This is a genomic window from Mediterraneibacter sp. HA8405 (genome assembly GCF_056148955.1).
Genome location: NZ_CM148758.1, coordinates 1,958,634 through 2,016,304, shown reverse-complemented (window position 1 = coordinate 2,016,304; position 57,671 = coordinate 1,958,634). Strand labels below are relative to the sequence as shown.

At 44.9% G+C, this 57,671-nt stretch carries 53 protein-coding genes and 2 pseudogenes (2 of these 55 cut by a window edge); 10 read left to right on the top strand and 45 right to left on the bottom strand.

Features of this window, described 5'->3' with window-relative positions; genetic code table 11:
* From AC0QUU_RS09455 to AC0QUU_RS09395, 13 genes are all read right to left on the bottom strand, one after another.
* Nucleotides 1–936, bottom strand: partial view of a tetratricopeptide repeat protein gene (locus AC0QUU_RS09455; RefSeq protein ID WP_474542351.1) — the 5' portion only. The gene continues 417 nt to the left of window position 1, outside the view; 936 of the gene's 1,353 nt are visible here — the first part of the coding sequence; the start codon lies at nucleotides 934–936; its stop codon lies off the left edge, out of view.
* A 66-nt stretch (nucleotides 937–1,002) separates the two neighbouring features.
* Nucleotides 1,003–2,418, bottom strand: a complete 1,416-nt coding sequence (locus tag AC0QUU_RS09450; protein WP_474542349.1) for an oxaloacetate decarboxylase subunit alpha — start codon at nucleotides 2,416–2,418, stop codon at nucleotides 1,003–1,005.
* An 18-nt stretch (nucleotides 2,419–2,436) separates the two neighbouring features.
* Nucleotides 2,437–3,588, bottom strand: coding sequence for a sodium ion-translocating decarboxylase subunit beta (locus tag AC0QUU_RS09445; RefSeq protein WP_474542347.1), 1,152 nt, complete (start codon nucleotides 3,586–3,588; stop codon nucleotides 2,437–2,439).
* A gap of 23 nt (nucleotides 3,589–3,611) precedes the next feature.
* Nucleotides 3,612–4,004 (bottom strand): biotin/lipoyl-containing protein, encoded by a 393-nt coding sequence (locus tag AC0QUU_RS09440; RefSeq protein WP_474542345.1) that lies wholly within the window; start codon nucleotides 4,002–4,004, stop codon nucleotides 3,612–3,614.
* A gap of 16 nt (nucleotides 4,005–4,020) precedes the next feature.
* Nucleotides 4,021–4,797: an OadG family transporter subunit gene (locus tag AC0QUU_RS09435; protein ID WP_474542344.1), complete on the bottom strand. Its 777-nt coding sequence runs from the start codon at nucleotides 4,795–4,797 to the stop codon at nucleotides 4,021–4,023.
* 14 nt (nucleotides 4,798–4,811) lie between these two features.
* Nucleotides 4,812–6,251: an acyl-CoA carboxylase subunit beta gene (locus AC0QUU_RS09430; RefSeq protein ID WP_474542342.1), complete on the bottom strand. Its 1,440-nt coding sequence runs from the start codon at nucleotides 6,249–6,251 to the stop codon at nucleotides 4,812–4,814.
* A gap of 332 nt (nucleotides 6,252–6,583) precedes the next feature.
* The gene (locus AC0QUU_RS09425; protein WP_474542340.1) at nucleotides 6,584–8,572 is read right to left on the bottom strand and encodes a 2-isopropylmalate synthase; all 1,989 of its coding nucleotides are present in this window, start codon (nucleotides 8,570–8,572) and stop codon (nucleotides 6,584–6,586) included.
* A 197-nt stretch (nucleotides 8,573–8,769) separates the two neighbouring features.
* Nucleotides 8,770–9,990 carry a D-alanyl-D-alanine carboxypeptidase family protein gene (locus tag AC0QUU_RS09420; RefSeq protein WP_474542339.1) on the bottom strand — a complete coding sequence of 407 codons (1,221 nt, stop codon included), beginning with the start codon at nucleotides 9,988–9,990 and terminating at the stop codon, nucleotides 8,770–8,772.
* Between the two features lie 95 nt (nucleotides 9,991–10,085).
* On the bottom strand, nucleotides 10,086–10,655 hold the full coding sequence (gene scpB / locus AC0QUU_RS09415; RefSeq protein ID WP_474542338.1) for an SMC-Scp complex subunit ScpB: 570 nt from the start codon (nucleotides 10,653–10,655) through the stop codon (nucleotides 10,086–10,088).
* A complete protein-coding gene (locus AC0QUU_RS09410; RefSeq protein ID WP_474542337.1) occupies nucleotides 10,645–11,403 on the bottom strand; it encodes a segregation and condensation protein A in 759 nt (252 codons plus the stop codon). Before AC0QUU_RS09410 ends, scpB begins: the two co-directional genes overlap by 11 nt.
* Nucleotides 11,404–11,631: 228 nt before the next feature.
* Nucleotides 11,632–12,543 (bottom strand): metallophosphoesterase, encoded by a 912-nt coding sequence (locus tag AC0QUU_RS09405; RefSeq protein ID WP_474542334.1) that lies wholly within the window; start codon nucleotides 12,541–12,543, stop codon nucleotides 11,632–11,634.
* A complete protein-coding gene (deoC, locus tag AC0QUU_RS09400) occupies nucleotides 12,540–13,208 on the bottom strand; it encodes a deoxyribose-phosphate aldolase (RefSeq protein WP_474542333.1) in 669 nt (222 codons plus the stop codon). The genes AC0QUU_RS09405 and deoC overlap by 4 nt, the downstream gene beginning before the upstream one ends.
* Before the next feature lie 113 nt (nucleotides 13,209–13,321).
* Entirely contained in the window at nucleotides 13,322–14,638 is a 1,317-nt protein-coding gene (locus AC0QUU_RS09395; RefSeq protein ID WP_474542331.1) for a D-alanyl-D-alanine carboxypeptidase family protein, read from the bottom strand.
* Between the two features lie 177 nt (nucleotides 14,639–14,815).
* On the opposite strand from AC0QUU_RS09395, the gene AC0QUU_RS09390 reads away from it, so the two are divergent.
* Entirely contained in the window at nucleotides 14,816–15,526 is a 711-nt protein-coding gene (locus tag AC0QUU_RS09390; RefSeq protein WP_474545553.1) for a DnaJ domain-containing protein, read from the top strand.
* Here the strand turns inward: AC0QUU_RS09390 and AC0QUU_RS09385 are convergent.
* Nucleotides 15,515–15,979 (bottom strand): low molecular weight protein-tyrosine-phosphatase, encoded by a 465-nt coding sequence (locus AC0QUU_RS09385; RefSeq protein ID WP_474542330.1) that lies wholly within the window; start codon nucleotides 15,977–15,979, stop codon nucleotides 15,515–15,517. The genes AC0QUU_RS09390 and AC0QUU_RS09385 overlap by 12 nt on opposite strands.
* A 343-nt stretch (nucleotides 15,980–16,322) precedes the next feature.
* On the opposite strand from AC0QUU_RS09385, the gene AC0QUU_RS09380 reads away from it, so the two are divergent.
* Both AC0QUU_RS09380 and AC0QUU_RS09375 read left to right on the top strand, forming a co-directional pair.
* Nucleotides 16,323–16,649 (top strand): hypothetical protein, encoded by a 327-nt coding sequence (locus tag AC0QUU_RS09380; RefSeq protein WP_474542329.1) that lies wholly within the window; start codon nucleotides 16,323–16,325, stop codon nucleotides 16,647–16,649.
* On the top strand, nucleotides 16,649–17,299 hold the full coding sequence (locus AC0QUU_RS09375) for a hypothetical protein (protein WP_474542327.1): 651 nt from the start codon (nucleotides 16,649–16,651) through the stop codon (nucleotides 17,297–17,299). The genes AC0QUU_RS09380 and AC0QUU_RS09375 overlap by 1 nt, the downstream gene beginning before the upstream one ends.
* Nucleotides 17,300–17,396: 97 nt before the next feature.
* Here the strand turns inward: AC0QUU_RS09375 and AC0QUU_RS09370 are convergent, their stop codons facing one another.
* The 5 genes from AC0QUU_RS09370 to AC0QUU_RS09350 all read right to left on the bottom strand — a co-directional run bounded on the left by AC0QUU_RS09370 (nucleotide 17,397) and on the right by AC0QUU_RS09350 (nucleotide 20,903).
* A complete protein-coding gene (locus tag AC0QUU_RS09370; RefSeq protein WP_474542325.1) occupies nucleotides 17,397–18,662 on the bottom strand; it encodes a tyrosine-type recombinase/integrase in 1,266 nt (421 codons plus the stop codon).
* A gap of 165 nt (nucleotides 18,663–18,827) precedes the next feature.
* Nucleotides 18,828–19,118 (bottom strand): excisionase, encoded by a 291-nt coding sequence (locus tag AC0QUU_RS09365; protein WP_474542323.1) that lies wholly within the window; start codon nucleotides 19,116–19,118, stop codon nucleotides 18,828–18,830.
* Nucleotides 19,119–19,202: 84 nt separating this feature from the next.
* A complete protein-coding gene (locus tag AC0QUU_RS09360) occupies nucleotides 19,203–19,409 on the bottom strand; it encodes an excisionase (protein WP_474542321.1) in 207 nt (68 codons plus the stop codon).
* 133 nt (nucleotides 19,410–19,542) lie between these two features.
* Nucleotides 19,543–20,481 carry an N-acetylmuramoyl-L-alanine amidase gene (locus AC0QUU_RS09355; protein ID WP_474542320.1) on the bottom strand — a complete coding sequence of 313 codons (939 nt, stop codon included), beginning with the start codon at nucleotides 20,479–20,481 and terminating at the stop codon, nucleotides 19,543–19,545.
* On the bottom strand, nucleotides 20,481–20,903 hold the full coding sequence (locus AC0QUU_RS09350) for a phage holin family protein (protein WP_474542318.1): 423 nt from the start codon (nucleotides 20,901–20,903) through the stop codon (nucleotides 20,481–20,483). Before AC0QUU_RS09350 ends, AC0QUU_RS09355 begins: the two co-directional genes overlap by 1 nt.
* Nucleotides 20,904–21,136: 233 nt before the next feature.
* Here AC0QUU_RS09350 and istA point away from each other — a divergent pair, with 233 nt between their 5' ends.
* The 3 genes from istA to AC0QUU_RS09335 are packed head-to-tail and all read left to right on the top strand — an operon-like array spanning nucleotide 21,137 to nucleotide 23,825.
* A complete protein-coding gene (gene istA, locus AC0QUU_RS09345; protein ID WP_474542316.1) occupies nucleotides 21,137–22,696 on the top strand; it encodes an IS21 family transposase in 1,560 nt (519 codons plus the stop codon).
* Nucleotides 22,693–23,484 carry an ATP-binding protein gene (locus tag AC0QUU_RS09340; RefSeq protein WP_033125733.1) on the top strand — a complete coding sequence of 264 codons (792 nt, stop codon included), beginning with the start codon at nucleotides 22,693–22,695 and terminating at the stop codon, nucleotides 23,482–23,484. The genes istA and AC0QUU_RS09340 overlap by 4 nt, the downstream gene beginning before the upstream one ends.
* Complete coding sequence (locus AC0QUU_RS09335; RefSeq protein ID WP_474542313.1) at nucleotides 23,481–23,825, top strand: hypothetical protein; 345 nt, start codon at nucleotides 23,481–23,483, stop codon at nucleotides 23,823–23,825. The genes AC0QUU_RS09340 and AC0QUU_RS09335 overlap by 4 nt, the downstream gene beginning before the upstream one ends.
* 412 nt (nucleotides 23,826–24,237) lie before the next feature.
* Here AC0QUU_RS09335 and AC0QUU_RS09330 read toward each other — a convergent pair whose 3' ends face one another.
* Nucleotides 24,238–25,791, bottom strand: a complete 1,554-nt coding sequence (locus tag AC0QUU_RS09330; RefSeq protein WP_474542311.1) for a Mu transposase domain-containing protein — start codon at nucleotides 25,789–25,791, stop codon at nucleotides 24,238–24,240.
* Between the two features lie 162 nt (nucleotides 25,792–25,953).
* On the opposite strand from AC0QUU_RS09330, the pseudogene AC0QUU_RS09325 reads away from it, so the two are divergent.
* Nucleotides 25,954–26,163, top strand: a pseudogene (locus tag AC0QUU_RS09325) (transposase domain-containing protein); the annotation flags it as partial.
* A 578-nt stretch (nucleotides 26,164–26,741) separates the two neighbouring features.
* Here AC0QUU_RS09325 and AC0QUU_RS09320 read toward each other — a convergent pair.
* From AC0QUU_RS09320 to AC0QUU_RS09260, 13 genes are all read right to left on the bottom strand, one after another.
* The gene (locus AC0QUU_RS09320) at nucleotides 26,742–27,296 is read right to left on the bottom strand and encodes a hypothetical protein (RefSeq protein WP_474542309.1); all 555 of its coding nucleotides are present in this window, start codon (nucleotides 27,294–27,296) and stop codon (nucleotides 26,742–26,744) included.
* A 78-nt stretch (nucleotides 27,297–27,374) separates the two neighbouring features.
* Nucleotides 27,375–28,511 (bottom strand): YcjF family protein, encoded by a 1,137-nt coding sequence (locus AC0QUU_RS09315; protein ID WP_474542308.1) that lies wholly within the window; start codon nucleotides 28,509–28,511, stop codon nucleotides 27,375–27,377.
* Nucleotides 28,511–28,726 carry a hypothetical protein gene (locus AC0QUU_RS09310; protein ID WP_474542307.1) on the bottom strand — a complete coding sequence of 72 codons (216 nt, stop codon included), beginning with the start codon at nucleotides 28,724–28,726 and terminating at the stop codon, nucleotides 28,511–28,513. The genes AC0QUU_RS09315 and AC0QUU_RS09310 overlap by 1 nt, the downstream gene beginning before the upstream one ends.
* 172 nt (nucleotides 28,727–28,898) lie before the next feature.
* A complete protein-coding gene (locus tag AC0QUU_RS09305; RefSeq protein WP_474542306.1) occupies nucleotides 28,899–30,668 on the bottom strand; it encodes a DUF262 domain-containing protein in 1,770 nt (589 codons plus the stop codon).
* Between the two features lie 321 nt (nucleotides 30,669–30,989).
* Complete coding sequence (locus AC0QUU_RS09300; protein WP_474542304.1) at nucleotides 30,990–31,898, bottom strand: IS3 family transposase; 909 nt, start codon at nucleotides 31,896–31,898, stop codon at nucleotides 30,990–30,992.
* On the bottom strand, nucleotides 31,895–32,227 hold the full coding sequence (locus tag AC0QUU_RS09295; protein ID WP_474542302.1) for a transposase: 333 nt from the start codon (nucleotides 32,225–32,227) through the stop codon (nucleotides 31,895–31,897). The genes AC0QUU_RS09300 and AC0QUU_RS09295 overlap by 4 nt, the downstream gene beginning before the upstream one ends.
* A gap of 65 nt (nucleotides 32,228–32,292) precedes the next feature.
* Nucleotides 32,293–32,589 (bottom strand): hypothetical protein, encoded by a 297-nt coding sequence (locus AC0QUU_RS09290; RefSeq protein ID WP_474542301.1) that lies wholly within the window; start codon nucleotides 32,587–32,589, stop codon nucleotides 32,293–32,295.
* Between the two features lie 87 nt (nucleotides 32,590–32,676).
* Nucleotides 32,677–33,015 (bottom strand): hypothetical protein, encoded by a 339-nt coding sequence (locus tag AC0QUU_RS09285; protein WP_474542299.1) that lies wholly within the window; start codon nucleotides 33,013–33,015, stop codon nucleotides 32,677–32,679.
* A 506-nt stretch (nucleotides 33,016–33,521) separates the two neighbouring features.
* Entirely contained in the window at nucleotides 33,522–33,689 is a 168-nt protein-coding gene (locus tag AC0QUU_RS09280; protein ID WP_474542298.1) for a hypothetical protein, read from the bottom strand.
* Between the two features lie 136 nt (nucleotides 33,690–33,825).
* Nucleotides 33,826–34,713 (bottom strand): Fic family protein, encoded by an 888-nt coding sequence (locus tag AC0QUU_RS09275; RefSeq protein WP_474542297.1) that lies wholly within the window; start codon nucleotides 34,711–34,713, stop codon nucleotides 33,826–33,828.
* Between the two features lie 324 nt (nucleotides 34,714–35,037).
* Nucleotides 35,038–36,288: an MFS transporter gene (locus AC0QUU_RS09270; protein WP_474542296.1), complete on the bottom strand. Its 1,251-nt coding sequence runs from the start codon at nucleotides 36,286–36,288 to the stop codon at nucleotides 35,038–35,040.
* Between the two features lie 126 nt (nucleotides 36,289–36,414).
* Nucleotides 36,415–36,846, bottom strand: a complete 432-nt coding sequence (locus tag AC0QUU_RS09265; RefSeq protein WP_474542295.1) for a MarR family winged helix-turn-helix transcriptional regulator — start codon at nucleotides 36,844–36,846, stop codon at nucleotides 36,415–36,417.
* 396 nt (nucleotides 36,847–37,242) lie between these two features.
* Nucleotides 37,243–38,106, bottom strand: coding sequence for an FKBP-type peptidyl-prolyl cis-trans isomerase (locus tag AC0QUU_RS09260; protein WP_474542294.1), 864 nt, complete (start codon nucleotides 38,104–38,106; stop codon nucleotides 37,243–37,245).
* A gap of 307 nt (nucleotides 38,107–38,413) precedes the next feature.
* Here AC0QUU_RS09260 and AC0QUU_RS09255 point away from each other — a divergent pair, with 307 nt between their 5' ends.
* Both AC0QUU_RS09255 and AC0QUU_RS09250 read left to right on the top strand, forming a co-directional pair.
* A complete protein-coding gene (locus AC0QUU_RS09255) occupies nucleotides 38,414–39,097 on the top strand; it encodes an iron-containing alcohol dehydrogenase (protein WP_474542293.1) in 684 nt (227 codons plus the stop codon).
* Nucleotides 39,098–39,276: 179 nt separating this feature from the next.
* Nucleotides 39,277–39,558: pseudogene (locus AC0QUU_RS09250) on the top strand (aldehyde dehydrogenase family protein); the annotation flags it as partial.
* Between the two features lie 19 nt (nucleotides 39,559–39,577).
* Here the strand turns inward: AC0QUU_RS09250 and AC0QUU_RS09245 are convergent.
* From AC0QUU_RS09245 to AC0QUU_RS09210, 8 genes are all read right to left on the bottom strand, one after another.
* Entirely contained in the window at nucleotides 39,578–40,363 is a 786-nt protein-coding gene (locus AC0QUU_RS09245; RefSeq protein ID WP_474542291.1) for a DUF3307 domain-containing protein, read from the bottom strand.
* Nucleotides 40,356–41,036, bottom strand: a complete 681-nt coding sequence (locus AC0QUU_RS09240) for a SatD family protein (RefSeq protein WP_474542289.1) — start codon at nucleotides 41,034–41,036, stop codon at nucleotides 40,356–40,358. Before AC0QUU_RS09240 ends, AC0QUU_RS09245 begins: the two co-directional genes overlap by 8 nt.
* 156 nt (nucleotides 41,037–41,192) lie before the next feature.
* Nucleotides 41,193–43,289: an LTA synthase family protein gene (locus AC0QUU_RS09235; protein WP_474542287.1), complete on the bottom strand. Its 2,097-nt coding sequence runs from the start codon at nucleotides 43,287–43,289 to the stop codon at nucleotides 41,193–41,195.
* A 45-nt stretch (nucleotides 43,290–43,334) separates the two neighbouring features.
* On the bottom strand, nucleotides 43,335–45,674 hold the full coding sequence (recQ, locus tag AC0QUU_RS09230) for a DNA helicase RecQ (protein ID WP_474542285.1): 2,340 nt from the start codon (nucleotides 45,672–45,674) through the stop codon (nucleotides 43,335–43,337).
* Between the two features lie 307 nt (nucleotides 45,675–45,981).
* Nucleotides 45,982–46,857 (bottom strand): TIGR02452 family protein, encoded by an 876-nt coding sequence (locus AC0QUU_RS09225; protein WP_474542283.1) that lies wholly within the window; start codon nucleotides 46,855–46,857, stop codon nucleotides 45,982–45,984.
* A 119-nt stretch (nucleotides 46,858–46,976) separates the two neighbouring features.
* On the bottom strand, nucleotides 46,977–48,227 hold the full coding sequence (locus tag AC0QUU_RS09220; protein ID WP_474542281.1) for an MFS transporter: 1,251 nt from the start codon (nucleotides 48,225–48,227) through the stop codon (nucleotides 46,977–46,979).
* Between the two features lie 219 nt (nucleotides 48,228–48,446).
* Nucleotides 48,447–49,676, bottom strand: a complete 1,230-nt coding sequence (locus AC0QUU_RS09215; protein WP_474542280.1) for an ABC transporter permease — start codon at nucleotides 49,674–49,676, stop codon at nucleotides 48,447–48,449.
* Complete coding sequence (locus AC0QUU_RS09210; protein WP_474542278.1) at nucleotides 49,673–50,587, bottom strand: ABC transporter ATP-binding protein; 915 nt, start codon at nucleotides 50,585–50,587, stop codon at nucleotides 49,673–49,675. The genes AC0QUU_RS09215 and AC0QUU_RS09210 overlap by 4 nt, the downstream gene beginning before the upstream one ends.
* Nucleotides 50,588–50,772: 185 nt before the next feature.
* Here AC0QUU_RS09210 and fliB point away from each other — a divergent pair, with 185 nt between their 5' ends.
* The gene (fliB, locus tag AC0QUU_RS09205; RefSeq protein WP_474542276.1) at nucleotides 50,773–51,954 is read left to right on the top strand and encodes a flagellin lysine-N-methylase; all 1,182 of its coding nucleotides are present in this window, start codon (nucleotides 50,773–50,775) and stop codon (nucleotides 51,952–51,954) included.
* A gap of 100 nt (nucleotides 51,955–52,054) precedes the next feature.
* On the opposite strand, the gene AC0QUU_RS09200 is transcribed toward fliB, so the two are convergent.
* From AC0QUU_RS09200 to AC0QUU_RS09185, 4 genes are all read right to left on the bottom strand, one after another.
* Nucleotides 52,055–52,969 carry a TrmH family RNA methyltransferase gene (locus tag AC0QUU_RS09200; RefSeq protein ID WP_474542275.1) on the bottom strand — a complete coding sequence of 305 codons (915 nt, stop codon included), beginning with the start codon at nucleotides 52,967–52,969 and terminating at the stop codon, nucleotides 52,055–52,057.
* Complete coding sequence (locus AC0QUU_RS09195; RefSeq protein ID WP_474542273.1) at nucleotides 52,954–56,154, bottom strand: SbcC/MukB-like Walker B domain-containing protein; 3,201 nt, start codon at nucleotides 56,152–56,154, stop codon at nucleotides 52,954–52,956. The genes AC0QUU_RS09200 and AC0QUU_RS09195 overlap by 16 nt, the downstream gene beginning before the upstream one ends.
* Entirely contained in the window at nucleotides 56,151–57,323 is a 1,173-nt protein-coding gene (locus AC0QUU_RS09190) for an exonuclease SbcCD subunit D (protein ID WP_474542272.1), read from the bottom strand. Before AC0QUU_RS09190 ends, AC0QUU_RS09195 begins: the two co-directional genes overlap by 4 nt.
* A gap of 133 nt (nucleotides 57,324–57,456) precedes the next feature.
* Nucleotides 57,457–57,671 carry the end of a chromate transporter gene (locus AC0QUU_RS09185; protein WP_474542270.1) on the bottom strand. Its footprint extends 349 nt past the window's final position, so only the last 215 of its 564 coding nucleotides appear in the window; the start codon falls outside the window, past its right edge — the gene reads right to left on this strand; its stop codon occupies nucleotides 57,457–57,459.

The window sequence follows — 57,671 nt, the reverse complement described above, 5'->3', positions numbered from 1 at the left end:
GACAAAAGAATCCATTAGAGATGAAGGCGCAGAGCCTCCTACAATCAGATTGTATGAACTGCCGCATATATATGTTTTCCCGCTGCTTTTCTTAAGAAAAATTCCTGCTTCCTCGCTGTCCCCGGCTCCCAGGACAGGATAGATGCCCAGGGTTTCGTCTTTCAGAACAACTTCTCCGCTTTCCAACTCGTACATGCGAAGGTAAACTTTGTGGCATGTATAATCAGCCGGATATTCGATATAATCCAGACCGGTTCCCTCATTTTTCAGCATCAGAACAAGCAGTTCTTCTGAACCATCGCCGTCAAAATCATGGATCCGGGAAGTAAGGACCCCTTCCAGTAATTCTGCATTTTCCAGATACGGGGCTACAATTCCATAGGTATATTCACAGGTATACTCTCCTTCTTTACATTCTCCTTCCTCGGGTATCAGCACATCTTTCGTATATTCATAGAGTCTGTAGCGTTCTGTAATCTCGGAAGATTCTGTTTCTTCGGAACCTTTTCTCAGAATTTCTTCCGCCTTTTTATAATCATTCTGAGCCGCATAAATATCCGCAAGTCTCAGATAAGGTTCTGCTTGTTTCGGATCAATCTCCACTGCCTTCAGATATGCATCTTCTGCTTTTTCATAATCCATTTCTTCCAGATATCGCTGTCCGGATGCTATATATTCGGCAAAATTGGTTTTTTCATCTTTTTTCCGGAAAATCAGAATACCGCCGATTACACAGGCTATAATAAGAAGAATAACGGCCGCAAGAATAAATGGCCATTTTCTGTTTTTTTTCTTTGCCGGCGCCTGCGGCGGCACGGAATAAGAACCGCTGTTTTCCTGTCCCGGCACATTATCTTCCTGCCTTACCGGGGCGCCGCATCTCTGACAGAATTTTGAATTATCTGCCAGCTTCGCACCACAATTTTCACAAAACATTTTTCCTCCTGTCTTAAAGAGCATCAGTGCCTGCCACAACCGGCTGCTCTTTATAAAATCAGATTTTTATACGGGATATGCCCCGTTTTCTGTGTCAGCGACAGACGTATCTACTTTTGTCTGCTGTGCCTCCCGGTATTTGAAGAATTCAACAGCTACCTGCGGGAAAAGTGCATAGGTGAGCACATCTTCATCCTGCTGAATCCAGCGCTCGCATTCTTTCCGAAGGGTGTCCAGCTCGTTCGGAATAAGATCCGCCGGACGGCATGTTATAATCTCGGCATTTTCGCCAAGAATTTTCTTCTGGACCTCTTTGTTGAACGGCTTAACTGTAGCGCCGTATTTTCCGGACAGAATGTCTTTCGTTTCTTTCGTTGCCATCTTATAACGCTCGCCCATCAGCACATTAAATACTGCCTGAGTTCCCACAATCTGGGAAGACGGCGTAACAAGAGGCGGCTCGCCCAGATCTTTTCTTACCCGCGGCACTTCCTCAAGCACTTCATAGAATTTATCTTCCGCGCCCTGCTCTTTCAGCTGAGATGTCAGATTAGAGAGCATGCCTCCCGGAACCTGGTACAGAAGTGTTTTAATATTAACGCCCATATTCTTCGGGTTAAGAAGACCGCTTTCCAGAGCGTCATCCCGGATCGGACGGAAATAATCTGCGATCTCGGCAAGAAGATTCTGATCCAGTCCGGTGTCATAAGGAGTGCCTTTAAATGTTTCCACCATAACTTCCGTTGCCGGCTGGGATGTGCCCAGGGCAAATGGGGATATGGCTGTGTCAATTATATCAGCGCCTGCCTCAACTGCTTTTAAATACGTCATAGAACCCACGCCGGATGTGTAATGAGTGTGCATTTCGATAGGGATATCAACTGCTTCTTTCAAAGCTGACACAAGCTCTGTTGCCTGATAGGGGCACAGCAGTCCCGCCATATCTTTTACACAGATAGAGTCTGCTCCCATGTCTTCAATCCGTTTTGCAAGATCTACCCAGTATTCCAGTGTATAGGCATCACCCAGCGTATAGGACATAGCCACCTGAGCGTGCGCCTGTTCTTTGTTGGCCGCTGTAACAGCGGTCTGAAGGTTGCGGATATCATTCAGGCAGTCGAAGATACGGATAATATCAATTCCGTTCGCTGCGGATTTCTGTACGAAGTATTCGACCACATCATCCGCATATGGGCGGTAACCGAGAATATTCTGTCCCCGGAACAGCATCTGAAGTTTTGTGTGCTTAAATCCGTCTCTGAACTTTCTCAGTCTGTCCCAGGGATCTTCCTTCAGAAAACGCAGAGAAGCATCGAATGTAGCGCCGCCCCAGCACTCCACTGCGTGGTATCCGACCTGATCCATCTTATCTACAATGGGCAGCATCTGCTCTGTTGTCATTCTGGTGGCAATCAGGGACTGATGTGCGTCACGCAGAATGGTTTCTGTTATTTTTACCGGTTTTTTTGCTGTATCTGCCATTATTTTGTCCTCCATATCTTACTTAACACCAAAGATTGCCATAAATGTTCCTGCTACGACTGCCGTTCCGATTACGCCGGCCACATTCGGGCCCATAGCATGCATGAGAAGGAAATTGGTGGGATCGGCCTCCGCCCCTACTTTCTGGGAAACCCGGGCAGCCATAGGCACTGCCGATACTCCGGCAGAGCCGATCAGAGGATTTACCTTTCCTTTTGATACCCAGCAGAGAAGTTTTCCGAAAAGCACACCTGCAGCGGTTCCAAAAGCAAATGCGATCAGTCCCAGCGCTACGATTTTTAGCGTATCCAGATTCAGGAACGCCTCTGCGCTGGTAGTTGCTCCTACGGAAGTACCAAGCAGGATAACGACGATGTACATCAGCGCATTACTTGCTGTTTCCGTCAGCTGTCTTACCACGCCGCATTCTTTGAACAGATTTCCCAGCATCAGCATACCTACCAGAGGAGCTGTAGTCGGAAGAATAATGCAGACAACTACCGTAATAATAATCGGGAAGAGGATGCGTTCCAGTTTGGATACCGGCCGCAGTTGTTCCATCTTAATTGCTCTTTCTTCTTTTGTGGTAAGCAGTTTCATAATAGGGGGCTGAATAATCGGCACAAGGGACATATACGAATATGCCGCTACCGCAATCGGTCCCAGAATCGCTGTCTGCTGCAGTTTGCCTGCAAGAAAGATAGATGTCGGTCCGTCCGCTCCGCCGATAATTGAAATGGCAGCTGCAGCCTTATCCGAAAATCCCATCGCCATAGCGCCCAGATATGCGGCAAAAATACCAAACTGAGCCGCAGCTCCCAGAAGGAAGCTCTTCGGATTTGCGATGAGAGGACCGAAATCTGTCATCGCTCCTACTCCGAGGAAGATCAGAGAAGGAAGAATTGACCATTCGTCCAGTTTGTAAAAATAATAGAGAAGACCGCCTGTTCCGTTGGATGCCTCTTCAGGACTGATCATAATGTCCGGGTAAATATTGACGAGAAGCATACCAAAGGCAATCGGAACAAGCAGCAGCGGCTCAAAGCCGTGCCGGATAGCCAGATAGAGGAACAGACAGGCCACGCCGATCATAACCAGATTGCCCCATGTAAGATTCATGAAGGCGGTCTGATCGATCAGGTTCCCCAATGTACTAGTAATATATTCCATTTGTCAAACCTCCTGGTCCTTAGCTAGTTTAAAGTAGCAAGTACAGCTCCTGCCTCAATGGCGTCTCCCACTGCCACATCTATGCTGGCAACGGTTCCTGCTTCCGGGGCAACAACCGGAATCTCCATTTTCATAGCTTCAATGATTACAACAGGGTCGCCGGGCTGTACGCTCTGTCCTACGGCAGCTTCGATTTTAAAGACTTTCCCTGCGGCTCCGGCTTTGACGGCAATTCTTCCGGCGCCGGACTGAATGCCCGAAGGAGCTGCCGGAGCCGCCTGTAACGGGGCCTGCGGCGCTGCCGGAGCAGGCGCGGGCGCAGGTGAGGCAGACTGTGCCGGAGTAAAACCTGCCGGCTTCTCTTCCACTGTTACATCATATACATTGCCATTTACTGTAATTGTATAATTTTTCATTTTCATATCCTCCTGGTTATTTCCATTTATTTGTTTTTCTGCGCTTAATCGAACGAACTATAAAATCATCTGTGGATGTGCCTTCTGCTGCTGCAATCGCCGCCGCGATTACGGCCGCAAGTTCCTGATCGTCCGTATTATCGGCCGGAGCTGCAGTACCAGCGGCTGCAAAATCCGGCTGTGCAGCAGTCTGAAGAACAGGTTCTTCTGGTTTCTTTTTCCGGAATTTCTTTTCAAGAACGGGGATAAAATTAAACAGCCAGATTATGAAACACAGGAAAATCAGTACGATAAACACCGTTCCCATACCAAGGATCGTGTTCAGTCCTGCCTTCTGCAGAATTTCGCCTGTGGTATAATGTCCACTGACCGTAACGCTTTCCAGATACATATTTTCGCTATATTCAAACACGATTGTTCCGTCCCGGTCTTCAAAATGAGCGTCTGCAGTAAGCGTTGCGCCATCCTGATCTGTTGTCATTTCAAACTCTCCGCACTGAACAAATGCACCGCACTCATTCAGTCCTGCCTGCCATGCGTCCAGCATGGATATAAAATTTTCTCCCTCAATAGGAACCCCATTCTGAATCAGATACATATCCAGCAGTGTATCTGTAGAATTTTTATAGCTTTCAATCTGTTCTTCTGTCTGAGAATTGAAAAAACTGACAAAGTACTGGGAATAATACTGGAGGGTCTCCTCATCATATTCTGATGTTTCGGACTTTCCGCATCCTGTAAACGCGAGAATCAGAATGAGGATAAGCCCGGCCAGACTAAATTTCTTCTTCACTTCGCCTCACCTCACTAAACTGTTCCGTGTTTTTTATCCGGACGCCGTTCTCTTTTTGTAAAAAGCATTTCGAATGCGCCGATTACATATTTTCTTGTGTCAGACGGCTGAATAATAGCATCTACATAACCTCTTCCGGCCGCGGAAAACGGACTGGACTGCAGTTCTCTGTATTCTTTTTCCTTTTCCCGGATAACGGACATATCCGCATCGGCATACATAATTCTGGCTGCCATGCCCGCATCCATCATTCCGATCTCCGACGAAGGCCATGCATACACCAGGTCAGCTCCGATTGATTTGCTGTTCATGGTAAGATATGCGCTGCCATAGGCTTTTCCGGTAATCAGATTTACTTTCGGAACGGTAGCTTCCGCAAATGCGTACGTAAGCTCCGCCGCAGCTTTTGCCATATTTTTTTCTGATTCCACATCAGCAGCATAGCCTTCAGCTCTTGTAACCGAAAGAACCGGTATGGAGAATGCATCGCAGAATTTTACAAAATCAGCTGCTTTCCTGCATCCGTTTACAGTAAGTACGGGCTCATAGGATTCTTCTGCCGCGCCGCCCGGGCCGTATAATCTGGATCGGTTTGCGACTGCGCCGACCGTTGTACCGTTGAGACGGATAAATCCTACCGCCATTTCTTTTGCATAATTGCTTTTGAGTTCAAAAAAGATCTGTCCGTCCGCGATTCGGGAAAGTACATAGGCGCCGTCTTCAGCTCCGTTTTCAATATCCCCGCAGATCCGGTTCAGATCATCTGTACACGGTTCTGCCAGAACACCGTCTTCATAATTAGAAGGTATCATGCATACCAGAGAGCGGATCTGTTCCAGTATCTCGTTTTCTGTACCAATGCCGTCAATCAGTCCGGATACGCTGCTCTGATAAGCCGCGTTGGCAGTATCCAGGTCTGATACGGAATTACCGTCTAACGTATTTGGGGAATTGATAAACATTCTTCCAGTATTTTTCTCCATAAACGTAAAATCGGCCAGTCCGGGCACCACTGCCAGTCCGCCGCCGCACATGCCGAAAATAGCAGTAATCTGGGGAACAACACCGGACGCATTGGTCTGCTTCCGATATAGATTTCCGAAAGCGTCAAGAGCATCTGTGGACTCCTGCAGGCGGAATCCTGCACAGTCAATCAGTCCGATTACCGGAGCGCCCATTTTTATTGCCATATCGTAGATATTTCCAATTTTTTTTGCGTGCATTTCACCCATGGAACCATTCAGTACGTCAGGATCCTGACTGTACACATATACAAGATTTCCATCGATCAGCCCGTATCCGGTAATAACACCGTCCGACGGAGTTTTCTTTTCCTGCAGGTTGAAATCGGTGCTTCTAGCTGTGACTTCTCCGCCGATCTCGGCAAAACTGCCCTCGTCCAGCAGGGCCGCAATCCGTCTTCCTGCCGGGGTTTCTGTTGCGTTGTAGCTCATATTCCAGCCCTCCATATTCATAGATTTGTCTGAACAGAAATAAAGAATATTTCCATCAGAAATAAAAAAACTTAATATCAGTATAAACCAGCAATTGACAGATTGCAATTTGAAATGTCAGATAAAAATATTGACACACTGCATATTGCGCATAAAAAATCTGCTTATGGTTTGTTTTACAAAAAAAGCCGGAACTATAATGTATTGTTTCTTTAATTGAAACCTTATATTAGTTTCATTTTTTCTCATACAATATAGTTCCGACATATATCCTGTTTTCACTGTAATCAACACATGATAAATGTGACAGGGGTGATTCTGTGAATCCGTTTTTATTTACGGTTGCGGTACTGCACCGGAGTAATGTTGTACATCTTCTTGAAAATCCGGTTGAAATGTTCTACATTCTGATATCCTACGGATTCCGCAATGCTTTCCACTGTAGCGCTGCTGCTCTTGAGCATTGCGCGAGCTTTTTTCATCCTTACTTTTTTCAGGATATCTCCGAAAGTCATACCGGACTTTTCCTTGATATATTTGGAAAGATACGGTTTGGAAAGGAAAAACTTCTCTGCCAGATCATCCAGTGTCACGTCTTTATAATTTGCATAAATATAATTTGTGATTTCCAGAAGCCGCTCATCCTTATTTACCTGTGATTCTGCAATCTCTTTAATTTTGTTTACGGCAACTACCAGCGCCTGTATGGAGGCCTTAATAATATCGGCATCGATTCCTACGCCCCAGTAGCGCTTTTTATTGCAGATTACGCCCACATAGGCAACAGCTCTTGAAGAAGAGCCCTTTGTAAGAGAGTGCTCTTCATAAACAGCCAGTTCGTAGCTTACATCAAAATAATGTTTAATGGCATTGCTCACTGCATCAAGACGTCCGTTTCCAACACCGGTGATTTTCCGGTCACTTCCATTGTGATGGAGCACCGCTTCTGCAACGATCCCGTCTTCCTGCTTAAAGTGACATTCATCTACGGTAAATACCGGCTTTGCATTGATGTAGTTATCTTCAAAAATATGATATACCCAGTCCGGCGAAAGTTCTTTGTGCGCTTTGTCGGAAACATCTTTTACAAGATATCCCACCTCTTCTTTCATCTTTTCCGGCAGACTGATACCGAAGCTCTGCTTCAGAATATAGTTGACTCCGCCTTTTCCGGACTGGCTGTTAATTCGGATTACATCAGAATCATATCTTCTGCCCACATCCTGGGGATCAATAGGAAGATAAGGAACAGTCCATTTCTCACAGTTATGCTCTTCTCTCCAAGCCATTCCTTTTGCAATCGCATCCTGATGGGAACCGGAAAATGCAGTAAATACCAGTTCTCCTGCATACGGCTGACGGGGAGAAACTTTCATTCTTGTTACACGTTCGTACACTTCGCAGATATCGCTCATATTTGAGAAATCCAGTCCCGGATCTACGCCTTGGGAGAACATGTTCATGGCAAGTGTAATAATGTCCACGTTTCCGGTCCGCTCACCGTTTCCGAACAGGGTTCCTTCAATCCTGTCGGCACCGGCAAGGATGCCAAGCTCCGCGTCACTGATACCGGATCCTCTGTCATTGTGAGGATGAAGGGACAGGATTACATTCTCACGGTGAAGCAGGTGTTTGTTGAAATACTCTACCTGGCTTGCAAATACATGAGGCATTGCGTTTTCCACCGTAGTTGGAAGGTTAATAATTGCTTTATTATCAGTAGTTGGTTTCCAGATATCCAGAACGGCATTGCACACCTCAAGCGCATAATCTACTTCAGTTCCCTGAAAACTTTCCGGGCTGTATTCGAATGTAAAATTGCCGGATGTTTCTTCCGCAAGTTTCTTCAGAAGCGCCGCGCCGTCTGTGGCAATTTTCTTAATCTGTTCTTTATCCTTTTTGAATACCTGTTCTCTCTGCGCAACAGAAGTCGAGTTATATACATGTATAATTGCGTGGGGAGCGCCCTTTACAGCTTCAAACGTCCTCTTGATAATATGTTCTCTTGCCTGTGTAAGTACCTGAATAGTTACATCATCCGGAATCATATTCTGCTCAATCAATGCCCTTAAAAACTGATATTCTGTCTCGGATGCGGCGGGAAATCCTACTTCAATTACTTTAAAGCCAACGTCTACAAGAAGCTGAAAAAACTCAAGTTTTTCATCCAGACTCATTGGTTCGATGAGAGCCTGATTCCCATCTCTTAAGTCAACGCTGCACCAGATCGGCGGTTTATCTATAGAATCTTTTTTCACCCAATCATAGCAGGGTTCCGGCGGCATAAAATAAGTCTTTTCATACTTCTTCCAATTTTCCATAATCGTATGTCTCCTTATATTTTATCAATTTTATTGTTTTATTTTATCTTCACATATCCTACCACAGGTTCCGGGCATATGCCAGTGACGAAATTAATCATTTCGGTTGATGTATTTTAACCCACTGTGGGATCCGACTACTTTTTACTGCGTGGCGTTGTAATCAGGAACGGGAACTTGCATGTCTCAGATGAGCTCTATATTCTAAAAAAGAAACGGTCTTTGATCCATTCGGCACATACGGAAAAAGTTCTCTCTTTCACATCCCGATCCGCAGTTGCCCGGCATTCCAGAAGAAGGGTGCCGTCCAGACTGTAACGGACAGTTCCCAGCTCTTCCCCCTTTTCTATGGGCGCTTCCACAGATTCCGGAATCTCCCACTCTTCTGTAATTTCTTCCCCTTCTTTTTGAAGTACAGAAGGAGGCTGACCGTCCGGCAGCAGAGTGACAGTCTCAGTAAGATCGCCCGGGAATCCGTCTGCAGCCGCATTTTCCACAGAAATCTGTCTGGTTTTCCGCCCTGCGTCATCAGTTTTATAAAAATAATTTTCCAGGCCATAAGTCATCAGTTTTCTTGTGTCCGTCCATTTATAACTTTTGGCGTTCGGCCAGCCGCAGGCAAGCAGGGCCACAATAAATGTACGATCATCCTGTCTTAAGGCTCCGACATAACAATATCCGGCGTCTGCCGTAAAACCTGTTTTGCCCGAAAGCGCACCTTCCATCATATTCAGAAATGCATTGTGGTTTGTGCACTGAAAAGAACGGCTTTTGCTGCCGTCCGTAAAAGAATAATCGGCAGTTCGTGTAATTTCAAGGAATTCGCTGCTTTTTTCCGAATCCATAATACAGTACTTCATAATCCGCGCCAGATCTTCCGCAGTAGTATGATGAATCCCTTTTTCATCCCGGGCATCCAGCCCGTTCGGCGTAATAAAATATGTATGAAAACATCCAAGCTCTGCTGCCTTTTTATTCATCAGACCGGCAAACCCTTCTACAGATCCTCCGATATGTTCGGCAATGGCCACTGCTGAATCGTTATGGGATTCAAGCATCAGAGAATACAGAAGATCTTTTAGAACATAGCTTTCTCCTTCTTTCATTCCCAGTTTTACTTCCGGCTGTCCGGCTGCATTTTTACTGACAGCAACCGTATCTGACAGATTCCCGTTTTCCAGAGTAAGGATACAGGTCATGATCTTTGTGGTACTTGCCATAGGTCTTTCTTTTTGTCCGCTTTTCGCAAATAAAATACGCCCTGAGTCCGCGTCCATCAGGACTGCCGACTGGGCGTACAAATCTGAAGGTTTTATTTCACTCTCTTCTGCTTCAGTATAAATTGCCGGATTTACAAATGCCGCGAGAAGAAGCGCGGCAAAAAATGCACAGAAAACAGTTTTCCATTTTTTCGTCATCTGCGGATCTCTCCTGACGCCGGTTCCTTTACTAATGAATCTATGATTCTATCCGCCCGGATAGAACAAAGAAAGAGGAACCTTCCCGTTATCACTCAGATATCAAGCGTAAGCTGGGCCTCTTCTTCCGCCTCTTCCTTAAAGTGCTCGATCTGGTCCGGATTCAGGGTGGGCAGCTCTTCCAGAGACTGTATGTTAAAGCGCCGAAGAAATTCTTCTGTGGTACCGAAAAGCAGCGGCCTGCCCGGCGCGTCCAGCCTTCCGGTTTCTTCAACCAGTCCGTACTCAACCAGCTTATTTACAGCATGATCAGACTTGACCCCGCGGATTTTTTCAATTTCCAGCCTGGTTACCGGCTGGCGGTATGCAATAATAGAAAGTGTTTCAAGAAGCACATCAGTTAGGACATACCTTTTCGGCTGTTTTGCAACACGAATCAGATATTCATACATTTCTTTCTTGGTACACATCTGGAAAGAATTTTCCAGTTCAATTATACGTACTCCTCTGTCCTCTTCTTCACAGCGGTCCATCAGAGTGTGCACAATTTTCCGCGTTGTCTCATAGTCATGCCCGATAGCCGCGGCGATTTTTTCCAGTTCCACGGAATCGCCCATTGTAAACAGGATTGCCTCTACCGCCGCCTGGAGTTTCTCAATTTCCATTCCTGTCTTCCATCCTTTCGATCATAATCTCTCCGAATGTTTCTTCCTGTTTCACATGAATCTCTCCCAGCTTCATCATCTCCAGAACTGCCAGAAACGTAACAACAATCTGCATCCGGCTTTTCTGATTTTCCAGCATCTGGCGAAAACTGAAAACACGATGGTTCCGCAGATAATCGTGAATATAATCCAGGCGCTCGGAGAGCGATACTTCTTCTTTTTCGATTTTTCCAAACCTGCTTCTTACCGGATCGATTTTGTCATTCTGACGTTTCATAACTTCCCGAAAGACTGCGCTGAGTCTGGAAAGGCTCAGACCGTCAAGCAGCTTGTCCAGATCTACCGGTTCCACATATTCCATTACTTCTTCCGGCACATCAGGACTCCGGTAAAGCACCATGTCAGAGTCCGTCTGACGTTCTTTCAGTTCTTCCGCCATATATTTGTACATTTTATACTGAAGAAGCTGTTCCACCAGTTCCTGCCGGGGATCTTCTTCCTCGCCGTCCTCTGTTACTTCTTTGGGCAGCAGCATTCTGCATTTGATATCAAGAAGAGTGGCCGCCATGACCAGGAATTCACTCATTACGTTCAGATCTTCTCTCTGCATCTGCCGGATGTAATCCATGTACTGATTGGTAATTTCTACAATCGGTATGTCATATATATCAATTTTATTTTTCTCAATCAGATGAAGCAGAAGGTCAAGCGGGCCTTCAAATGCCTCCAGTTTTACTGGTATTCCCATAGCATCTCCTGTTTTTGCGCTGAAAAAAGCGGGCTGCCGCAGAATTATACATTCATAAGCTGTGAAATCTGCAGCAGAACCTCCGCTGTTTTTTTCGGTGTGATTCATACGTTTAAATATTATACGGGAATTTGGCATGTTTTACAATGCTTTTTTCCTTTTGCAGGGCGAAGCCGGCATCCATCGGGCTGCCGGCAGTTTTTAGTCCGGACATTCTCCTGTGCTGCTTTATCTGCTCCGGTTCCGGGATTTCAGGGTAACAGAAACAAGTTCCGGTGTGTTGAAAAGCCGCAGATGGATAGTGTGAGTGCCCAGTCCCCGGCTTACAATTACTGCCTGCTCTCCCTCGGTCGTCAGTTCCCCGGAGTACTTCGGAAACAGAAAGGCCTGAGGTGAGATCACGCCTCCCAGGAAAGGAATTCTGACAATGCCGCCGTGAAGATGCCCGGATAAAATCAGGTCTGCGCCCCAGGCTTTGTAGACGTCCATATATGCCGGGTTATGAGCCAGCAGTATGCAGTATGGCAACTCCGATTTCTGTTCCGGTTTTCTGACTGTTCTTCCGGTAAGTTGTGCTATTTCTTCCGGAGTAACAGGGGATTTCCGCAGCTTGCGGTAAGTATCAAGGGGCAGTTCCAGCGCGCAGAGTTCCACATAAATCCCCCCTGCTGAAATCACTTTGCTCTCATTTTCAAGAAAATGGACGCCGGACTGTTCAAGCGCGGCTTTGTATTCTGCATAGGAATCGGAATAATATTCCGGTTCTTCTTTCATTCTCTGCTCATGATTGCCGTTGGCATAGTAGACCGGGCAGATTCCGGAAAGTTTTCGGACAAACCGCCGGGCAGGTTCGTAAGACACTCCGTCCTTTCCGACAAGCATATCTCCGCCGATCAGAATCAGATCCGGATGCTCTGCCCGGACCGCCTGATACAGACGTTCATTTTCTTTTCCATATTCCCGGTTATGCAGATCTGAGAGAAAAACAATCCTGAGTCCGCCTCCGTTTTCCGGCAGCTTTCCGGATTCAACGGTATATCTGGTCACTTTAAAGCTGTGAAGTTCCCGCCATATTTCGGCAATAAGCAGAACTGCCAATACAGCCGGCACAATCAGAATTGCTGAAATCACTGGTGTCATAAAGTCTCCTGTTCTGTATTCTGTTCCTTTACAATGGCCACGCCTGCACTGGCCCCGATCCGGCTGGCTCCTGCCTGAGCCATGGCTTTAACATCGGCCAGGGTACGAATACCGCCGGATGCTTTTACGCCGGCTTTGTCTCCTACTGTCTTACGCATCAGCGCCACATCTTCAACAGTTGCTCCGCCGGTGGAAAAACCGGTGGATGTCTTTACGTAATCCGCTCCGGCTTCCAGACAGATCCGGCACGCTTTTTCTTTCTCTTCATCAGTCAGAAGGCATGTTTCCAGAATCACCTTTACCAGAGCCCGGCCCTGAGCCGCTTCCACAACAGATGCAATATCCTGTCTGACATAGTCCCAATCGCCGCTTTTTATCATTCCCACATGGATAACCATATCCAGTTCCTCCGCGCCGTCAGCCACTGCCGCCTTTGCTTCGGCCGCCTTTCCGGCAGTAGACATGGCTCCAAGAGGGAAACCGATTACTGTGCACACTTTCACATCAGAATCTTTTAAAAGAGAAGCACAGTAATATACAAAGGAAGAGTTTACGCATACGGAATGAAACCCGTATTCCACAGCCTCCTCACATAATTTTTTCACCTGTTCTTTCGTTGCTTCCGGTTTCAGTAATGTATGGTCAATCATGCCTGCATAGTTCATTTTATTTTTCCTCCTGTAACTTTTATACGGACTATATTATAATCCATAGGACAAGACTGACACAAGCCTGATTTGGAAATAACTGCCGTTCCATCCGTCTTCTTCCGCGAGTATCAGCCTTCCTCTTCTCTCTGAAGCATCAATGCGTCAAGGGCTCTGAGAAGATAGTCCGGGAAACCGGCTTTTGCTACGCTGTCTTCAGCCACAATATCCACACTTCCGATCTCAGTGCCATCCAGACGGTACACCACTCTTCCCAGCACATCTCCTTTACTGACAGGCGCCTGGGTTTTATTCATTTCGGTTTCCTTTTCTATACTGTTTAAATTGGCGCCTTCCGTGTCCAGGTAAGTAAATGAATTTCCATAACCTGCACGGACCTGATCCTGAACTCCCCCTTCTACCTCTGCATCCGGAAGAGGTTCCGGATTATCGTCTGTATAAATCTGACATTTCCCGAAGCCGTAATTAAGAAGGGTTACAGCGTCCTGAAATCTCTGCCTGGAATTATCGGCTGCCATAATAACGGCAATCAGCTCAACCCCGTTTTTTTCAGCTGTAGCCGAAACGCAGAATTTGGCTTCACCGGTAGAACCGGTTTTCAGGCCTGTAGCATATTCATACTGCCGTACAAGTTTGTTTGTATTCGACAGACCAAACTCAGAGGTCCCCTTACTTGTTGTATGGGTAATGTTTTCCATCCATATCATACAGTAGTCACGGATCTGGGGATATCGTGTGATCAATTCTCTTGACATCAGGGCAATATCCCGGGCACTTGTCACATGTCCTTCTTCATCCAGTCCGTTGCAGTTCTTAAATGTAGTATTGTCCATCCCCAGTTCCCCGGCCCGCTCATTCATTCGCTTTACGAATTCTTCCTCGTTTCCGCATATGTATTCGGCCATTGCCACACAGGCGTCATTGGCGCTTGCAACGGAAATGCACTTGAGGAGCGTATCTACTGTCTGTACCTCTCCCGCTTCCAGAAACACCTGTGATCCGCCCATGGAGGCAGCGTATTCAGAAGTTGTCACTTCATCATCCAGGTTGATCGTGCCATTATTCAGAGCATCAAAAATCAGCAGCATGGTCATGATTTTTGTCACACTGGCAGGAGGACGGGCAGTATCCGCATCTTTTTCATACAGAACAGTTCCTGTGGAAGCTTCCATTAATACAGCTGACGGAGCGCTGATCTCAATCTGTGTGTCCGTTTCCCCGGCGCTGTTCTCCTCTGTATTATTTCCTTCAGAAGCATTATCTTCTGCCACAGTCTCGTCAGAAGTATTTTTATCCTGACCGTTTTCTTCTGAAATTTCCTCCGTTGAACTTTCTTCCTCTTCGGCATGTAAAACCGCAGGGCCGGCTGTTGTGCACAGAGAAATCGTCAGAACAGTACATATAAGGAATGCCAATGTCCTTTTCATTCCAAACTCCTCTCAGTTTCGTCTGTTACCAATATAGTGGAAATTTATTGTAATTATGACTACAAACCAGCATTTCATTTCCTCTTTTTAAGACTTTTCGTCTAATTGACTTTTCCAATTCCGGGGCGTATATTAATCATGGGAGAGTAAATGGTGAAATGTAATAAGGAGGTCACAATGAAGTCGCCTACGTATTATGATATTTTAGGGGTTTCCAGAGATGCGTCTCTTGAAGAAATCACAGCGGCAAAAAATGCACTGGCAAAAGTATATCACCCGGATGCAAATGTACATAAAGATATAGATACCACGGCCTTCATGCAGGATATACTGGAAGCATATCATGTACTTTCAGATGAAAAAAAACGAAAAGAATATAATCGCGAGACATTCGGAGAATCAACCCGTGTGTTTAAAACTTTTACAGTAGGCCCGGAAGGAGATTCAAATGATTCTTCTTTCGTTACATACTGGAACGCAGCAAGCCAGCTGAATGAAACTATTGATAAAAGTGTCCGTCTGATGGAACGGGAGTCAAAGAAAAAAAGCATTCCTCAGCGTATTATCAAAAAAATCGGTAAAAACCAGCACCATGAGGAATCCTTCCGCAACCGTCAGATATCCCGGCTTTCCAAACAGGCAATCCAGTATATAACGGTACTGAAGATGGCCGGAATCCCCATTGAATACTGGCAGCCGGAGGCTATGAACTGGGTGCTGATCCGCTGGGGACAGAAACAGACGCTTGATTATCATGTGCTGTTTGCAAGGTATGACACCTATATCGAACAGACAGCGACAAGCACGGAGAAAATGAAACTGCGTTCCAAAAACCGCAGATATCAGAATAATTTAAAAAAACTGCTCTCCTACGCATTAGAGTCGTAGGAGGCAGTCCTCCAGAAGGGCTTCACAGCCCTCTTTTACATCTTCATAAGTCACATCAAAATTCCCTGTATACCAGGGATCTGCTATATCCTGACCCTTTCGGTCTGTAAAATCCAGAAGCTTTGACACTTTGCCGTCAGGATCATTGTTTCCGATTATTCGGTTAATATTGCGGATATTCCAAGTATCCATGCCGATAATGTAATCAAACTGATCATATTCATCCCGCCGCAGCTGGCGTGCCCGGTGGGGAACACACGGAATACTGACCTGACGGAGTTTCCGCTGCGTACCGCGGTGCGGCGGATTACCGATCTCCTCCCGGCTTGTTGCGGCGGAATCAATATAAAACTGGTCAGAAAGCCCGGCCCGGTCAACCATGTACTGGAAAACAGACTGGGCCATGGTGGAACGGCAGATATTGCCGTGGCAGACGAAAAGCACTCGTATCATATTTTAAAGTCCTCCTGATTTGCGTTAGTTTGCCCTGTTTTGCCACAATTTGCCGAGTATGTAATTGCCTCTGAGATTGTTAAAACAATCACAGAATAAGCAAAACGCAGCAAATCGAGGCAAGTTGAGGCCGTCAAAAGTAGTAAAAACGTAGTAAGAATGAAGGTGTGTTACTACTGCAATATTCTATCATACTCACATCACTTTAGATAGTAAAATAAAACAGAATCTGGATAATGCCTATGCCATCTACTGGAATTTTATAAATTAATTAAATATTTAAATTTTGTAAATGTTATTGTCAAACATAGTTCTAAAACATATAATGAAATAAAACTTTTGAATGATTGCATACAGACCATTGCAATTGCATGAACATGGTTACTCAAGTGGTATGCACCACACCATTACAGCGATGGAGGAATTGATTTTGTACCTAAATAATACAACCAAAAAGCTTTTAGAAAAATCAATAGGGAAGAGTATACACGAATTATCACAAATGGATGCAGATGAAGAACGAGCTTATGTTATTTCAAGAATCGGAAAAGTTCCAATTTTTTCCAAAAAAGCTGATTCACGAATGCGCGGACGTGGAAATCCTTTAATTGCCAGAAGAAGGATTTGTACAATGGATGATATTGATAAAAGAATTATGGAGTTGAAATAATGGAACCTGAAACCCCCTTAGAAATACACAGTTCAGTTTTATCAGATTACACAGAATTACTTGATGTCGTTTTTCGTATGTATATTGAAGATATTAATCCCTTTATTGTAAGATTTGAAGTTTCAAAGGGTGAATTTCCTGCTGAACTTCAAAATGAAATCCGAGCAATATATGGACATCTTATTCGCGCCTCAATGGCTAATACTCCCGAACAAGTACAACGTAACATCGAAAAAATGAGGTCACATTCTAAAAGAGCGTTGTTAGATTGTTTTAAATATACCAGTATTCTTTGCTCTGATAACTATGATAGTTTTATGAAACGGTATGAAAGTATAGATTTAACCTATCTAGAAAATGGAAAATTTTTGCCTGATGTTGTAACGAAATGCAAAAATGCAAGGGAAGCATTACAAGTTGCTAAAATTGCTGAAACATCAAACATCTCAGAGGATGATTTATTTGCTCTTTATCAAGATGCATATAGGCAATTCGAAGAGTTGGATACCAAAATTCAAGAAACGGAAGAAGCTGCAGCTTTTCTCCAACACAAAGCTACAAAAAAAGACTTTATTTCAAAAATATCCCTTTGGGCAGGTATTGCAGGTTTGATCGTGGGAGTAATTGGTATTGCTATCAATTTCATTTAATTTTTACATATTCTGAGCCTATTCCTTGATGTGAATAGGTTCTTTTTTATTTATCTAAAACGTCCTGCTAAAGCAGAGCGCATTCATTCTTTCCATATTATATCGCCCGGAACATTTTCTGTGAAACTGCCCCTTCCCCATTTAACTTCTCCATCTCCTTTCTGGCGTTCTCCAGTTCTTCCACCCGCTTTAGCTCATCCATGGCATCCTCCAGCCCCAGATGGGTATAGGTGTTCAGCGTTACTCCGATATCACTATGCCCCATCAGATACTGGAGCGTCTTTGGATTCATACCTGACTTCGCCATATTGCTGCAATATGTGTGGCGGCAGACATGAGGGGTTATATTCGGTATCTGAACTCGGTAAATGTCATTGTATCGTTTTACCATATGGTTAAATCGATGCTCCCAATGCATCGCCACCAATGGAAGGCCCTCTTTATCTGTAAACAGAAATCCTGTGTATCCGTCCACCACTTTCTCATATCTTGGTGCTTCCCGGTCCTTGATGATAGCCCGGAAACACAGGAATACATCTTCAGACATAGGCAGTTTTCTGGTTCCTGCATTGGTTTTCGTTGACTCGATAACCAACCGCATATCGGAAGTTCTTTGTAGCTGATGGTCAATGTTTATGATTCGATTCTTCATATCCAAATCTTTCAATGTTAGTCCACAAAATTCCGAGATACGCATTCCTGTATGAAAAAGGATATAAACTACTTCGTAATACTTACAGTATACATTATCGTCATGGACAAATTTCAAGAACTGTCGCATCTGTTTTCTGGTAATAGCTTCCCTGGTCACGCTATCATTGACTACCACCGTAGCAAGTTCAAAGCCAAATGGATTTTTGCGGAGAACATCATCATCAACTGCCATCTGAAAAGCAGGCCGCAGCACGCCGCGGACCGTCTTGATCGTGCTGTACCTTCTGCCGTCTTGCTGAAGTTTGATTAGGAACAGCTTTGCGTCCGAAGTCTTGACCTGGGAAATCTTCTTCCCATTAAATGGCTCCTTTTTCATAAGGTTCTTCACAAATTTGTAATTCGCCAGGGTATTCGGCTTTACCCCTGTTTTTGTTGACAGATACCTTTCTACCAGTTCCTCCACTGTCATGTTTTTTCCTGTGGGATCTGACAGTGAATCCAGGTCATAGCCGATCTGCTTTTCCAGTTCCCGAAGAGACAGGCATGGTTTTTTCCCTGTTGGCAGTTTGTCCGTTGGCTCTAGCCGCCAACTGTATACAAAGTGCGGCTTTCCATTTATGTGGTATTTGAACTGGTATTTTCCATCTGCTCGGATGGATTCTCCCCTCCGGAGAACTCTATGCTTGGAGTCACGCCTCCTACTAGTCATCAGCTTCCCCTCCTTTTCAATTCTGGGTGCGTATTCAGGTATTTCTGGAATTCCGACCGAATGATCAGTTTCCTCGTCCCATACATTGCCAGAAATCCCAGCTTCTGGTTTTCTTTCAGCAGTTTATAAAACTTTCTTCTGCTAAGTACAAATAATTCAATCGTCTCATTCGGATTTAATACATCTTTTTTCTGAAGAATCGGTTTGCTCATCTGGTTCATCCTCACTTTCTCCATTGATTAAAAATTCAATATATTCTTCAAATTTTTCCCGAACAATAAGGTAACGCCCACACATTCTAATTGCAAACTTACCATCATTGTTTTCTGACATTCTTCTTATCTTCTTAATTCCGATGTTGAAATAAGCTGCTGCTTCATTTACTGTCAGCATATATTTTTCACTGATCGGAATCTCTACCTTCCGACTACCTAAAGTCTTATGAATTTCCTGCATTTTGACACCTCCCGTTTCTTTACTTATGACATTCATCACTCTATTCAGGGAAAATAGCAACTACTTTCAGCAGATAAAAAGAAATTAGATCGTAGAAGATTCATCTATAAATTTCTCAAATTTTGTGCGGATTATGAGATACCGATTCCCGCTATAAATGGCAAATCTTCCAATATTATCTTCGGCTAATCTACGCATCTTTTTTGTTCCAATGCCAAAATATAATGCAGCTTCTTTGATTGATAACATATATTTTTTATCAATAGAAATATTCAATGCATTTCCTTCCATATTAATCATCTCCCTTTTATTTATTCAGATATTTCTTCCTAAATAAAGACGGAAAAGTAAACCCCCTATAAACGGACATAAAAATAAACCCACCAGAGAAAAATCCCCAGTGGGTAACTAATTGTATTTTCTATTAACATTTAGAAACATAGTCGAGAGAAATCCATCCGGCTCCGCTCTTGAGTTTTCCCCATTTAGAAGCACCTTGACCAGAAGATTCTGCAACGATTGTAAAGATGCCTTTCCCCGTATATTTTCCTGTTCTGGCATAATTCGTTCCAGGCCCTTTACGAATATTCAGATCTGAAATAGATATCTGAACGAAATAAGGGCAGTCCGAGCTCCCAGAAGAAGTCTGCTTTCCGGTGTAGATCTTATTTCCCTTTTCATCGAATACAAAATAGCCATCATTGGAGTCTGCACATTTCTTGGCATTATCCAGATTGTTAAATGCTCCCTTCTGACTCTTGGCATCCGACCAGTTTTTGCGGACACGGTATAAGACCGATCCTGCCGATCCTGAAGAAGAACCTCCCAGTGTTGCCGTTACCCTGGAGGCCAGATCCCCAAGACGAGAATACAGCCAGTCTCCCGGACAGGACTTGTTTGCAAACCAGCGATGGACGGTAAGTACCATCTCATCGGACTTTGGAGAATAGTTCAGCGTTTTGGTCTTGTCCCTCAGCCAGAGAAGTTTCTTCTTCCCATTCCTTTTACAAATGTCCGTACAAAGTTTCACGAGGGAATTGTAAACGGCTGTGGTCATTGCGTAGGGATGATTCAAATCGCTGGCGCACTCGATAGTAACAGCCCGCTGGTCATTGGCGCTACTGGAAGAACACCAAGAGCGGTTCTTCTCCTCCACGCAAAGTGCAATCTTCCCATCCTTTCCGATACCATAATTACAACTGGCCTCTCTGGAAGGACTGGTAAAGCATCCACAGATGCTCTCCGCTGTCAGCTGGCCGACTACACAGTGGGGCGTGATCCGGTCAATGGAATGTGTCCTTTGCCCGGAATGGTTGGGACTTAATTTTGTGTAAGATACGAGGGAACTGTTTGTGTATGCCATTATTCATTACCTTCCTTTCCGTTTTCTGCTCTATCATAAAGTTGTTCTAATACCGTTTTGATCTTTTCCGGGATCGGAAGCCCCAAATGACCAGCATTCTCCAGCAGGCTCACCCCTTCATTGGAGATATAGAAAAAGATGACCGCTGTCCGTAAGACTGCCCCGGTGCCGATCACCTGCACATCGATGATGTTTGCAATCCCGACCAGCAGGAAGATCAGTACTTTACGGAAGATCCCCTTGAATCCAACTGCACTGGATAATTTTCTGTCGATGATGGCGCACATCACACCCGTGATGTAGTCGATCACCACAAAGGCAATAAGCGCATACAGCAGCCCATCACTGCCTCCGAGAAAATATCCCAGCCAGCCGCCCACAGCGGTAAAAATGAGTTGAATAGTGTTCCAAAATTCTTTCATGGTGCATTCCTCCTTTGAAATTTGGGTATGAAAAAAGCGGCTGCTCCAAAGAACAGTCGCTGATTTCGAGTGTAAATAACGGTCGCTCGTGACACACTGCACGGTTTAACTGTACCACCCTGCCGCTAATTCTGTACCATCTTACCGGTTGGCTGTACCAGCCGCTAAAGTTCTCCTTATAATGATTGTGGCACACCTAATGTGTGACTACTATTATAAGGAGGGCGATAATCATGGTAGATTATCGAGAAATCCTGAGGCTTCATAATCTCGGGTATTCACAGCGGGTGATCACATCATCTGTTCATAGTTCCCGCAGTACTGTCAAAGAAGTAATCGACTTAGCCAATGCGCTGAAGATCGAGTGGCCTCTGGATGCAAATGTTACTAACTCAGACCTGAAGTTACTCCTGTACCCTGCCCGGGCAGAGAAGAATTCCAACCGTATGCCCATTGACTTCCCGTGGATTCACAGGGAACTTGCAAAGAAAGGCGTTACGATGACACTTCTTTGGACAGAGTACTGCGAGCAGGCTTATGCCGCAGGGAAGCAGCCGTACATGAGTACACAGTTTGGTGACCTCTACCGCAAATGGGCAAGAGTCAGCAAGGCAACCATGCGTATTTCCCGAAAGCCTGGAGAGACCTTCGAGGTTGACTGGGCTGGTACAACCGTTGACATTCACGACAGTGTTACCGGCGAAATCACTCCGGCTTATCTCTTCGTGGGAGTATTGTCTTGCAGCAGCCTTGTATATGCGGAACTCTGCCGGGATATGAAGTCGGAGAACTTTATCCTCTGCCATGTCCATGCCTATGAGTACTTTGGTGGCGTAACCCGTTTGGTTGTGCCGGATAACCTCAAGACCGGAGTAACCAAGAATACCCGTTATGAAACCGTCATTCCCAGAGCCTACCAGGAAATGGCCGATCATTACGATACGGCGATTGTCCCGGCCCGGCCAAAGGCTCCTGACGACAAACCAAATGCAGAGGGTTCCGTGAAGTTTGCCACGACCTGGATCCTTGCCGCCATCAGGAATTATCACTTCCTCTCTTTTGAAGAGGCTTATGCCACCGTAAAAGAGAAGCTTGAGGCTCTGAACAATAAGTCTTTCAAGACCCGGAAAGGGAACCGCCACACGGCATATGAAGAGGAAGAACGCAGTTTTATGCATCCGCTTCCTCCCGCACCGTACGAGCTGGCTACATGGAGCACAGCGAAGATCCACAACGACTATACGATCACCGATGGCCTCAATCGTTATTCGGTGCCCTTTGACCTGATCGGCGAGACCGTAGACATCCGCACTACAAGAGATACCGTGGAAGTGTTCTTCCGTGGCGGACGCGTTGCTTCCCATGTGCGCTTAAAAAAGGCCCAGCGCGATGCTGTTATGGTGCCGGGACATATGCCGGAAGCACACCGCAGATACCTCTCTTACAACAAAGACGCTTTCCTCTCATGGGCTGAGTCGGCAGGCTCCTCTGTTTCCGCAGTGATCCGTCAATTCCTAGAAGCCGGGAAGGAGCCGGAGCAGGGCTATAAATACTGTGTAAGCCTTATGAAGGCTGCAGACAGATATGGCCTTGCTCGTGTGGATGCCGCCTGTGAACGTGCATTAGCCTTTTCATCGACACCTGCGCTGAGGAGCATCCTCACCATTCTCAAAAACGGACAGGATAGGATTCCCCTCAATCAAGCCGCTGAAGCACCTGTGCCGAAAAATGGCACCCGCCACGGGATCACACGAGGCGCTGATGCTTTCCGGAAAGGGGGTGCAAACATATGATCAACCAGTCAACGATTGATACCCTCAAGCAGATGCGGTTCTCAGCCATGGCCAAAGAACTGGAGTCCCAGCTGAGCGATCCTGATACCTACAGCAGTCTCGGCTTCGAGGAGCGGATCGCTCTCCTGGTCGATGCAGAGTGGAACCGCCGCCAGGCCAATAAGCTCGCCAAATGCATCCGTGATGCCGGATTTTCAGCGCCAAATGCTTGTATGGAAGAGATCGAATACCATCCGGACCGTAAGCTGGACAAGACGCAGCTGACACGCTTCTCTACCTGCAAGTATATCGATGACGGGCGGCATATCATCCTGAGTGGTGCCTGCGGCAGCGGCAAGACGTACATTGCATGTGCACTTGGCAATGCTGCCTGCAGAAAATTTAAAAAAGTACGTTACGTACGCCTTCCTGAGCTTCTGGAAGAACTGAATGTCGCTAAGGGCACCGGTGAATTCCGGAAAACCATTGCTTCTTACCTGAAAGTGGATCTTCTCATCCTTGATGAATGGCTCATCCGCCCGTTGGTACAGCAGGAATCCTATAACCTGCTTGAGGTTGTGGAAGCACGGATCAAAAGCCAGAAGGGATCCATGATCTTCTGTTCCCAGTATCATACGGACGAATGGTATGGCAGGCTCGACCCCGCATCAGCGGAAGGGAGCCCGATTTCCGAAGCGATCATGGACAGGATCATCCACAACGCCTATGACGTTTTTATTGATGGCCACGTCTCCATGCGAAAACGCCATGGGATCCAGACATCCGGAGAGGATGGTGATGGCAAATGATCCGGGATGATTACACCGCATGGGACGAATGCCCCGATATTGATAACTGCGAACTGATCCAATCCTTCCTGGAACTCGTAGACTCCATGGTGAAAGACATCCAGCATCTGAAAGCTGAGACCGTAAAGGCCAGATATGAATTGAGCCAGAAGCTTGATCCGGAACATCAGTGGACCACTGGAGCTGATATTCTTTCTGATCTGGATACCCCGCATTACGATAACCTGGCGTACCAGGAGTACATGAGGATCTACTATGATGGCGGAGATCCAATGTCATTTAAGGAGCATGTGGATTCCATGATAAGGATTGCCCAGGGTCAGGATGACGACCGGTATTAAGTTGTCAAGGTAATAATCTATAGTCATCAGCGTATGTGCTGGAATGACTCTATGTAAGATGTCCTGAAAACATCAGGTCATCGGCTGTGGAGTCAACGCTCCATCAGCACGGAATGCGTTTGCTTTGTTTAGCTGTCATTCATCTGGCAGGATGGCACTTGTCAATGTCGTAGTTGCGTCAGCGAGGCGATAACAGCCATTGCAAGCTCCATTCTCGCCAGATACCGTCTTTAGGCAAAGTAATCGAATATCGAGTGGATCAACCATCCGAAAGGATGGTTCACTTCACCGGAAAAGTGGTTCGCATCGTTGGCAAAGTGCAGTTGCCGACCGGTACAGCCAACCGGCAAGGCGGTACTCTTGTTTCGGCAGAGTGGTACAGTTAGACCGTACAGATGGTACTAATTCACCGTTATTTACATCGAGAAAATATATAGTTATGCTGTCCGCTTCCACATATAGCAGACAATATAGGGCTGGAGGTTATTATGAGAGCCTCCACCACCTGTGTTCGAGTTGTGTTACAGATATAGGAATAGTTGCATCTCCCAGCTAAAACAGCGTCTTTACAGCAGCGTTCCAGGGCTTCCGGCGAGTACTTCTCCGCATACCGCAGAATACCAAAGCAGCTTCGGAATGACTGCACCGGATAAGCGTATTTCTGAATGACTGCATCGATCAAAGCACGGGTGCTGGGACCGATAGCTGATGCTTTCTGCTGGAAATAAGGCACCGTCCAATAGCCATAGTCTTTGTATTCAGCGGGCATATCCGAGGGGATGATCACCCAGTCTTTCGGTGTGTAGCTCCGCTTATGCGTCCGGATAAAGTCGCCGTGTTTGTTATAGACATAGATTTCTTTTTCCCCTGCCCGGATCTCAAGTTCCTGTCGCAGATATTTCCGTGGCATGCTATAATGGACCTTGTCGAAGGTGAAGGAGAAATCTTGTGCTACTTTAACAGTCTTTCGTTCAAGGTATTCGAAGCGGCTGGGGGGAAGAGGCAGAAGGGTCTCCTTTTCTTCTGTTATAAAGAGGTCGTACCGGGAATAAGTGAGCCCTTCAAAGGACTTCCGGTTCTCAGCATCCACCTTTTCCATCAGGACGCGGTTTAAATCATCCAGGGAATAAAAGATCATATCCTCCATGTCCACCAGGATGTGCATGGTAATGATCTTTACGTGGCCTTCCACGACTGGTTTCCAGCGGGGCGATTTCACTTTGGCAGGGGTTAAAACTGTATTATTGTGTTCTGCCCATGCCTGGAAATCTTTATTCAGTACAGGGCTGATCCAGTCCTTGTTCCGGGCAACTGCTACTTTGCAATTATCCGGGGTGATCGTCGGTGTCACGCCGCCAAAATAGGACAGAGCATTATTATTGACCCGGATCCAGTTCCGGATATCGCATTCGGTCATTCCTTCAGCGTAAAAGTAATCACTATAGGTGAGGGCAGCGATAAAGATCGTGACCTTTGTGGTCTCATCCGGGTTCCGGCGGTTATGCAGATAAAGCTGCTTCCCCGCATAGTCCAGTTCGAGATTGACACCGGGATAACGCTGGATGTGGAAAGTCAGCTGTTTGGAATCAGCCCATTCGCTGTAACGCCTGCAGTACTGGCGATAGCTCATTGGCTTCCTCCCATCTACCACACCTATGGCATTGTATTTCTGCCACAGATGCTTCAGGGTCTCTCCTTTGCGGGCCAGAGCCTTGTAGACAGCTTCCTTGTTAAAATCCCGGTAGAGGAGCTGATCTGCCGATACACCAGGCTTTTTATAAAGCATATTTCCGATGTATTCATTCGTGACATCTGCCGGTAAAGGGTATGAAAGCTCCGGATTCTCTCTGAAACGCTTCAGAAACTCGTTGACAGTTGTTTTGCTGCAGTCGCCGCAGCTTTCGGCGATTTCACGGCAGCTGAGATGGTTCACAAAGTGAAGCCTTAGTACTTTTTTGTAATCCATAGTAGGACCTCCAGATATAATATTTCTCCATTTTAAGGAGATGCGCTTATTATATCTGAAGATCTATTGTCCGGTTAATGTGTACGTACTTGTCCGCTAATTATGTCTCAGACTGTCCGCCGAATATGGCACAGATGTCCGTTTAGCCCGACAATCTGCAATTCTACCAAAGGTGCCAAAGCGAGTGCTCTTTTATACAGCATTGCTGAAAGTGCCAAGGCAAACAGCCTGAAGCCATACGAATACTTTTGTTATCTGTTGACAGAACTTGTGAAGTATCCACGGAACAATGTTCCAACAGAGGTGTTAAAAACTTTAATGCCATGGTCTGAAGAACTGCCAGACCGTTGTCGAAAAACGAAATCAAGGTAAAAAACTCAGTGCCAGCCTTTCGGCTGGCATATTTTTTTAGAAGGACGAATTATTTACCATATACGTATGTAGTCCATTTCTAAACCTCGGAAATTTTCTTAAATCCATTTTCGATATTCAGTTTTATGATAATTACAAGAAGTAAAGTCTAAAGCTTCATGAGGTCATCCCTTTCATAAATCTTTTATTTTTTCCAAGTTCCCTAAATTATTCATAAGCCTATTCATCCTTGCTACAAAATAAAACATTCTGTCAACTCAACTTCATGCAAAATCAGTTTATCACCTTAACCTTATCAATTTTTTATTCTATCAACTCACATCTTTATTTTATTTATCACTCGAATTTCTAAACGAGAATATCAAAGAACCGAAATAATGCTTTAATCTCTCAGAAACGTCCTGTTTTCAGTCCTTTTCAGTATTCAGTTCTGCACCTTTGACATCAATACTATCGTCTTCACATGGCACGAGAGGACAGAAAGTACGTCACTGAACCGATATATCCGTTCATAACAATCAATACTTAGTAGCATATTATTCTATGTTCATCCAAATATATCTACGCTCATTACTTTTCTATCGATTTTTCCATAAATAGAAATCTATCTTCTTTACATCTGAAATCCAGACATAATCCGGCAAAACGGCATTAAATTTTTCAATACAAAATTTTGCCCTATCCGTTTGCATGAAATCTATGTACTGGGTTTCTATTTCAGAATATGTTTTTATCGAATCAAGTAATCTTTTTTCATTTTTGGTAGAAGAAGGTTTTTTCAACCCCAAATTACTCAAAACATATTGATCCCAGATTGGCTTTTCTGGATTTAAAGTTGCCAACATCTTACTCGAAAAAGACGCCTCCACTCTACCAGTACATTCATACATTATTTCTATTATTTCTTTAAAAGTTGCATTCCCGGATTTCATTTTTTGAAATAGGGAATAATATTTTTTTCTCCACTGTTCATCATTACGGACACGGTAAAGTCCATTAAATGTTTTCTGGAAGCCATAATCTTTAGCAACATTGATCTTACGGACAGAATCCATTATAGCCTTATATTTATCCAATTCCATAGCAGACACTATAAATTTCTGCATTACCACATCTGGATTTATCTCTATCACATTTTTCCTCCTGTAAATAGGAAAACAGGTCTATGCTCGGAAATTCAAAACATAATTTTGTTCCTATTCTATTTCCATTTACTTTTTCATCTTCAGTTGTTCTTTAAACAAAATTGACATCGTTTGTTTACCCTTTTTGGTATCAAGATCATCAATGCTCATTTCACCATTGAATACTAATTCCATTATTCCTATGTATGCCTCGCCAAGTGCTGCCGTAATCACTCCCGCTGTTCCTGCCGAAATTGCACCACCAACAACCGTTCCTGCTCCTGGAATAAACTTCAGTAGATTGGTAACAACAGTCTTTCCAAGCAGGGTGGCACTACCCGCACCAATAGATGATGATAATAGTGCAGTGATGATGCTCTTATTCACATCAAATCCAAATATTACTGTAATTGAAGCTATCATACCCACCTGGGTAGGAATCAGCAGAGCACAGTCAGAGAACGGAATAGGCGCAGCTCCTTCACCTGCCGCTGCAACTGCTGCAGTTGCTACCGCTGCCCGTGCATAGCGCTTTTTTTCTTCTAAACATGCAATCTGAACATGTTGAAGTGTATCCATCAATTCTTCTGGAAGAGCCTCTCCCATTACCTTGATTAAGATATCCAATCCATATGCCTTGGCAACTCCTAAGTCCTCAATTTCATAATCTTCTGCGAGCACAGGGATGACCTGGATAATATCCAGATTTTCATTTAACAGAATCTGTCTCATTTCCTGTGCTTTTTTCTTAGAGAAAGACTGAGTAAGCACAACAATGATTGGAACTTGTGTAATCTGATTATCCATCGAAAGTTCTCTAATCCATTCAATCTCTTCCGGCTCGATTCTATTCGATGCAGTATTGATACAGTACCAAATGCAATGAATAGCCTTATTTATATCTTGAGTGGCCAGTCCTTTACTGATAGTATCCATAACTTCCTGTTTTACTTCAGCCTGAACTTCCTTTCCAAGTTCGAATCCTCTAGTGTCATAAATGGAAAGAGGTACGCCTTTCTTGCTGATCTTGCGCATGTGCGTCGTAACGGGTTTTCCCATTCCGGTATCAGCAAATTTCTCTTTAAAAACCGAATTGATAAGTGTACTCTTACCAACACCAGTTTTACCCGCAACAATAATATTTAAAGTGTTAAGATTCTTGATTTTATCCGCTATTGCATTTATTGCTTCTTGAGCAATTTTTTCAGCATCTATTCCTGCCATTATTTATTCTCCTTTGTTTCATTGTCGAATGGAACAATCTCTGGTTCCATTTCATCGAAATCAATATCGTCTATATTCAACGATTTCTTATACGCTTTATTTCCATACTTTTGAATAAGTGACGGTATTACAAGAAATCCAACTACAGTCAATATACTTCCAACAATAAACCACTCTAATTTTCCAAATCTATCCTTTTTCTCTTTTTTCTTCATAATTTATCTCCTTATAAGAGCCCTTGTAATTTCCGCAACCATAAATTTTTGCATTATCGCATATGGATTTATCTCTATCAAATCTCTTTTCTCCTATAAATAGAAAACAGACCTATGCCCAAAAATTCCAAAACATAATCCTGTTCTTATTTTGCCATAGTCTAATAATAATTTAAATTAATGCCTCCTTCAATGCATCGATTAATAACTTCTCTCTTTCCAAGAAAAACTCTTCAAAGTTCGTAAATTCTACTCCTACATCAGGTATATAATGTTTTTCTTTATAAGCTTTCAGTTTGTCTGCATCAGCATAATTACGGCTCAACCACACTTCAAACTCAACATTACTCTTCTCTTTATTTGGCAGTTCTTCAAGTAACTGAAGATTCCCTATATAATTCACATTGTCCATATAAAAATCAATTTTATCCTCAGAGACTCCCAATTTTTTTAGACGTTTCTTAGTAAATAAGCTTTTCGGGAAAATGTGGTCAATATGAAAATGATTTTTTAAGTCTGCCCACGGATATAGAACAGACATTACAAGTAAAATATCACTGCTACCACATTTTGTATAAAGCAAATTATTTATACTATCATCTGAAAATGAAATATCACGGTTAGTTCCCTTGAACTTATCAACAATCTGTTGAAACGGAAAACCACCTGGATTCTTTAAAATTATGTCACGAAGCGGTTTCAGCAATCCATCTGGAGCAGAACTAAAAGCGTGAAGAAGCTGAGATGCTATAAACCATTTCTTTATCTTCTGACGGTCTTCTTCATATACAGCTGAATCCACAAAATTTGACACATTACCAATTGTCTGTATGTAATATGCAATTGGTATTAAAGCACTATTTGACTGAATATTTTCACGGCTAAACCCGAAGGATGCAATCAATTCGACAGCCAAACGCAAAGAAGATGTGATATCATCCCATTTTTGTTCGACAACAAGCATATTTGTAGAATTAAAATTATCTACTTTGTAAGCAATATCAGGAAAATCCCCTAAAACAAGACATGTTTTCAAAACCATATCCTTCGTAAGATTAAACCCTCTGCCTATCTGATTCAACTCATCAACGATTTCGTTAATAGATTCTCTTGCATCCTTATCCTGCCACTGTGCAATAGCAAAAGATAGTAAAAGATCTGAATAACTCAATGGTGTGCCACCACTATTTACACGAATGAAAATATTAAGAACTTTATCCAATTCAGTACTTTCTTCCAAATAATAGCTAATCGTCTCTTTGCGATGAATAGCCGTAAACAGCTTAAACAATGCCTCGTTTGCAAACATTGCTTTATTCGGATTCGAATGGCTTGTTAATTTGTTTTTTATTAAATAAGTGTTCACCTCATATTCCTGTTTAAAATTAAGTATTTCCCCAACAGGAAACCAAAAATCAATCGCCTGACCGTCCTTATCTACAGCACTATTTGCCTCCATTACTTCTGCTTCAGTCATAAATAAAAACTTATATGTAGAATCCGCTTCTTCATTTTCTGAAAGCAAATTCAAATATAATTTACGTTTTGGATATGCCTGTGGGTTATCCCATCTTTTATAAGAAAGCTTATAAGCATAAGTTCCTTTTAAACCGATATAAAGTGATGTCATTCTCTGTTGACCATCTAAAATGGCAATAACATCATCAGAACCATTTGTATCCGCTTTGGGATTATGCCGTCCATCTTTCTGATGAAAGTTCCTAAGAAATTCGTAAAATTGAAATTCATTTACTTTGTTTTTAGGTACTTTCCAAAACAAGAATGAATTAATGGGATAATCCATCATAATACTATCAAACAGCCTCTCAATCTGTTTAGTACTCCACACAAATTCCCGCTGAATTGACGGAAGCAAATAAGTCTTTGCATCTATATTTTTTATTACTGTATTTATTGTCAAAGCTGTTTGATATGATGACATAATTTTTTCTCCTTTGTTTTTTATTTTTCTTTTTTATTATATCATATTCTTAAAAATTACAGTTCTATAAACATATTTTTTTATCATTTCAAATATTTGTTCTTCATTTTGTTCTATTCATCAATTAATAATTATAAAACAGTCAGTTTTATAATTAAAAAATCCCTCACCATGCTAAAATATTTTTAATTATTATTTCTAAAAATGCTCTTATCAATTTTTTGTAGTTCCATAATCAATGCGACCCCATCTAAAAATCCACTTTTATAATAATGATATTGTCAAGATTAGTTGACACATTTATTTCAAGGATATCACTGACTATGCTACCAGTTCCAAATCCTCATAATACTGTCTGCGTTTTATCATGGGAGGAAGCCCGCCATTGGCAGAGCAGATCCTCCGGTTATTCCAGTAGCTGAGGAAGTATCTCCAAATGAGCGCCTTTAATTCCTCTACCGTCATCTGCCTTGTGTCATAGCGGTCATAAAGGAGCTCTGTCTTCATTCTGGCCCACATACTCTCACAGCGTGCATTATCATGGCAGCGTCCTCCTGCACTGTTCATGCTTTGGTGGATGTGGTGCTCCCGGATGGTCTGGCGGTAAGACTCACTGGTATACTGTGTCCCACGGTCACTGTGGATGATCGCTCCTTCCAATGCGGGATATGCAGTCAGGGCATTTTCCAGTGTTTGGATACACAGATCTGCTTTCATGTTTGTCCCCATTGACAGACCGAGGACGCTAAGATCAAAGCAGTCGAAAATCGCAGATACATACAGTTTCCCATTGCGCGCCGGGATCTCCGTGACATCTGTAATACATTTTTCTAATGGGGCATCTGAATGGAAATCCCGCTTCAACAGATCATCCGATTTCATGGCTTCCCGGTCTGCCTTTGTAAGTCCATTCGGCTTTCTCTTTGGCCGATGGCTCAGGCCGATCTGATCCATAACCCGGTATACGGTCCGTTCACTGGGTATATGTACGCCCTCCGGCTGCTTCAGCAACAGCGCCTGATACATCCGGATCCGTCCATAAGTATCGTTACATTCATCCTCACGGATGATTTCTTTCATGGCATCCGCCAGATCCTGGTACTTCCACGGACGGTCTTTGTTTGCGAGATATTTATAGAAGCCCTGCCGGCTGATACCAAGCATCCGGCAATAAAATGAAATTTTTCCGGTAATCCTGCCGTCCTCTGTTTTCAAAGCGAGAAAGATCATTCTCTGGTTTTTGCTGACTTCCGACGGCTGGCGGCGAAAAAAGCGCTGGCTTCCTCCAGAAATTCATTTTCTCCCTTCAGGCGGCGGATTTCTTTATCCTGCTCCTTCACCCGCTTACGCAGCATGGTAATTTCTTCTGACAGGCTCATTGCACTGGCAGGGGTATGGGAACCTTCCCCAACATCCAGCTTACCAGCTCTTACAGCTTTCAGCCATGTATGGATGGTTCCTTCAGGGATTCCTAATTCTTTAGCAGCCTTAGCGCCGCCGATTTCTTTGGCAAGTTTCACTGCCTGTACTTTGTATTCATGGTCATATTTACGTGCCACTTTGAATACCTCCTTATTCTCTTGGTTTTATTATGAAATCCTTGAGAATAAGCTGTCAACTTTTTTTATACCACACCATCTCTGGTAATCTCCTTTTTTGCCACCTCATGAGATCGTGTTTTCAGCTTTCTTTTATAAGCAATTTCTAAACGCATATTTATGACTTCATCTAAAAAATTCCGTTCTAATTCATCCATCATATCACCTCCCACAATCACTATAAACGGTATATTTACTTCTTTACACTTTGCAATCAGCTTTGGGTAATTCAAATTATATTTTCTGGCTACGCCTGCAACAGACACTTGCCATATTTCATCATACAACTGTTGGCGAGATAATGTTATTGTCTTTTTCGTCATATCAGTAGTCCCCTTTTCTTTCAAACCTTTTCTCTGTATCTGCATATTTGTTTAGCGAAAACGCATATTCGTACAATTCCAGTTCTTCTATTCTGCGTTTTCGCTTAATAGAAAAAGCAAATCTTTTTTCATTTCTTCAAACTGCTCAATAATAGTGCATAAATTCTTTTCGATATTATGAACCTGAATTTCAGATATTCTTCCATACTTATAGGCTATCATTCGCTCCGGAACAATGTGATAGGACCAACTCTCACTCCACTGACTGCGATCACGTTCTTCATTATGCACTGCAAATCCAATTGGCAACAGGTTATTCCTCATTCCAATTCCTACGGCCATTGGAGAAATCCCAAGATAATCACCGGCAATTTTTAATGTAATTTTGGGCATATTTCTGATTTCGTCATCTGTATATTTCGCCATATTTTTACCTCCATTAATTTGATCTTAATTTATTCGTTATCTAACAAGGCTCTCTTCTTATAAAAATTTTATATCACATCGGTATTTTTTTCCATGAAAAAAAGGAGTGGTCATACTCCATCCCCTTTTCTTTCCTCATTAGTAGTAAAACCGTAGTAATCCTACAATAACAAGGTTTTCATTTGCACCAATTTGCACTCATTTATCAAACTATGCATCATACAAGTAGATATTGCCGTGGCACACGAAAAGCACTCGTATCATATTTTAAAGTCCTCCTGATTTGCGTTAGTTTGGCCTGTTTTGCCGCGATTTGCCAGGTATGTAGTTGCCGCTGAGATTGTTAAAGCAATCACAGAATAAGCAAAACGGGGCAAAATGTGGCATATTGAGGCCGTCAAAAGTAGTAAAAACGTAGTAAGAATGAGGGTGTGTTACTACCGTCCTATTTTAGCATATTAGCTTGTCAAGTAAAACATCCTTATTTTATTTCAATACTATAATCTTCATTCTTCCAACATTGCCAGATAGCTGTCCAACCTTGTATTCACGTACCCGGCAAACAACTTTTCCATTGCATTCAGATTATGATTTACATGATATTCATCAAAAGCATTGTAATAAGCAACCCGATCTGTAAATTTAATATCAGTCGGCGGATATCCTGCTTTCATCAGTTCCAGATTTACAAGCAGCTCTCCCGGATCAATACTTTTACAAATTATATTTATGAATAGTCTGCTGTCACTTTGTATCAATATTTTCTAATTGCCAGTTTACTATTTCTCTTTGCGTAATTTGAAAACAATCTTAATACTCAATCCTGAAATAATCCAGATACGCCTTATATCTGTCCTGTGCCGTCAGGCATGTATCTGTCAGATATCCTTTTTCGTTGTCCCATTCTTTCAATCCTCGATAATAGAACAGCTTCAGATTATCTTCGATGATAAACGGAACAATATTGTATTTCAGGCACTCTTTAAACATAATCAATCTGCCCACACGTCCGTTGCCGTCCTGGAACGGGTGAATTCTTTCAAATTTCACATGAAAATCCAGAATATCCTCAAAAGTCTTTTCTTTCCTGGCATTATATTCTGTCAGCAATTCTTTCATCCTGTCAGCAACTTCTTCGGGAAGAGCGGTATTCATACCGCCAACCTCATTTGGCAGTTTCTTATAATTCCCCACCGCAAACCATTCTTTTCTTGAATCGCTGGTTCCGCTTTTCAAAGTCAAATGAAGCTCTTTAATAAACTTCTCTGTCAAAGCAGATTTTGCATGATCTATGATCATATCAATGCAGCGGAAATGATTTGCCGTTTCAATTACGTCATCTACATTGAGCACCTCATTTTCCACGCCAATTGTATTGGTTTCAAAAATGTATCTTGTCTGATCGTGGGTCAGACGGCTGCCTTCTATATGATTTGAGTAATAGGTTAAATCAATCTGCGTTTTATGATAAATCCCCCCTGGATAGTTACTTGATTTCTGCTCCTGTAAAATGTCCAGTAAAGTCATCTTTGCTTTTCTCTTGTTCGAGCGCTCCGGTTTTTCAGCATCTTCGGGAATGTTCCATGCCTTTCCGGTAAGAACTGCTCCATTTACACGTCCTTGAGCGCAATAATTTCTCACGCTGCGCTCCGATATATGCCATTTTTTCGCTGTTTCATTTACTGAAAGATATCCCATACTGCCTCCATTGTAAATCAAATCAATACTTGTACTACTTTATAGAGTATAGCACATATCCGGCAATAAATTCAAATATTCACGATATAACAAAACATATTTTTGCCGTTCTCGAAAATTGTAAATCTTATATTTAAAAATATTATAAAAAAGAACCGAATTCCCCACCTGTCTGAAGGATAACCTTCTTCAGAATACAGAGATTTATATAGCGTTTTAAGGGAGTATTACAGGCAAAAATAAGGCCCGCAGACCATGCATCTATCGCACAGCCCACAGGCAATCCCATTCTCATTTCCGAAAAGCCATAGCTTTATTACTTACTCAGTATCTGACATCTGAAATTCCCAAATCATCTTTTTCTCTCCTGCATTCTGCCGCATATCGTATTGAAACGCCGGTAGTAAGCGCAATCATACACAGACCAGAAATAAAGAACCAGACATTTACCCCTACTCTTTCTGCTATTGGACTGCTGAAAAGTAAACCGATTGGCATTGTAACAGAGGAAATCAGCGTTAGAACCGAAAATGCCCGTCCCATCTTGTCCGGGGATATGGTTTCCTGCATATACGCGGTCAGCGGAATTGTATGGACATTTCCGGAAGCCCCCAAACAGATACAACTTCCTGCAAAGAAAAACCAGCCGGCGTAAACAGGCGGTATGATGCCGCAGAGCAGCGATATAACTCCCATTCCAAACAGACCCATAAAAGAAACTCTGATTTTCCGGTTTATCTTCAGAACACTGGAAAATAAAAGTGAGGATACCATCATGCCGATTGCAAAAGATAACTCTACAGCACTGCCATACATTGCCGATAACTTAAAATAATCGCTTGTCATCAGCGGATAAAGGGAGGATAATGGCGCATAAAAGAACATGCAGAGTGCCTCTGCGATCACGATATAAAAGAGTTTTTTATCTTCTTTGAATACCTGCAGTCCCTCTTTTATTTCTGCTATAAAATGCTGTTCTTCCTGTTCCGTTTTTTCAAGTTCTGGGATTTTAACGACTGCTAACGCAATACTTGCTAAAATTGCTCCTGCCACATCACTCATCAGAACGATTGGCATCGGGAAAATCGCATATAAAGACGCGCCGATTACCGGGCCCAGCAAAAAAGAACCTGAATTCAGAAGCTGCATCCACCCATTGGTTTTTACTAACTGATTTTTGGGTACAAGCTGCGGGATAATTGACTGTATTGCCGGCTGCTGGAACGTACTTCCGATTCCCCGGACACACAGCATAACAAATACTGTCCACACGGGCAGATCAAAAAAGTATAATAATACTGCATAAATAAGCGCAGCCGATCCCATTCCCATATCCGAAAAAACAGAGATAAATTTCCTGTTATAACGGTCAGCCGCAATTCCTGCCAGCGGACTGAATAAGGTCATTGGAAGATAGGCAGCAAACCCTGATATTCCCAACATTAACGGCGAAGATGTTTTCTCGGCAAGCCACCAGATAAGAGCAAACTGAACGCCGTGACTTCCCAGCATTGAAACTGCCTGTCCCAATGCAACAAACATAAACTGAAATTTCCATTTTTGTGTCTTTTCCATATTAAATTGTCCTCTCATTTTCAAAATAGTTTTTCAAACAGGGGACAATATCAAATATGATAATCCCCTTATTGTGCTGCTGCCGACATCAAGCCACCTCCCTTCAAAAGATTTCGGTTTCTGCTTTTACAACATGGCTTCCATATATTTTTTTAAACCGTCACGATATTTTTTCGTAAGCGTCAGATATTGCTGCTGTTCCGCCTCTGTCCATTCATTCCAGATTTTGTTTTCAATCTCATGCAGAGGCATTATTTTTTCCGATGAAAACTTCTTTCCTTTTTCAGTCAGGCAGAGAATTGTGTTTCTGCCTTTTCCCTGTTCCAGATATACAATATCCTCTTTTTCCAATCTGCGGATGGCGGAGTTAATTGTCTGGCGGCTGATACCTGTAAGTTTGCTTATTTCACTTTGCAGACATCTGCCATCCTTCTCACAGAGTACATATAAAATATTCTGAACGCTATCCGAAATTCCCGTTTTTACAGCCGCTTCATGGTATAGGGCGTTGATTTCTCCTGCTAAATAGGTATATTGTCCCGTTTCTAAATAGTGCAAATTTTCATCTCCTTCTTATATGCATATCCGATTTCGTACATTTATTATTATATCCGATTTCGTACATAAGTCAATATTTTTTCAGGGAAATAATGCCTGCCACACCGCTTCAGCCAGAGCGTGAAGAAAACCGCGTGGTCATACCAATACTGGACAAAGACGCACATGTCACCTATTATTGTTCCTGCCGCTCAGATAAAAAACAATTCTTAAAGAAATTTTATCTCAATTTTGCAGAGAACGATTGATTTACAGAGTTTGCAAAAGGGACTGAAAAATGAAACAGATTCCATTTTTCAGTCCCTCATTTTTTGGATTTCTATCCAATGAAAAACAGGAAGAAACCCGGTACGCAACCGGATCACTTCCTGCTCTGCAAAAGCCTGAAATTCTTTATTATTTTACTTCAACCAGCTCAATCCGGAAATTCAGTTCCTTTCCTGCCATCTCATGGTTGGCGTCAAATGTAATCGTTGTTTCATCTTTGGCCGTTACTTTTACCGGGAATGGCTGTCCGAACTGATTTGTCAGATAAACCTGCTGGCCTGCCTCAAGTTCTTCTGCTCCCGGAAGCTGTGCAATCTCAACAGTAAAAACAGCGTTCGGATCCGGCATGCCATAGGCCTCTTCCGGCATCAGATGAACGTCCACAGTCTGGCCCACTTCCATATCAGCTACCGCAGCGTCAAATCCACGGATCATCTGTCCGGCGCCGCAGACAAATTCCAGAGGTTCACCGCGGTCATAAGAAGAATCAAACTGTGTTCCGTCGTTAAACGTTCCTCTGTAATGGGTACGACAGGTCTTTCCTACATTGCGGCCTGTCAGAGCCGGCTGTGATCCGCATCCGCCGCCGCAGCTTTCTCCGCATCCGGATCCACAGGAATGCCCTTCCTCATGATCACCGCAGCTGTGTCCGTCTTCGTGATGGTGATGATCACAGTTTGCTCCGGTGGATACCAGTTCACCTTTCAGATAAGCTTCCACTGCCTGATCCGCATCGCCTTCCGCTCCGGCGCACAGTTCAACCCCTGCTTCAGCAAGCGCTGCCTGCGCTCCGCCGCCGATGCCGCCGCAGATCAGCACATCCACCGACTGTTCAGACAGAAGACCTGCCAGGGCCCCATGTCCCACACCATTGGATCCGATTACTTCACTGGAGATTACTTTATTGTCCTCAACCTCATATACTTTAAAAAACTCGGTTCTTCCAAAATGCTGAAATACATTTCCATTATCATAAGTTACAGCTATTTTCATTTTTATCTCTCCTGCTTTCTGTATATTATTTATCTAACATTATCCCTATTCCAGATATAATGTCAATATATTCTTAAATGATTCTCTTTGTTCCTGTCCGATAGCTGCCGGATTATCAGATGAAAAATACCATCAGAACCGGACGCTGAACACCTGAAAAGTCCATTTTCCCCTCTCTATAGTCTCCTTTCCGTTATATTGACAAACAAAAACCAACTGCTAATATTCTTTCAGGAAAAAAATAAAAATTAAGACGCATAATCTCCGGCGCCGGAAAGGATCTGATATCATGAACCCTCTTAAAAAAATGTACTGCAGGACATTTCAGACAGGATTAAAAATCGCGCTGCCGTTCCTGCCTTACCGGAAACCGAAAATTGTCGGCAGTGTAAAAGCGCTGCCGGAAATCATACAGAAGAAAAAATGCACCGGCGTTCTGATTATTACTGACGCAGGCATCCGGAAACTGGGGCTGACCCGCCGCCTGGAAAAAGCCCTTGATAATGCCGGAATTCCCTATTGCATTTATGATAAAACGGTTGCCAATCCGACTACTGATAATGTGGCTGAAGCCAGAGCACTTTATCTGGATACGGGATGCGACTGCATCATTGGTTTTGGCGGAGGATCCAGCATGGACTGTGCCAAAGCCGTGGGGGCCCGTATTGCAAAACCCAGACAGTCTCTTGCAAAAATGAAAGGGATATTAAAGGTACATAAAAAGCTGCCGCTTCTGATGGCTGTTCCCACAACTGCCGGCACAGGCAGCGAAACTACGCTGGCGGCGGTTATTACTGATGCACAGACCCGCCACAAGTACGCAATCAACGATTTCCCGCTGATTCCCAGATATGCGGTCCTGGATCCGAAGGTCACCTTAAGTCTGCCGCCATTTATCACCGCTACAACAGGTATGGACGCGCTGACCCACGCAGTGGAGGCTTATATTGGCAATTCCACAACCTACGGGACACGCAAAGACGCCCTGTGAGGAAGCCGCCGGCCGTTTTATTCAGGCAGTCAAAGATATGAAGAAGCGATTTGGCATTGGAGATCACATTCCCGAGATTCAGGAAACCGATATTCCCAAGCTGGCGCATTATGCGGATAAAGAGGCAAATCCCCTCTATCCCGTTCCGGTTCTGATGGGTGCGCCGGAACTGGAGCAATTACTTTTTTACTTCCGACAAAGCGGCGGCAAAAGAAATTACTTCCCGCTGCGGTTTCGGCGGCGGCTGTATCAACGACACAATCATTCATCTGGCTACTACGGAAATGGGCTTCGGCGGATTTGGTGAAAGCGGCATGGGCGCTTATCACGGAAAAACCGGATTTGATACCTTTTCGCATTATAAGAGTATTGTGGATAAGAAGACATGGCTTGACCTTCCCATGCGGTATCAGCCTTATCGGAAGATGCATGAGAAAATGGTGAGATTTTTCCTTAAATGACCGGCCTGTCAGTACAGCTTTACAGAAAAATCAGCGCCGCTGCTATTGCGCAGATTGTGCTTAATAATGTTCCGAGCAGATAATATTCTGCAAATACCTGGTCTTTCGCGATCCGGTCATACCGTGCAATGGATTTTGCTGTAAGTACCAGCCCCACTGCCGCGTATTGCCCGATCGCGATAAATATAACCATTATAATCCGCTCCAGTGTACCGATCATCCTGCCGGCATTTCTGTCCGTTCCGTTTTCATCAGGAAGTTTCTTATCAGAGACTTCCTTTTTCTCCGGTCTGTATCCGGAGAGAATATTTGCTATAAGTATATTTGCCGGTTTGTGGATCAGAAGCAGAACAAGTATCCATTTCAGAAAAACCGTTTCTGAAACATCAAATGTATGAAAAAAGAGTTCTGCTTCTTCCCGGTACAATTCCGTAATGTTATTCTGGCCTATCCAGAATGCAATCCCCAGTATCGTGAGCAGATGCGCTGCCTGGTCAATCAGGAAGAGATTGCGTCTGTCATACATACTATTCCTGATTCCGCATCTGGTCTTCAATAAACTGCATACTGCATATTTTATTATGTCTATCGCGGCATGTGCGCCTGCAAAAGCCAGGATATATCTCATCTTCAGGCCGGGCAGGAAAAGAAAGAGCAGAAGCCAGGAACCGGCCGCATAAATCAGACTGTGGAAAACCGTCCACAGAAACTGTTTCTGCTTTTTATCCGCCATCTTCTGGGTCTGAAAATAAAAATCACCCAGCACATGTACACACAGCAGTATGGTAAAAAATAATTTATTCATCCTTTATCTCTCCAAGTATTTCCGCTGCATTTTTTAATGCATTTTCATACGTGTAATATCCGCCTGCCGCAAGCGCCTTCTGTACAGTAGGCTGGGAAATATTCAGCCTGCGTGCTGTATTCTGCTGTCCGTCTTCATACAGAAGCATATCCCAGATAATTTCTCTCTGACGTTTCGTCCAGTTTTTCTCTATCACATATATCAGGTTAAATATAGTATTCAGCATTATTTCTGTTCTGCGGTTTTGTTCACCCATTTTAAAACAGAGTTCTGCCGGAACCGGACGATTTTTCTTCTCCCGCTCTTTCAGGCGTTCAATCGCTTCTCTTGCCCGGTAGTAGCCCGGCCCGTCGGCGCCAAGCGCCATTTCTGCGCGGATATCTGTAGTAATCTGCCCGAATCCAATGCCAAACCGCAGATGCACCGGATAGAGCTGCATCCTGATTTCACTGATTATGTGCAGGACATTTTCTCCGGTATACAAAAGTCCCTGAAATTCATCCCCTAATGTTATAAGAAACCTGGATGCAATATACTCTTCGTACTTTTCATTCACCTGCTCCAGGATCGTCTGCATATGTGTCTGGACTTCTTTTCTGTTTTCCAGATGTCTGGAATCTTTTATATCACCTATTACTGCAACAAACGAATGTCTGGTATCAAAATGATTCATGTTTTCCCCTCCTATATCCTAAGTATATAGCAGAATTCATGAATAATCAAGTTTTATTCATATTTAAGGCTATAAATTAAAAATATAGCTTTATATGCGAATAAAATATCCTATAATTTCATCCTGTCCACTTAAAACAGCCTGTGTGTCCGGACTTTATTTCACCGCCTGCCGGTAGTAATCATTTTCTATAATAAGCTGAGCCAGCTTCAGGCGGTTGGTTGCCAGATATTTTACGTTCTCTACATATACCTTTTCTTCCTCTTCTGTCATCTCTACACCCTGAGCAGGTTCGAATTCTCCTGTATACCTGTTGTACATGCCCCTCTCGGTAAGCCAGGAATTCGAAAAGAAGATTACAATCGGATCTGCTTCGGACAGCACGTCTGTGCCTGACAGCATTCTGGAGTCATACTTCAGTCCCAGAAGGTTTGACAGCGTAGGCAGAATATCTACCTGACTGCAGGGTTTGTCCACCACGATCGGCTCTTCCATAGATCCGGACCAGAGAATCCAGGTATTCCGGTATACGTCTGTATCAACTGTTTTTTCATCCAGATTTTCCAGCGAATCTGCATTGAAGGAGTGTCCGGCAAGCTCTTCCAGCACATCCAGATCGGAATAGGGAATATGATCCGGCGCCATGGCAATAACTGTTTTATCTGCGATTCCGGCTTCTTCCAGATATTCCACCAGCCTTGTAAGTCCTTTTTCCAGTTCCAGATTTGCCGCTATATATGCCTTTGTTTTTTCAGAATAGGGCAGATCTTCTACCAGCTCTTTGTTGCGGGCAGACATCTGACTGTCCTCAAATCCGTAAGGAAGATGTCCGCTGATCGTCAGATAATAGACATGGAAAGGCTGAAGATCTTTATAGTCATCGAATGTCTGCTCAATCATATAGTCATCAGACTGGGGCCAGTACGCGTTTCCATAATCATTGATTTCTCCAGTCAGAGGGTGTTCACACTCGGTAAACTGCCGCCAGCCATAACCCAGATTCGGGTGGGACAGCTCCCGCCCGTACATATTCTGATTGAAATGAAATCCGATTGACGTGTATCCCAGCCCATTCAGCTGGTTTGCCAGGGTAAAGGGCAGATATGTTTTCTGCACGCCGGTTTCCGTCATACTGACCGGAAATCCGGCTTTCGGATACAGCCCTGTAAGGTTCTGAAACTCTCCTCCCGATGTACTTGTAAAATGCAGGGTTGAATAAAAATTATTGAATACAAATCCTTCGTGAGACAGTTTGTACAGGGTAGGCGTGATTTCCGGGTCTATCATATATCCGCTGAAGCCTTCAGCGGTAATAAAAATCACATTATATCCCTCAAACATTCCTGTATATTTATTCTGCCGTGTAGGAACAACAGATTCAAAATATTCGTCCAGCCAGGCAGAATCATTGTTTGGAGCAGAAGCTTTCAGAGCTTCAAAATCAATATCCAGTGCATTATACGGATATTCCTTTTCTTCTTCTGGCTTTTCTCCCGCTACAGTAAGCGCGGCGGTATCGTCAATCTCCGGAAGTGCGTTTTCAGGCACCCCGAAAATGCGATGCTTTATGTCAAGGCGCAGCATTGTAATAACTCCCAGCTGTTCCACCTGATCGTCAATATTGGTGTCTGTCTGATATAGCTTCTCCGGCGTAAAATCTCCCTTCCAGGGCAGGATGAAGATCACAGCCAGAGCCAGCAGATGGACTGCGGCCCCGACAATAAGAGCAGCTATTCCTCTTGCAACAGCCGCTTTCCTCCGCATTCTTTTTAATTTCTGCTCTCTTCTGGAATTGCTCTTTCTCTTTTTCTTTTGACCTGCCGGATCCAGTATTTTCATAAAAAAAGCAAGAACAAGAACAGGCAGAATCAGCAGGAAGAAAATCCCGATTTTATGATCCCACAAAGACTGTACAACGGCTGAAGCGTAGTCTGTCAGATGATTTCCCGCTGCCGTTTCCGCTCCGCTGAATATCTGATAATACTGCTGAAGAATATCTTTGCAGACACACTCTGCAACAAACAGCACAGATAAACCGACGCTAAGAATTACTCCCGCTATTCTTGCCGGCTTTTCCGGAAGAAAAAACAATATTCCCGCGCAGATCATTCCGCCCGCAAATGAAAGCAGCAGAAATACCACTGCATAGGACATGTCCAGCTTCATATACAAATGAAATACCAGTTCAAGATAAAAAAAGAGAAACGGAATATACATTCTCCAGTTCTTTAAATATTTTATTAATACTTTCATCTTCTGTCCCCCATGTTTAAATCCGGTCACTGCTTTCTCAGGCAGTTATTTCATTTCTTTTATCAGTTCTGTCAGAAAGTGCTGACCCTTTTCTGTATAAAGAAATATTTCATATGGATTCCCTTTAGAACTGAGCCGCTCTTCCGCCCGGATTCCCGCTTCCCGTCCTTTTTCCGTAAGTATTTTTCTTGTATATCCGTTCTGATATTTCTGTTCCAGGCATCCTGCTTCAAGGAGCATTTCGGTAAGGCTTTTTATTGTCAGCCGCTTCATCTCTTTTTCGTCCCGCAAATCATTAATCTGCGCAACAAAATCGCTGATCGTTATCTCCGGAACATACTGAATCCGTTCCAGCATTTCTTCTGTGAGATGAAAAGCCGCCTTTTTCCCCTTTCTCTTTTTATCTGTCAGAGGCTGCTCCTCTGCCGCGGCCAGAAAAGCAGCTGCAGCAGAAAGGTTATCTTCTCCCATTGAAAAGGGGCCTTCCGACTGTCCGCTCCCGCTGTCCGGCTCCCAGGTCTTCCGGTCCCCGTGCGTAACCGACCGAATCTTCTCCAGAAAAGTTCCGCCGTACTGCTCCAGTTTCTTTGCGCCCATTCCGTGTACATCCAGCATTTCCTCTTCCGTAAGAGGAATTCTGAGGCACATATCCCGCAGCGTCTTATCTGACGCAACCACATAAGGCGGCACAGACCGCGCCCGGGCAAGCTCTGTCCGCAGCTTTCTGAGTTCTTCGAACAGTTCTGCTCCTTTTGCCGTCAGATCTCCTGCCTGGGCCGGCTTCTTTCTGATCTGCCTTTGCTTTTCCTCTGCCTTTTTGTATGTAATGAGAAATGGTTCTTTCTGTTCTTCCAGTTCCTCAGACTTTTCTGTCAGTTTCAGCAGCGCGTATTTGTCCTCTGTCTGCCGGAGATATCCACGCTCCAGCATACTGCGGATTACTTCTTTGATCAGAACCTGCCCCAGTTTGCTTTGTCTGCCGTAAACCGGGTTCTGATCCATCCGGTAATTCCGTATCTTTGCCGTATTTTCGCCCAGAAGAGTGCCGGCAATCAGATTTATGCCGAAACGCTGTCCGGATGTGCGGATGCAGCGGATCACATCTGCCGCCGCCTGAGAAGCATCCATCTCTTCAAATTCTTCCAGACAGTTGGAGCAATTGCCGCATTTTTCTGCCGACTCTTCCCCGAAATAGTTCAGAATACTGTGGCGAAGACATTTCGTCGTTGTACAGTAGGCTTCCATTTTACGCAGCCGTTCCATATCCCGGGCCTGAATCATCCGCAGTTCTTCCCCGGTATACTCCCGGTAATTGTCTTTGCTCTCCAGAAGGAACCGGTTGATTACGGCGTCCTGGGGAGAATAGTAGAGAATACACTCTGCCGCTTCCCCGTCACGTCCGGCCCGGCCGGCCTCCTGATAGTAATTTTCCATGCTCTGAGGCATATTGTAATGCAGTACAAAGCGTACGTTTGACTTGTCAATTCCCATACCAAAAGCATTGGTGGCAATCATTACTTTTATACGGTCATAAATAAAATCTTCCTGACTTGTCCTCCTTGCTTCCGCACCCATACCTGCGTGGTATCTTCCTACCTGAAATCCGGCGCTTTCCAGATACAGATACAGCTCATCCACGCCTTTTCTTGTGGCACAGTAAATAATCCCGCTGTCTCCCCGGTGTTCTTCCACATATTTTCGAATGCGCTCTTTCTTGTTCTTTGTATTCTGCACTTCAAAATAAAGATTCTCCCGGTCAAATCCGGCTACTGTCTCAAAAGGGTTCTCCATCTGCAGAGACTGCAGGATATCCTCTCTTACCCGCTCTGTAGCTGTGGCGGTGAAAGCAGAGAGAACCGGCCGCATCGGAAGCTGTCTGATAAAATCCGGAATCCGTACATAACTTGGACGGAAGTCCTGCCCCCACTGTGAAATGCAGTGTGCCTCATCTACTGTTATCATAGAAAGCTCGGTATGACAGGCAAAGTCAAGAAACCTGGATGTTTCCAACCGCTCCGGCGCAACATAAATGATCTTATACTGTCCTGCCTTCGCCAGTTCAAGTGCCCTGGCAATCTGTGATTCCGTAAGAGAACTGTTAATATAGGCGGCATGTACGCCGGCCTCATTCAGCGCTTTTACCTGATCCATCATCAGAGAAATCAGAGGAGAAACCACCACGGTAATTCCCGGCAGCAGCAGAGCAGGCAGCTGATAGCACAACGATTTTCCTGCCCCGGTGGGCATAACTGCAAGTACATCCCGCCCGGCCAGAATATGTTCTACAATAACTTCCTGCCCCGGCCGGAATGTATCATATCCGAAATACGTTTTCAGCGTCTGTTTTTCCAGTTGTTCGATTTGTTTCCGGTTATCTTTTGCCATAAATTCCTCTTTATATTCTGATTATTTTCATTCAATATTTGCCATAAAAAGTTCGTAAAAATCATCTTCTCCTTCGATCATCGGAGAATTTTCCCCGCCTCCGTTGGTGCTGCGCTTCATTGCCGCATGAAATTCTTCTCCGGCCATTTGGCCGGCCTACAGTCTGTCTTCATCTTCCCCCTGGATGAATGTTTCCAATTGTTAAAATTTCCCCGTTACTGTATTCCTCTCCCGGTTCGGTCTGAACCGGAACCATATATAAAAAGACAGAATTACGGTCAGGATATCCGCCGTAATCTGTCTGACCTTACTCTGCGTCCGACTGCCGGCCGAAGTTACGGTAAAATTCCCTGAAATTGTAACCGGCTGCCAAACGGTCCAGAACAGCAAATCCGACTTTTCGGAAAGGATATTTTCCATTGTATTCCATTTTTTTCAGCTCCCGTTCAAATGCATCTGATACTATTCGGGCATCGTTTCCGAATGCGCCGCATCCCCAGGCACCCAGCACCAGTTCCCGGTAACCGGAATGTGCTGCGAACCTCAGCATATACCGGATTCTCTGATATACAATTTTTTCATATTCATCATCTGAAATGTTCCTGTCCCTCATACTGTTTACCGGCGCCGCACATGTCAGAACGGAAACAATTACCGGTTCAGCAAGAAGCATCCCCTGTTCATCACGGATGATTTCCACTTTCGGAGAAAGGATCATTGCGTCAGATCCCATATAGGACTGCAGCGACCGGTTATATCTGTAATACTCCTGCGCCGCCACGCTCTCAAGGGAAACAAGAAGCGTACTCTTTCTGCACAGGTCTTCCTCCTGCGCTCTTGCTCCGGTCCGTACGCCGCCGCCCGGGTTAACAGGATTGGCGAAATTCAGGACAAGAATCTCAGTTTTGATTACACGCTCTTCTTTCTTTCGCTCTGCATATATTTTTCTGGCATATGTATAAGAATCCATATTTGCGCAGTCATAAACACATTCATTTTCCACAGCCAGATCTGCGTCCCTACTGCCGCAGATCTCTGCAACCCTGTCAGGGAGATACACCTGGGCTTCACTTCTCTCACTATCTGAAAGCTTTAACTTCACTTCTTTCCCTTCGTGCTCATAACATCCCTGATCTATAATCTGCAGCGTTTCTTTCAGCATAAGAATATCATCGTACGACATAAAAGTTCCTCCTGATCCATATCGGTTTTATCAGCGCATATATTCACAAAATAACTCTTGTATAAGTATACCATCAATACATTTTTAACTCAATTTTATTCTGCATTCTATATTCTGTTTTATTGCCGGCCTGCGTTTTTTCTAAGGCCGCGGCCCATAGCCGCATACACTACACCCGTCAGCGGAACCGTCGCCAGCAGCGCCGGATAGAACAGGCTGATATCCAGCTGTCCGTACAGCGCGCCGCCGATCATGGGTCCCAGAGCCATACCCAGATCAAGGCCGATATAATATGTGCTGTTGGCCAGTCCTCTTTTTTCCTTTCCGGCCAGCAGGATTGCTGTGGACTGACACACGGAACTCATGATTCCGTATCCACCGGCCAGGAAAAAGCATGCCAGAAACATCATTCCGTTATTTTTCATTCCGGCCAGACAGAGAATGGCCAGCAGCAGGCTGACTGAGCCGCACAGCAGAAATGTCCGGAAAGGCAGTTTGTCAAAAAGATTTCTTAAGGATAATCTCAGTACAATAAGCACCAGCGCGTAAACGGGGAAAAACATACTTACAGTAATATTAAGATGCCGCACTTGCGCATAGGTAACAAGAAAGGACTGGGTCGCACAGTATGGAATTGCGAAAAGCATAATAATCAATGCGATCGGTACAACTTTTATATCAATCAGCTGAATTGATCTTTTTCCTTTTTTATTTATGGAAGACACATCCGCGCAGTCATCTGAAATGCCGGATACGTCTTCTGCTGAACTGCCGGATTTCTCTTTCATATTCTCCGATGTACTTTCCGGTTCTCCTTTGTCCCGGATAAACTGGATTACAATAATAATTGCCGCGGAAAACAGCAGGGCAATAAAAAAGGAGACCCGATAGCCGAACATCTGATAAATGCTGACACCGATAGCCGGAGCCACGGCCATTGCCAGGGCATTCATGGTTCCGTAGAAGCCCATACCGGAACCGATCTTATCTTTTGGAAGCATATTGGACATCCAGGTCGCCATACAGACCGAACAGCAGGCAAAACCTGCTCCGTTGACAATCCTTGACACAACAACCACTGCAGCGTTCGGAGCCATGATATAGCCTGCACACGCAGCCGTCATCAGTACTGCACCGATCAGAGATACACGGTATTTACTCATTTTATCTGCCAGATTTCCGGCCAGAGGACGGCAGATCAGCGAACAGAGATTCATCATTCCTCCCACAATTCCCATCAGAGCAGCCGATGAACCGATGCTTTCCGTAAATCCGGTAATCAGCGGCGTTACCAGCATAGGACTGGCCATATAAAAAAAACTGGCGGCCAGCACCAGAAGGATATCTCTTGAATAAACATTCTGTTTCATTTCCGATCAGACTTCCTTTCTCCTGTACCCGGCAGCCGGGTACAGGAACATTCTTTTTAAATATATTCTTTTATCTTACCCGGCATACTCCTTTTTCCTGCCCTGAGTCCTGTCAGAAGGCCGCACGTAAAATAAAGCATACCGTATATTATACAGCATGCTTTATTTTGCGTCAAAAGACTGATGATTATGAAAAAAGTTATAAATAAATCCTGACGATTATTTCTCCCGGATTTTCTTCAGCGCCGTTGAGAATTTGATGGGATTGCCGTACATCAGTGTTCCGAAGCGGAAAATCTTCGCTGCCAGAACACCTGCAATCACGCAGCTGGCAGCCAGGATTATTCCTGAAATAATAATTTCCCATGTCTCCACACTTCCCATTGTAACCCGGATCAGCATTCCGTTATTTGAAGTAAAGGGAACAAAGGATGCCACCCGCATCAGGATTCCGTCGCTGTCATTCATACCGTAAATGGCAATGAAGAAAGAAACAAGATAAATCATGGTAACAGGCATGGATGCTTTGCTGATATCTTCTGTTTTGGATACAAGAGCGCCCAGCATGCCAAAACAGAATGCGTACAGCAGATACCCCATCATACCGAATACGGCAAATGTCACCCATACCGGAACCGGGATCTGGAAAACACTGTCCAGCAGTCCGCCCCAGCTTTCTCTGAAGACCTGATATGCGCCTACTGCGCTTCCAAGTATCAGTACACACTGAATCAGGCCGGCAATGGCTCCTGCAAATACTTTTCCGAAGATCAGACTGTTGCTGTCCACGCTTGTTACAAGAATCTCAATGGCACGGTTGCTCTTCTCGGACGTAACAGATGTAGCGATCATCTGTCCATAGAAAATCAGAAGGAAATACAGCACCATGATCATAATGTATGTATATGCGTAGTTGCCCACACTGTCCTTGCCCAGAATCTGTGTTTCATATTCCGGCTGCGTCTGATAAAGAACATCTATTTCCGCTGCGTTCAGCCCCTGCTCTTCCAGAATCTGGGATCGGTATGCGGATGCGGCCGCCTGAGAAAATGCCTGTTCAAGGGTATCTGTCATGGAACGATTTTCCACAACATATGTATAGTGGAGAAGATCCTCCATGACAAATCCTGCCTCGGCATCTCCGTTGTTTACCGCGTCTTCCAGCTGACTTTCGTCTGTGCACTCCATCCAGTCAATATTCATTCCCATAGCTGTACCGAAAGCTTCCAGGTCGGCAATGCTTTCGTTTACATCATACAGAGCCACCGTTTCTGCTTCTGCGTTCTGTTCGCTGTCTGAACCGGATCCGCTGTCGTTTGACAGAATAATACCCGGAATGCCGATTATTCCCACAGCCAGAACCATCAGAAGAATTGTCGTCAGAACAAAGCTTTTATTTTTAAAGTAATTATTCAGCTCAAATTTTAATACTGTAAGAAACTGTTTCATGCCTGGTCACCTGCTCTTTCCACAAAGATTTCCGTCAGAGACGGTTCATAATTGCCGAATTCCTCCGGGATCAGTCTGCGTTCCAGCAGACCTGTAAGAAGACGTTCTCTTGTACAGCCTTCCTTCATCTCTGCAATTACCTGATCTTTCCGTCTTCCTACAACTTCTATCATATCTGCCATATGCTCTCTGAGAAGCTGTTCGGGTTCCTGACAATCGGGTCCCAGGCCGATCACCAGACGATTATGCCCGAATTCCCGTTTAATCTGATCCAGATTACCGGAGAGCACAATATCCCCGTGATTGATCAGCACAATATCCTCGCAGAATTCTTCCACATACCCCATCTGATGACTGGAGAAAATAACCAGCTTGCCGGATTCGATCTGTTCCTGGATCACTTCTTTCAGAATCTGCGAATTTACCGGATCCAGACCACTGAAGGGCTCATCCAGAATCACCAGTTCCGGATCACAGACAAGAGTCTGAGCCAGCTGTACTTTTTGCTGATTTCCTTTTGACAGAGTTTCCAGTTTTCTCTGAGCGTATTCTTCCACACCCAGCCGTTCCAGCCAGCGCATAGCCTGTTTTTTGGAATCGTTCCGGCTGCTTCCACGAAGCTGCGCCAGATACATCAGCTGTTCAAGTACACCCTTTTTGGGATAAAGACCTCTTTCCTCCGGCAGATAACCGATTCGGAATTTTTTCGGATGAAACGGCTTACCATCTACAGTAACTGTTCCGGAATTTGCCCGGAAAACATCCATCAGAATACGGATCGTTGTTGTTTTTCCGGCTCCGTTTCTTCCCAGAAGTCCAAGCGCTTTTCCGCTTTCAATAGAAAAAGATATTCCGTGGAGCACTTCTTTATCTCCAAAACTCTTTCTTAAGTCTTTTACCTCTAGTTTCATCAGTTTTCCCTCTCCTTTATTTTTTATGAAGTCCTTTACTTCACTGTACTAATACTATCACACAATATTGGAATTGTGAATACTGTAATTGTATTTTTTGTATTCAGCCCGTTGCCTCTGTATAAAATAAATGTTCCGTTCTTCCAAAATAAAGAAAATAAGACTATAATATAAGACTATAATATATGACTGTAATTTCAGAAGTATTCAGAAAAGGAACAATTATGCAGTATACAACACCCCACTATTATAAAAAATTTCATTGCACCGGTTCAGACTGTCCGGCCACATGCTGTGCAGGGTGGCAGATTCAGATCAATCCTGCCTCTCTCAGAAAATACAGGAAAGTCCGAGGGCCACTCGGGAACCGCCTGAGAAACGAAATCGACTGGAAGGAAGGCTGTTTCCGAAGATACAGCGGCCGCTGTGCCTTCCTGAACGAGAAAAATCTGTGTGATCTCTATCTGGAAGGCGGAGGAAGCAGAGCCTTCTGCCGGACATGCCGTACTTATCCCCGGCATATTGAAGAGTTCGAAGGTCTTCGGGAGATTTCACTTTCCCTCTCCTGCCCCGTCGCAGCAGAGCTGATTCTATACGCCAGGGAACCTGTCCGGTTTCTCCATGGCGAAAACCCGGACAGAGAGGAAACCTACGATGATTTCGATTTTTTCCTTTTTACGAAACTGATGGACGCCAGAAGCCTGATCATCCGTTTTCTCCAGAACCGGGAACATCCTTTCCGGCTCCGGGCCGCTGTCTGTCTCGCGCTGGCTCACGATCTGCAGGAGCGGATTGACCGGAATGCCTTATTTGAAGCGGATACACTGTTTGAGAGATACGCTTCTCCCGGAGTATGGGACTGGTTCTCAGGCCGGCTTGAAAAAATGAAGAAAAAAACGAACTATGCGTGCATACAAAAGGACACGGAACAGGCCCTGTTCTCTCTCCTGGACCACCTGGAAGTCCTCTCATCAGACTGGCCTCCTTATCTTCAGCAAATACGAAAGGTCCTTTCCGCGAATGGACAATCCCGTCTTCCGGAGCAGGATTTTTCCTCCTTTTTCACTGACACGATGGAGGAACAGCTCCTGATCTATTTTGTATTTACTTATTTCTGCGGCGCAGTGTATACCGGCAATGCTTACAGCAAGATGAAATTCGCGCTTTCCGGTACGCTTCTGATCCGGGAGCTGGTCCGCGGGGAATGGCTTCAGGCTCCGGACCAGTGTGATAAGGAAACTGTGATCCGGACAGCCTGCCGCTGTTCACGGGAAGTAGAGCATTCTGATTACAATAAAGTTACAATGGAACGGATGTTGGAGAAGGATAAACGTTTCGGAATCGAAGAACTGTTTTCTCTCTTATAAGGGGATTTTTGCAGCAAAAAACAGGAAACGGTGCTCTCCTGCCTGTCTGACGGCAGCAGTCCGCTTCCTGTTTTTCTCCGTTTGTATCTCTATCTCTGTCTTATTTTCGGTTTCCGCGTCCCAGCTGCCAGAAGGCGACCGCGCTTGCGGCAGCCACATTCAGAGAATCCACTCCGTGGGACATGGGGATCCTGACAGTATAATCACAGGCCGCAATCGTTTCCGGGGACAGCCCCTCTCCTTCAGTTCCCAGAATAATTGCCAGCTTCTCTTCCCCGCATACCTTCTCGTCATCAATTCCAACCGAATTATCAGTAAGAGCCATTGCCGCGGTGCGGAACCCCAGCTCTTTCAGAAGGGTCATGCCGGCCCCCGGCCACACCTTCGTTTTCCGGGTCCCGTTTTTTTTCGTTTCACTGCCCTCTTTTTCTCTGCTTCCGTCTGCGTCTCCGCCTTCCAGAATTGACCAGGGAATCTGAAATACTGTTCCCATACTTACCCGGACCGCCCTCCGGTACAAAGGATTGCTGCATCCGGGCGTAAGCAGTACCCCATCCATATTCAGAGCGGCAGCAGACCGGATAATTGCGCCTACATTTGTCGGATTCATAACGTTTTCAAGGACGGCAATACGTTTTGCACTCCGGCAGATTTCTTCCGCAGACGGAAGTGGTTTCCGGTGCATGGCGCAGAGCATCCCTCTTGTCAGCGGAAATCCGGTAAGGCGGATGAGCACGTCAAACCCGGCGGTATAGACCGGAATGTCCCTGCAGCGGGCAATCACTTCTCTGCTTTCCCCTTCTATATGGCGCTCCTCTGTCAGAATAGAAACCGGCAGATATCCTGCATCCAGGGCCCGCAAAATAACCCTCGGGCTCTCTGCGATAAAAAGCCCGTCTTCCGGTCTGTCTTTATTCAGAAGCTGCGCTTCCGTAAATCTTGCGTAAATATCCAGCTCCGGGGCATCAAAATCCCCGATCTTCTTTATGCGGTCTGTTATCAGCTTATCTGCCATCTGACGTGGCTCCCTTCCTCATCTTTCTGTACGATCAGCTGGTCTTCGATTTCCTGTTTCAGCTCGGATACATGGGAAATAATTCCGATCATCCTGGAATCTCCCGCCATGTTCTGAAGCACCCGGACCGCCTTGTCCCTGGAATGCTCATCCAGAGAACCGAATCCCTCGTCAATAAACATAACGTCAAGATTAACTGACGCGCTGCCGGCACGGATCTGATCTGCCATGCCAAGAGCCAGGGACAGCGCTGCCATAAAGGACTCTCCGCCGGACAAAGTGCGTACTTCTCTTTCCTTTCCCGTTACCGTAGAGTAAACCATAAGATCCAGACCTCTGTTTTTTCCTTTTCCTGCTTTTTCAATATCAAACATACGGAGTTCGAACTGGCCGCCGGTCATATCCTGAAACCGGCGGTTGGCCGCATAGAGAATCCGCTCCAGATAATACCGCTGTACAAAGGTTTCTATATCCATCCGGGAACCGGTCACATTTCCGGCCAGCAGATTATAGAGTTCATCCAGACGCCGGTGTTCATCCATGACTTTCTTTCGTTCTTCCATAACAGGTTTCAGCGACTGATAAACCTCCGTATCTGCCCGGTAATATGCTTTTTCTCTCTCCTGTGCTTTCTGAGCCGTATCCAGACGTTCTTTTGCCTGGTCTCTCGCCGCTTCCAGTTCCTCCGGCACAGGCCGCTTTTTCCGGCCTGTTTCCTTTTTTGCCGAATCTCTCCTGCTCTCTGCGGCGGCTTTTTTCCGATTGTAGGCGTCAATTATTTCCTGCAGCCGGGCAGTTTCTGTCCGCTCCCGGGTTTCGGTCTGCTCTTTCCACTGAGATTCTGTCAGAGCTTTCTCCTGCATTGCCCTCTCATAGGCCTTTTTCCGTTCTCCGCGTTCCTTTTCCTGACCGGGTAGCTCCGTACGGTAACGCCGGATCAACGTCTGCGCATTTTCCAGATCCGACTTTGCCTTCTGACCGGCAGCTTCTGCCCTGCTGCTGCTCTGCTCCGCATGGCTTTTTCTTTCTTTTGCTTCCGCCAGAGCCATCTTCGCCTCTGCCTCGGTTTCATACTCCCGGGAGGCATCCAGACTGTCCCGCCGGGCCTGACATGAAGCGAATAACGCCTTTGCCTCCGTCAGTTTCTGAGCCGCTGTCTCTGCCGCAGTCCGAAGTTCCGATTTTTCTGTCTCGATTCCCTGCAGACGGCTCTGCAGCCGTTTCAGAATCTGTACATCCTCTTTCAGTCCTTTTTCTTTCTGAGAAAGAGACTGTTTCCGCTCCAGCAGAATTTTTTCTGCATGCCCGATCGTCAGTTTCTCGGGAATCTCTGCGCCTTCCGGTACATTTTCTGCCAGTTTTCGCTGCAGTTTTTCCATTTCACCTGTCAGAGTATTTTCTTTTTCCTGAAACAGCGCAGCAGCTGAGCGGGAGGCGGAAGCCGTATCTTCCTGACGGGATCTGAGGCTGTTTACTTCCTCCCCCAGAACATCCAGTTCATCCCTGCTCAGATTCTGATGATCGTCTTCCAGCTGACAGGGCCGGGGATGATGGAGAGAGCCACATACCGGACAGGGTTGTCCGGGTCTGAGCTGCTCTTTTGCGATAAAGCCTGCCTGGGCATTCAGAAAGATCCGACGGCTGTTTTCGTACTCCTTGTTTTTCTGCTCATATATACGGCTTGCATCGGCATACTCCTGCCTTGCTTTATCTGCCGCCTGTTTCTGTTTATTCATCTCCAGGGCCAATGTCCTTATCGAGAAAAGATCTGCTTCCATTTCAGCCATTCTGTTCATTTCTCCCTGCCAGCGTTCCAGAAGCAGTCCGGCCTGCCCCAGAGTCTCTGCCTGACTGCGCCACTTCTGTTCATTTTCCTCCAGCCGTGAAACGTTCTGCCGCGCTTCGGAAGCAATATTCTCTGCCTGACGGGCAGCGGAAGAAGCGGAAGAGATCGCCTGCTCGGCTTTCCGTATCTCCTGGAAAACATTCATCGCTCTTTCTGCTTTTTCAGACACTTTCGTATAATTCTCTATTTCTTTATGCAGCAGCGCATTTGTCTCTTCCGTCTGTTTCTTTGTCTCTTCGTACATCTTACTGAGCCCGGGAAGAGCCTCTTCCTGCTCCGCAAGACTGCGTTCTGCTGCTTTCACAGTCTTTTCCGCATCCATATACCGCTCATAAACTGCCTGAATTTCATAAGCATCACTGATCTTCCGGATCTGATCCGCAGTTTCACGGATCTCCTTTTCCTGTGCTTTGCACTCTTCCAGCTCCTGTTCTGCCTGCTCCAGTTCCTGAAACCGTCTGAGCAGCTGCAGTCCTGCCGTGCAGGCATCTCTTTTCTCCAGATAGAGGCGGTTCGCCTCCCGGTATTCTTTTCCGGCAGCACTGCACCGTTCCTTCAGCGTACTACAGAGATCCTCCAGAATTGCCAGCATTTCTTCCAGATCCACCACTGACAGCCGGTCTGAACTGACAATCCGTTTTTTCAGTGTCAGCAGTTCCTCTGCTTTTTCGTAATCGGCAGGAACTTCCACATGGGACGCTTCGGTCTGACAGACCGTCCGGATCTGCCCCATTTCCTGCTGCTTTCCTTTTCTCCGGCGTCCAAGCTCTTCCACAATTTTCCCGTAAAGTTCAGTATGGAATAACTTCCGGAAGATCACTTTTTTATCGTCCGACTTTGCCCGCAGAAGTTCCATGAATTCTCCCTGGGCAATCATAGCCACCTGCATGAACTGATTCTTCGTCAGTCCTACGATTTCTTCCAGCTTTCTGTCTGTCTCCTTCTGCGGGTACTCGGAATCATCCGGCATAATCAGAGAAACAGAACCGCTTTCCTCTTTCACTCCGGTTCCCCGTTTCAGAGGGCGGAAATGGCGGGGCACACGGCGGACAGTATATGTTTTTTTCTCAGCTCCCGTGGCTTCGGAAAATACCAGCTCCACAAAAGGTTCTGTTTCAGGCCCCACATACTGGCTCTGAAGTTCTGTCCCGTCCTTTTTATTTATTCCGGAGCTTGCCTCTCCGTACAGTGCAAATACGATAGCGTCAAATATAGTCGACTTTCCTGCTCCTGTATCTCCGGTAATCAGGAAAAGATTCTGATTGGTTTTTTCAAAATCAATCACCGTCCGTTTTCCGTAGGAACCGAACGCCTGCATGGTCAGTTTTACCGGTCTCATTCCTGGCTCACCCCCTGCACGGTATTAATCACATTCCGAAGCAGTTCCATTTCGTCTCTGTCTTCTTCATTCTCTTCGCCATTCAGTTTCAGAAATGAACAGCAGAGATCAAAAGGATCCAGCTCTTCCTGCGGAAGAATTTCCTTTGTATAATCGTTTTTCCGGACTGCCTCCCGACGGATTTCCAGAAGATTCGGAAAGGCATTGCGAATCCGGTCCTGCATATCAGATACATCCAGATCTGCCCGGTCTGTCAGAACAGCCGTCACGTAATCTTCGCAGCTTTGCTTTAAGATCTCTTCGAGACTGCCCCTGATGATACGGATCTGCCGCAGCGGATGAAGGGGAAGTACCGTCACGTTCCGGCTGCCCTTTTCCCTCAGTTCCACAATAACAACTCCTTTCTGCTGTCCCGCCTCGCTGACCGAACATGCCAGTGGCGTGCCGCAGTAACGGCAGAATTCACTGCCGGCCTGCATAGGTTTATGAATATGTCCCAGCGCACAGTAGTCAAAGGGATTAAGGATGTCTGCATCCACCCGGTCTATATTTCCTACCGTGCAGATTTCCGAATCCATCCGCTCCACCTCGCCGGCATCCCGGCCGGAGGGAAGATAAAACTGATGACTGACCAGCACATTTCTCTCCGTAAGATCCAGTTCTTCCCGTTCAATCAGTCTGCGCAGTGTTTCATTGTAAGACAGTACGTTCCCGTTCTCATCTGACCCTGTTATCTGCCGGACCATGGAAGGACGGACAAAAGGCAGGAGATAAAAATTCACCCTGCCGTATTCATCCCTCAGGACAACCTTTTCAATATGATCTTCCGGCGCTGTCGGAGGCATTCCGATCATATATACACTCTGCCGGGACAATACGCTCCGGAAACAGTTCAGCCTGGGACCGCTGTCGTGATTGCCGCTGATCAGCATAATCGACGCGTCCGGCAGAGCAGCGGCAAGTCCTGCGATAAAACAGTCAAACACTTCCACCGCTTCCGCTGACGGCACAGCCTTGTCATAAATGTCTCCTGCAATAAGTACAGCGTCCGGCTTCTCCCTCTCTGCCATGTCTGTAATCTGTTTCAGAATATATTCCTGATCCTCCCGCAGATCCCGGTTGATCAGCTTCAGACCGATATGCAGATCCGATAGATGAAAAAATTTCATGGTCTCTTTCCTTTCCCAAATCCGTTATACGAAAGAGTATAGCATGTTCCGCCCCTGTTGACCAGCCAGGTACTGTGTGCTTCTTCGGCTGCTCTGTTCTTTCTCTGCTTTTTCTATCTGCATTGCAGACCGTTTATCCTCCGATCGCTGACACGGCCGCTTTCATCACACCGGCCAGAAGCATTACCCCTATAGGATTCATTCGGAATTTTTTCAGAAGTATGATACAGATCACAAAAATCAGAACCAGACTCCAGTCTGTGTCCGGCAGACGGATCTTCTCTGAGCCGCCCCAGAACGCAGTTACAAGAATCGAGATCCCCGCGGACGCGATCATGGCCACTACCG

Bases quoted from the DNA above. Each gene is read 5' to 3' on its own strand.
- AC0QUU_RS09450 (WP_474542349.1), bottom strand. From the start codon at position 2,418: ATGGCAGATACAGCAAAAAAACCGGTAAAAATAACAGAAACCATTCTG.
- AC0QUU_RS09445 (WP_474542347.1), bottom strand. From the start codon at position 3,588: ATGGAATATATTACTAGTACATTGGGGAACCTGATCGATCAGACCGCC.
- AC0QUU_RS09440 (WP_474542345.1), bottom strand. From the start codon at position 4,004: ATGAAAAATTATACAATTACAGTAAATGGCAATGTATATGATGTAACA.
- AC0QUU_RS09430 (WP_474542342.1), bottom strand. From the start codon at position 6,251: ATGAGCTACAACGCAACAGAAACCCCGGCAGGAAGACGGATTGCGGCC.
- AC0QUU_RS09425 (WP_474542340.1), bottom strand. From the start codon at position 8,572: ATGGAAAATTGGAAGAAGTATGAAAAGACTTATTTTATGCCGCCGGAA.
- AC0QUU_RS09420 (WP_474542339.1), bottom strand. From the start codon at position 9,990: ATGACGAAAAAATGGAAAACTGTTTTCTGTGCATTTTTTGCCGCGCTT.
- scpB (WP_474542338.1), bottom strand. From the start codon at position 10,655: ATGGAAATTGAGAAACTCCAGGCGGCGGTAGAGGCAATCCTGTTTACA.
- AC0QUU_RS09410 (WP_474542337.1), bottom strand. From the start codon at position 11,403: ATGGGAATACCAGTAAAACTGGAGGCATTTGAAGGCCCGCTTGACCTT.
- AC0QUU_RS09405 (WP_474542334.1), bottom strand. From the start codon at position 12,543: ATGACACCAGTGATTTCAGCAATTCTGATTGTGCCGGCTGTATTGGCA.
- deoC (WP_474542333.1), bottom strand. From the start codon at position 13,208: ATGAACTATGCAGGCATGATTGACCATACATTACTGAAACCGGAAGCA.
- AC0QUU_RS09395 (WP_474542331.1), bottom strand. From the start codon at position 14,638: ATGAAAAGGACATTGGCATTCCTTATATGTACTGTTCTGACGATTTCT.
- AC0QUU_RS09390 (WP_474545553.1), top strand. From the start codon at position 14,816: ATGAAGTCGCCTACGTATTATGATATTTTAGGGGTTTCCAGAGATGCG.
- AC0QUU_RS09385 (WP_474542330.1), bottom strand. From the start codon at position 15,979: ATGATACGAGTGCTTTTCGTCTGCCACGGCAATATCTGCCGTTCCACC.
- AC0QUU_RS09380 (WP_474542329.1), top strand. From the start codon at position 16,323: ATGATTGCATACAGACCATTGCAATTGCATGAACATGGTTACTCAAGT.
- AC0QUU_RS09375 (WP_474542327.1), top strand. From the start codon at position 16,649: ATGGAACCTGAAACCCCCTTAGAAATACACAGTTCAGTTTTATCAGAT.
- AC0QUU_RS09370 (WP_474542325.1), bottom strand. From the start codon at position 18,662: ATGACTAGTAGGAGGCGTGACTCCAAGCATAGAGTTCTCCGGAGGGGA.
- AC0QUU_RS09365 (WP_474542323.1), bottom strand. From the start codon at position 19,118: ATGCAGGAAATTCATAAGACTTTAGGTAGTCGGAAGGTAGAGATTCCG.
- AC0QUU_RS09360 (WP_474542321.1), bottom strand. From the start codon at position 19,409: ATGGAAGGAAATGCATTGAATATTTCTATTGATAAAAAATATATGTTA.
- AC0QUU_RS09355 (WP_474542320.1), bottom strand. From the start codon at position 20,481: ATGGCATACACAAACAGTTCCCTCGTATCTTACACAAAATTAAGTCCC.
- AC0QUU_RS09350 (WP_474542318.1), bottom strand. From the start codon at position 20,903: ATGAAAGAATTTTGGAACACTATTCAACTCATTTTTACCGCTGTGGGC.
- istA (WP_474542316.1), top strand. From the start codon at position 21,137: ATGGTAGATTATCGAGAAATCCTGAGGCTTCATAATCTCGGGTATTCA.
- AC0QUU_RS09340 (WP_033125733.1), top strand. From the start codon at position 22,693: ATGATCAACCAGTCAACGATTGATACCCTCAAGCAGATGCGGTTCTCA.
- AC0QUU_RS09335 (WP_474542313.1), top strand. From the start codon at position 23,481: ATGATCCGGGATGATTACACCGCATGGGACGAATGCCCCGATATTGAT.
- AC0QUU_RS09330 (WP_474542311.1), bottom strand. From the start codon at position 25,791: ATGGATTACAAAAAAGTACTAAGGCTTCACTTTGTGAACCATCTCAGC.
- AC0QUU_RS09315 (WP_474542308.1), bottom strand. From the start codon at position 28,511: ATGGCAGGAATAGATGCTGAAAAAATTGCTCAAGAAGCAATAAATGCA.
- AC0QUU_RS09310 (WP_474542307.1), bottom strand. From the start codon at position 28,726: ATGAAGAAAAAAGAGAAAAAGGATAGATTTGGAAAATTAGAGTGGTTT.
- AC0QUU_RS09305 (WP_474542306.1), bottom strand. From the start codon at position 30,668: ATGTCATCATATCAAACAGCTTTGACAATAAATACAGTAATAAAAAAT.
- AC0QUU_RS09300 (WP_474542304.1), bottom strand. From the start codon at position 31,898: ATGATCTTTCTCGCTTTGAAAACAGAGGACGGCAGGATTACCGGAAAA.
- AC0QUU_RS09290 (WP_474542301.1), bottom strand. From the start codon at position 32,589: ATGACGAAAAAGACAATAACATTATCTCGCCAACAGTTGTATGATGAA.
- AC0QUU_RS09285 (WP_474542299.1), bottom strand. From the start codon at position 33,015: ATGGCGAAATATACAGATGACGAAATCAGAAATATGCCCAAAATTACA.
- AC0QUU_RS09280 (WP_474542298.1), bottom strand. From the start codon at position 33,689: ATGAAAGCAGGATATCCGCCGACTGATATTAAATTTACAGATCGGGTT.
- AC0QUU_RS09275 (WP_474542297.1), bottom strand. From the start codon at position 34,713: ATGGGATATCTTTCAGTAAATGAAACAGCGAAAAAATGGCATATATCG.
- AC0QUU_RS09270 (WP_474542296.1), bottom strand. From the start codon at position 36,288: ATGGAAAAGACACAAAAATGGAAATTTCAGTTTATGTTTGTTGCATTG.
- AC0QUU_RS09260 (WP_474542294.1), bottom strand. From the start codon at position 38,106: ATGAAAATAGCTGTAACTTATGATAATGGAAATGTATTTCAGCATTTT.
- AC0QUU_RS09255 (WP_474542293.1), top strand. From the start codon at position 38,414: ATGTACTGCAGGACATTTCAGACAGGATTAAAAATCGCGCTGCCGTTC.
- AC0QUU_RS09245 (WP_474542291.1), bottom strand. From the start codon at position 40,363: ATGAATAAATTATTTTTTACCATACTGCTGTGTGTACATGTGCTGGGT.
- AC0QUU_RS09240 (WP_474542289.1), bottom strand. From the start codon at position 41,036: ATGAATCATTTTGATACCAGACATTCGTTTGTTGCAGTAATAGGTGAT.
- AC0QUU_RS09235 (WP_474542287.1), bottom strand. From the start codon at position 43,289: ATGAAAGTATTAATAAAATATTTAAAGAACTGGAGAATGTATATTCCG.
- recQ (WP_474542285.1), bottom strand. From the start codon at position 45,674: ATGGCAAAAGATAACCGGAAACAAATCGAACAACTGGAAAAACAGACG.
- AC0QUU_RS09225 (WP_474542283.1), bottom strand. From the start codon at position 46,857: ATGTCGTACGATGATATTCTTATGCTGAAAGAAACGCTGCAGATTATA.
- AC0QUU_RS09220 (WP_474542281.1), bottom strand. From the start codon at position 48,227: ATGAAACAGAATGTTTATTCAAGAGATATCCTTCTGGTGCTGGCCGCC.
- AC0QUU_RS09215 (WP_474542280.1), bottom strand. From the start codon at position 49,676: ATGAAACAGTTTCTTACAGTATTAAAATTTGAGCTGAATAATTACTTT.
- AC0QUU_RS09210 (WP_474542278.1), bottom strand. From the start codon at position 50,587: ATGAAACTAGAGGTAAAAGACTTAAGAAAGAGTTTTGGAGATAAAGAA.
- fliB (WP_474542276.1), top strand. From the start codon at position 50,773: ATGACTGTAATTTCAGAAGTATTCAGAAAAGGAACAATTATGCAGTAT.
- AC0QUU_RS09200 (WP_474542275.1), bottom strand. From the start codon at position 52,969: ATGGCAGATAAGCTGATAACAGACCGCATAAAGAAGATCGGGGATTTT.
- AC0QUU_RS09195 (WP_474542273.1), bottom strand. From the start codon at position 56,154: ATGAGACCGGTAAAACTGACCATGCAGGCGTTCGGTTCCTACGGAAAA.
- AC0QUU_RS09190 (WP_474542272.1), bottom strand. From the start codon at position 57,323: ATGAAATTTTTTCATCTATCGGATCTGCATATCGGTCTGAAGCTGATC.